Origin of the sequence: Flexivirga endophytica, from assembly GCF_014640635.1 — a bacterium.
GTDB lineage: Bacteria > Actinomycetota > Actinomycetes > Actinomycetales > Dermatophilaceae > Flexivirga > Flexivirga endophytica.
The window spans coordinates 399134-456804 of sequence record NZ_BMHI01000004.1; the positions used below are offsets into that span (position 1 = coordinate 399134).

54 protein-coding genes (2 of these 54 running past the window's edge) are annotated in these 57671 nt (G+C 67.5%); 34 read left to right on the forward strand and 20 right to left on the reverse strand.

Going from position 1 to position 57671, the window contains the following annotated elements; all coding sequences use genetic code 11:
- Positions 1-538 carry the 3' portion of a cysteine--1-D-myo-inosityl 2-amino-2-deoxy-alpha-D-glucopyranoside ligase gene (mshC, locus tag IEX71_RS13905; protein ID WP_373284645.1) on the forward strand. It extends 704 nt beyond the left edge of the window, so only the last 538 of its 1242 coding nucleotides appear in the window; its start codon lies beyond the left edge, outside the window; it ends in the stop codon at positions 536-538.
- Between the two features lie 86 nt (positions 539-624).
- On the opposite strand, the gene IEX71_RS13910 is transcribed toward mshC, so the two are convergent.
- Positions 625-1470, reverse strand: coding sequence for a PAC2 family protein (locus tag IEX71_RS13910; protein ID WP_188837635.1), 846 nt, complete (start codon positions 1468-1470; stop codon positions 625-627).
- Positions 1471-1732: 262 nt separating this feature from the next.
- Between IEX71_RS13910 and metH the strand changes: the two genes are divergently transcribed.
- Both metH and IEX71_RS13920 read left to right on the forward strand, forming a co-directional pair.
- Positions 1733-5563: a methionine synthase gene (metH, locus tag IEX71_RS13915; protein ID WP_444542668.1), complete on the forward strand. Its 3831-nt coding sequence runs from the start codon at positions 1733-1735 to the stop codon at positions 5561-5563.
- Positions 5564-5650: 87 nt separating this feature from the next.
- The gene (locus IEX71_RS13920; protein WP_188837636.1) at positions 5651-6280 is read left to right on the forward strand and encodes an HAD family hydrolase; all 630 of its coding nucleotides are present in this window, start codon (positions 5651-5653) and stop codon (positions 6278-6280) included.
- Between the two features lie 95 nt (positions 6281-6375).
- Here the strand turns inward: IEX71_RS13920 and IEX71_RS13925 are convergent, their stop codons facing one another.
- Both IEX71_RS13925 and IEX71_RS13930 read right to left on the reverse strand, forming a co-directional pair.
- Positions 6376-7269 carry a hypothetical protein gene (locus IEX71_RS13925; RefSeq protein WP_188837637.1) on the reverse strand — a complete coding sequence of 298 codons (894 nt, stop codon included), beginning with the start codon at positions 7267-7269 and terminating at the stop codon, positions 6376-6378.
- Between the two features lie 181 nt (positions 7270-7450).
- Positions 7451-8317, reverse strand: coding sequence for a helix-turn-helix transcriptional regulator (locus IEX71_RS13930; protein ID WP_188837638.1), 867 nt, complete (start codon positions 8315-8317; stop codon positions 7451-7453).
- A 114-nt stretch (positions 8318-8431) separates the two neighbouring features.
- Between IEX71_RS13930 and IEX71_RS13935 the strand changes: the two genes are divergently transcribed.
- Positions 8432-9841 carry an MFS transporter gene (locus tag IEX71_RS13935; protein WP_188837639.1) on the forward strand — a complete coding sequence of 470 codons (1410 nt, stop codon included), beginning with the start codon at positions 8432-8434 and terminating at the stop codon, positions 9839-9841.
- Here IEX71_RS13935 and IEX71_RS13940 read toward each other — a convergent pair whose 3' ends face one another.
- A complete protein-coding gene (locus tag IEX71_RS13940) occupies positions 9842-10339 on the reverse strand; it encodes a hypothetical protein (RefSeq protein WP_229749729.1) in 498 nt (165 codons plus the stop codon).
- Positions 10340-10396: 57 nt separating this feature from the next.
- The gene (locus IEX71_RS13945; protein ID WP_268235954.1) at positions 10397-11290 is read right to left on the reverse strand and encodes a RecB family exonuclease; all 894 of its coding nucleotides are present in this window, start codon (positions 11288-11290) and stop codon (positions 10397-10399) included.
- Positions 11291-11348: 58 nt separating this feature from the next.
- Between IEX71_RS13945 and IEX71_RS13950 the strand changes: the two genes are divergently transcribed.
- The 6 genes from IEX71_RS13950 to IEX71_RS13975 all read left to right on the forward strand — a co-directional run bounded on the left by IEX71_RS13950 (position 11349) and on the right by IEX71_RS13975 (position 18917).
- Entirely contained in the window at positions 11349-12494 is a 1146-nt protein-coding gene (locus IEX71_RS13950; protein WP_188837641.1) for a site-2 protease family protein, read from the forward strand.
- Positions 12495-12531: 37 nt separating this feature from the next.
- Positions 12532-13554: a tRNA (adenine-N1)-methyltransferase gene (locus IEX71_RS13955; protein ID WP_229749730.1), complete on the forward strand. Its 1023-nt coding sequence runs from the start codon at positions 12532-12534 to the stop codon at positions 13552-13554.
- 48 nt (positions 13555-13602) lie between these two features.
- Entirely contained in the window at positions 13603-15336 is a 1734-nt protein-coding gene (arc, locus tag IEX71_RS13960; RefSeq protein ID WP_188837642.1) for a proteasome ATPase, read from the forward strand.
- A gap of 138 nt (positions 15337-15474) precedes the next feature.
- On the forward strand, positions 15475-16407 hold the full coding sequence (locus IEX71_RS13965) for a putative endonuclease domain-containing protein (protein ID WP_188837643.1): 933 nt from the start codon (positions 15475-15477) through the stop codon (positions 16405-16407).
- Positions 16408-16581: 174 nt separating this feature from the next.
- Entirely contained in the window at positions 16582-17679 is a 1098-nt protein-coding gene (locus tag IEX71_RS13970) for a DNA polymerase III subunit beta family protein (RefSeq protein ID WP_188837644.1), read from the forward strand.
- Positions 17676-18917 carry an MFS transporter gene (locus IEX71_RS13975; RefSeq protein WP_188837645.1) on the forward strand — a complete coding sequence of 414 codons (1242 nt, stop codon included), beginning with the start codon at positions 17676-17678 and terminating at the stop codon, positions 18915-18917. The genes IEX71_RS13970 and IEX71_RS13975 overlap by 4 nt, the downstream gene beginning before the upstream one ends.
- On the opposite strand, the gene IEX71_RS13980 is transcribed toward IEX71_RS13975, so the two are convergent.
- The 4 genes from IEX71_RS13980 to IEX71_RS13995 all read right to left on the reverse strand — a co-directional run bounded on the left by IEX71_RS13980 (position 18873) and on the right by IEX71_RS13995 (position 23268).
- Positions 18873-19811 (reverse strand): hypothetical protein, encoded by a 939-nt coding sequence (locus IEX71_RS13980; RefSeq protein ID WP_188837646.1) that lies wholly within the window; start codon positions 19809-19811, stop codon positions 18873-18875. The two genes, IEX71_RS13975 and IEX71_RS13980, sit on opposite strands and share 45 nt — an antisense overlap.
- Positions 19808-20362: a LemA family protein gene (locus tag IEX71_RS13985; RefSeq protein ID WP_188837647.1), complete on the reverse strand. Its 555-nt coding sequence runs from the start codon at positions 20360-20362 to the stop codon at positions 19808-19810. Before IEX71_RS13985 ends, IEX71_RS13980 begins: the two co-directional genes overlap by 4 nt.
- A gap of 84 nt (positions 20363-20446) precedes the next feature.
- Positions 20447-20923 (reverse strand): (2Fe-2S)-binding protein, encoded by a 477-nt coding sequence (locus IEX71_RS13990; RefSeq protein ID WP_188837648.1) that lies wholly within the window; start codon positions 20921-20923, stop codon positions 20447-20449.
- 11 nt (positions 20924-20934) lie between these two features.
- Positions 20935-23268, reverse strand: a complete 2334-nt coding sequence (locus IEX71_RS13995) for a molybdopterin cofactor-binding domain-containing protein (RefSeq protein ID WP_229749731.1) — start codon at positions 23266-23268, stop codon at positions 20935-20937.
- 442 nt (positions 23269-23710) lie between these two features.
- Between IEX71_RS13995 and IEX71_RS14000 the strand changes: the two genes are divergently transcribed.
- Complete coding sequence (locus tag IEX71_RS14000; protein WP_188837649.1) at positions 23711-24214, forward strand: FBP domain-containing protein; 504 nt, start codon at positions 23711-23713, stop codon at positions 24212-24214.
- Positions 24215-24269: 55 nt separating this feature from the next.
- On the opposite strand, the gene IEX71_RS14005 is transcribed toward IEX71_RS14000, so the two are convergent.
- The 4 genes from IEX71_RS14005 to IEX71_RS14020 are packed head-to-tail and all read right to left on the reverse strand — an operon-like array spanning position 24270 to position 27866.
- Entirely contained in the window at positions 24270-25520 is a 1251-nt protein-coding gene (locus IEX71_RS14005; RefSeq protein ID WP_188837650.1) for an FAD-binding protein, read from the reverse strand.
- Positions 25517-25915, reverse strand: a complete 399-nt coding sequence (locus tag IEX71_RS14010; protein WP_188837651.1) for a DUF3054 domain-containing protein — start codon at positions 25913-25915, stop codon at positions 25517-25519. The genes IEX71_RS14005 and IEX71_RS14010 overlap by 4 nt, the downstream gene beginning before the upstream one ends.
- The gene (locus IEX71_RS14015) at positions 25912-26943 is read right to left on the reverse strand and encodes a Gfo/Idh/MocA family protein (protein ID WP_444542669.1); all 1032 of its coding nucleotides are present in this window, start codon (positions 26941-26943) and stop codon (positions 25912-25914) included. The genes IEX71_RS14010 and IEX71_RS14015 overlap by 4 nt, the downstream gene beginning before the upstream one ends.
- On the reverse strand, positions 26940-27866 hold the full coding sequence (locus tag IEX71_RS14020) for an alpha/beta hydrolase (RefSeq protein WP_188837653.1): 927 nt from the start codon (positions 27864-27866) through the stop codon (positions 26940-26942). Before IEX71_RS14020 ends, IEX71_RS14015 begins: the two co-directional genes overlap by 4 nt.
- Before the next feature lie 64 nt (positions 27867-27930).
- Here IEX71_RS14020 and dop point away from each other — a divergent pair, with 64 nt between their 5' ends.
- The 6 genes from dop to IEX71_RS14050 all read left to right on the forward strand — a co-directional run bounded on the left by dop (position 27931) and on the right by IEX71_RS14050 (position 35508).
- Positions 27931-29460: a depupylase/deamidase Dop gene (gene dop, locus IEX71_RS14025; RefSeq protein ID WP_308420980.1), complete on the forward strand. Its 1530-nt coding sequence runs from the start codon at positions 27931-27933 to the stop codon at positions 29458-29460.
- A 123-nt stretch (positions 29461-29583) separates the two neighbouring features.
- A complete protein-coding gene (locus IEX71_RS14030; protein ID WP_183319863.1) occupies positions 29584-29784 on the forward strand; it encodes a ubiquitin-like protein Pup in 201 nt (66 codons plus the stop codon).
- Between the two features lie 55 nt (positions 29785-29839).
- Positions 29840-30649, forward strand: coding sequence for a proteasome subunit beta (prcB, locus tag IEX71_RS14035; protein WP_188837654.1), 810 nt, complete (start codon positions 29840-29842; stop codon positions 30647-30649).
- Positions 30646-31425 carry a proteasome subunit alpha gene (prcA, locus tag IEX71_RS14040; RefSeq protein WP_188837655.1) on the forward strand — a complete coding sequence of 260 codons (780 nt, stop codon included), beginning with the start codon at positions 30646-30648 and terminating at the stop codon, positions 31423-31425. Before prcB ends, prcA begins: the two co-directional genes overlap by 4 nt.
- A gap of 217 nt (positions 31426-31642) precedes the next feature.
- On the forward strand, positions 31643-33637 hold the full coding sequence (locus tag IEX71_RS14045; RefSeq protein ID WP_188837656.1) for an ABC transporter ATP-binding protein: 1995 nt from the start codon (positions 31643-31645) through the stop codon (positions 33635-33637).
- A 74-nt stretch (positions 33638-33711) separates the two neighbouring features.
- A complete protein-coding gene (locus IEX71_RS14050; RefSeq protein ID WP_229749770.1) occupies positions 33712-35508 on the forward strand; it encodes an ABC transporter ATP-binding protein in 1797 nt (598 codons plus the stop codon).
- 151 nt (positions 35509-35659) lie between these two features.
- Here the strand turns inward: IEX71_RS14050 and IEX71_RS14055 are convergent, their stop codons facing one another.
- Positions 35660-36655 carry an NAD-dependent epimerase/dehydratase family protein gene (locus IEX71_RS14055; protein ID WP_188837658.1) on the reverse strand — a complete coding sequence of 332 codons (996 nt, stop codon included), beginning with the start codon at positions 36653-36655 and terminating at the stop codon, positions 35660-35662.
- A 112-nt stretch (positions 36656-36767) separates the two neighbouring features.
- Between IEX71_RS14055 and IEX71_RS14060 the strand changes: the two genes are divergently transcribed.
- The 13 genes from IEX71_RS14060 (at position 36768) to IEX71_RS14120 (ending at position 49282) form a co-directional block, all read left to right on the forward strand.
- Positions 36768-37388: an IMPACT family protein gene (locus tag IEX71_RS14060; RefSeq protein WP_188837659.1), complete on the forward strand. Its 621-nt coding sequence runs from the start codon at positions 36768-36770 to the stop codon at positions 37386-37388.
- Between the two features lie 9 nt (positions 37389-37397).
- Entirely contained in the window at positions 37398-38759 is a 1362-nt protein-coding gene (pafA, locus tag IEX71_RS14065) for a Pup--protein ligase (RefSeq protein WP_188837660.1), read from the forward strand.
- Between the two features lie 87 nt (positions 38760-38846).
- Entirely contained in the window at positions 38847-39896 is a 1050-nt protein-coding gene (locus IEX71_RS14070; RefSeq protein WP_188837661.1) for an FKBP-type peptidyl-prolyl cis-trans isomerase, read from the forward strand.
- A 33-nt stretch (positions 39897-39929) separates the two neighbouring features.
- Positions 39930-40349: an FKBP-type peptidyl-prolyl cis-trans isomerase gene (locus IEX71_RS14075; RefSeq protein WP_188837662.1), complete on the forward strand. Its 420-nt coding sequence runs from the start codon at positions 39930-39932 to the stop codon at positions 40347-40349.
- 158 nt (positions 40350-40507) lie between these two features.
- Positions 40508-40918, forward strand: coding sequence for a GlcG/HbpS family heme-binding protein (locus IEX71_RS14080; RefSeq protein WP_188837663.1), 411 nt, complete (start codon positions 40508-40510; stop codon positions 40916-40918).
- A 98-nt stretch (positions 40919-41016) separates the two neighbouring features.
- Positions 41017-42027, forward strand: a complete 1011-nt coding sequence (locus IEX71_RS14085; RefSeq protein ID WP_188837664.1) for a cation diffusion facilitator family transporter — start codon at positions 41017-41019, stop codon at positions 42025-42027.
- Between the two features lie 73 nt (positions 42028-42100).
- Positions 42101-43075, forward strand: coding sequence for a helix-turn-helix transcriptional regulator (locus IEX71_RS14090; RefSeq protein ID WP_188837665.1), 975 nt, complete (start codon positions 42101-42103; stop codon positions 43073-43075).
- On the forward strand, positions 43075-44040 hold the full coding sequence (locus IEX71_RS14095; protein WP_188837666.1) for a helix-turn-helix transcriptional regulator: 966 nt from the start codon (positions 43075-43077) through the stop codon (positions 44038-44040). Before IEX71_RS14090 ends, IEX71_RS14095 begins: the two co-directional genes overlap by 1 nt.
- Positions 44037-44360 carry a PilN family protein gene (locus IEX71_RS14100; protein WP_188837667.1) on the forward strand — a complete coding sequence of 108 codons (324 nt, stop codon included), beginning with the start codon at positions 44037-44039 and terminating at the stop codon, positions 44358-44360. Before IEX71_RS14095 ends, IEX71_RS14100 begins: the two co-directional genes overlap by 4 nt.
- 52 nt (positions 44361-44412) lie before the next feature.
- On the forward strand, positions 44413-44796 hold the full coding sequence (tatA, locus tag IEX71_RS14105; RefSeq protein ID WP_188837668.1) for a Sec-independent protein translocase subunit TatA: 384 nt from the start codon (positions 44413-44415) through the stop codon (positions 44794-44796).
- Positions 44797-44841: 45 nt separating this feature from the next.
- Positions 44842-45705, forward strand: coding sequence for a twin-arginine translocase subunit TatC (gene tatC, locus IEX71_RS14110; protein ID WP_229749732.1), 864 nt, complete (start codon positions 44842-44844; stop codon positions 45703-45705).
- A 47-nt stretch (positions 45706-45752) separates the two neighbouring features.
- Positions 45753-48557: a DEAD/DEAH box helicase gene (locus IEX71_RS14115; RefSeq protein WP_188837669.1), complete on the forward strand. Its 2805-nt coding sequence runs from the start codon at positions 45753-45755 to the stop codon at positions 48555-48557.
- Positions 48558-48724: 167 nt separating this feature from the next.
- Complete coding sequence (locus tag IEX71_RS14120; RefSeq protein WP_188837670.1) at positions 48725-49282, forward strand: PH domain-containing protein; 558 nt, start codon at positions 48725-48727, stop codon at positions 49280-49282.
- 4 nt (positions 49283-49286) lie between these two features.
- Here the strand turns inward: IEX71_RS14120 and IEX71_RS14125 are convergent, their stop codons facing one another.
- Complete coding sequence (locus IEX71_RS14125; RefSeq protein ID WP_188837671.1) at positions 49287-50225, reverse strand: 5'-3' exonuclease; 939 nt, start codon at positions 50223-50225, stop codon at positions 49287-49289.
- Positions 50226-50320: 95 nt separating this feature from the next.
- On the opposite strand from IEX71_RS14125, the gene IEX71_RS14130 reads away from it, so the two are divergent.
- The gene (locus tag IEX71_RS14130) at positions 50321-50773 is read left to right on the forward strand and encodes an Lrp/AsnC family transcriptional regulator (protein ID WP_188837672.1); all 453 of its coding nucleotides are present in this window, start codon (positions 50321-50323) and stop codon (positions 50771-50773) included.
- 9 nt (positions 50774-50782) lie between these two features.
- On the opposite strand, the gene ybaK is transcribed toward IEX71_RS14130, so the two are convergent.
- Complete coding sequence (gene ybaK, locus IEX71_RS14135) at positions 50783-51289, reverse strand: Cys-tRNA(Pro) deacylase (protein ID WP_188837673.1); 507 nt, start codon at positions 51287-51289, stop codon at positions 50783-50785.
- Positions 51290-51667: 378 nt separating this feature from the next.
- On the opposite strand from ybaK, the gene lnt reads away from it, so the two are divergent.
- The 3 genes from lnt to IEX71_RS14150 are packed head-to-tail and all read left to right on the forward strand — an operon-like array spanning position 51668 to position 54556.
- Positions 51668-53263 (forward strand): apolipoprotein N-acyltransferase, encoded by a 1596-nt coding sequence (lnt, locus tag IEX71_RS14140; protein WP_188837674.1) that lies wholly within the window; start codon positions 51668-51670, stop codon positions 53261-53263.
- The gene (locus IEX71_RS14145) at positions 53256-54050 is read left to right on the forward strand and encodes a polyprenol monophosphomannose synthase (RefSeq protein ID WP_229749733.1); all 795 of its coding nucleotides are present in this window, start codon (positions 53256-53258) and stop codon (positions 54048-54050) included. The genes lnt and IEX71_RS14145 overlap by 8 nt, the downstream gene beginning before the upstream one ends.
- Positions 54050-54556 (forward strand): FxsA family protein, encoded by a 507-nt coding sequence (locus tag IEX71_RS14150; RefSeq protein ID WP_188837675.1) that lies wholly within the window; start codon positions 54050-54052, stop codon positions 54554-54556. The genes IEX71_RS14145 and IEX71_RS14150 overlap by 1 nt, the downstream gene beginning before the upstream one ends.
- An 81-nt stretch (positions 54557-54637) precedes the next feature.
- On the opposite strand, the gene IEX71_RS14155 is transcribed toward IEX71_RS14150, so the two are convergent.
- The 4 genes from IEX71_RS14155 to IEX71_RS14170 all read right to left on the reverse strand — a co-directional run.
- A complete protein-coding gene (locus IEX71_RS14155) occupies positions 54638-55000 on the reverse strand; it encodes an RNA polymerase-binding protein RbpA (RefSeq protein ID WP_188837676.1) in 363 nt (120 codons plus the stop codon).
- 228 nt (positions 55001-55228) lie between these two features.
- On the reverse strand, positions 55229-56605 hold the full coding sequence (locus IEX71_RS14160; RefSeq protein WP_229749734.1) for an MFS transporter: 1377 nt from the start codon (positions 56603-56605) through the stop codon (positions 55229-55231).
- A gap of 79 nt (positions 56606-56684) precedes the next feature.
- Entirely contained in the window at positions 56685-57236 is a 552-nt protein-coding gene (locus IEX71_RS14165; protein ID WP_188837677.1) for a BBE domain-containing protein, read from the reverse strand.
- A protein-coding gene (locus IEX71_RS14170) for an FAD-binding oxidoreductase (RefSeq protein WP_188837678.1) crosses the window boundary here: on the reverse strand, positions 57220-57671 show its 3' portion. It continues 433 nt past the right edge of the window; 452 of the gene's 885 nt are visible here — the last part of the coding sequence; its start codon lies off the right edge, out of view; the stop codon is at positions 57220-57222. The genes IEX71_RS14165 and IEX71_RS14170 overlap by 17 nt, the downstream gene beginning before the upstream one ends.

The window sequence follows — 57671 nt, forward strand, 5'->3', positions numbered from 1 at the left end:
CGAGTGCACCACGATCGCGCTGGATCACCTCGGCATGGGCTTCGACCTGCAGGGCGGCGGCACCGACCTGATCTTCCCGCACCACGAGATGTCGGCCGTGCAGGCCGTCGCGCTGACCGATGACCCGCCGTTCGCACGCACCTACGCGCACCAGGCAATGGTCGGGTATGACGGCGAGAAGATGAGCAAGTCCAAGGGCAACCTGGTGCGCGTGTCGGACCTGCGCAGGGCCGGTGTCGACCCGATGGCGATCCGACTGGTGCTGCTGGACAAGCACTACCGCACGCCGTGGGAATACACGGACGACCTCTTGGACACCGCCGTCAAGCGGTGGGACCGGTGGACGCGAGCGCTGGAGTGCCGTGGAGATGCCGGAGCCGACGAGCTGGTCGACGGCATCCGCGCCGCGCTGGCCGACGACCTGGACAGTGCCACGGCGGTCCGGCTGATCGACGACTGGGCCGCCGGTCCGGAGGTGGGGGCACCCAGCCCGCGAGTGACCGACGCGATCGACGCCCTGCTCGGCCTGCGCGCATGATTCTCTCGGCTGCGAGGAAGTGACGACGGTAGCGAGTATGTCGCCCGGGAGTGCGTATCCGGCGAGGAAGTGACGACAGTAGCGACCTATTCGTCGGTGTCGCGGCGGCGGAGGTACTTCTCGAACTCCCGCGCGATCGCGTCACCACTGGCCTCGGGGAGCTCGGTCGTGTCCTGGGTCTGCTCGAGCGAGTGGACGTAGTCGGCGACCTCGTCGTCGGACGCGGCCAACTCGTCCACACCGTGCTCCCAGGCGCGGGCCTGCTCCTGCAGGTCGGCGTGACCGATCAGCGCGTCGAACAACGCTTCCAACCGGGTCAGCAGCGCCAGCGTCGCCTTGGGCGACGGACCGGCGCCGGCGTAGTGGGGGACCGCGGCCCAACACGACAGGGTCGGCACTTCAGCCTGGTGCGCCGCGTCGGTGAGCACGCCGACGATCCCCGTGGGGCCCTCGTAACGGTTGGGTTCGACGTCATACCGCTGCCGGGTCTCCTCGTGCTCCGAGGTGACGGTGACCGGTATCGGGCGGGTGTGCGGCACGTCTGCGAGCAGGCCGCCGAGTGTGATGATCATCCCGACCTCGCAGCTGGTCGCGAAGTCCATCAACTCCTCGGTGAAGCTGCGCCACTTCATGGACGGCTCGATGCCCTGCACCAGGATGACGTCGCGGTCCAGGGGAGTTTCCTGCGCCAGGAAGATCCGGGTGGTCGGCCAGACGATCTCGCGGCGGCCCCCATCGCTGCTGATGCGTGGGCGGTTGACCTGGAAGTCGTAGTAGAGCTCGGGATCGAGCGCGGCCAGCGGTGTGGCGCTCCAGGTCTCGATCAGGTGGGTCACCGTGGCGGAGGCGGTCTCGCCGGCGTCGTTCCACCCCTCGAAGGCAGCGATCATGATCGGGTCGCGCAGCAGGGGCACGTCCTCGAATTCGATCACCGGGACCTCCTCATCGTGATGACCATTCGGAGTTCCAGCTTAAGCCGGTGAGCCGCTGCACGCCCGCAGCGACGAGCCGTGGCAAGGTGCCGAGTAAGACTGATGATCAGCAGGATCGCGCCGTCGTTAGACTCGTGCCGTTCTGCGCAAACTCCCCGAAGGGATCTCACCCGAAGTTCATCCAGCACAGGCACAGAAGGTTAATCCTCCGGTGGCGGTGCAGGGAGCTTGCGACCGCAACGCGAACGAAGGATTAACCACAGTGAGCAGCCGCTCCGACATTGCGCGCGTGACACCGTCGACGCGCGACGCCTCCCTGGTCCGTCCAGATGCCACCGACACCCTGCGCAGCGCCATGGCGCAACGCGTCCTCCTGCTGGACGGATCGATGGGCGTCTTCATCCAGCGACACAAGCTCAGCGAGGAAGAGTTCCGTGGCGAGCGGTTCGCGGACTGGGACAAGGACGTCAAGGGCAACAACGATCTGTTGTCGATCACCAATCCGTCGGTCATCAGCGCGATCCACGACGCCTACCTCGCGTCCGGTGCGGACATCATCGAGACCAACACCTTCAGCGCACAGCGCATCTCGATGGCCGACTACGGCATGGAGGAGTTGAGCTACGAGCTCAACTACGAGTCCGCGCGGCTCGCCCGTGCCGCCTGCGACGCGGTGAGCACCGAGGAGTCCCCGCGGTATGTCGCCGGCGCGCTCGGCCCGACCAACCGGACGGCGTCGATCTCACCAGACGTCAACGATCCCGGCGCCCGTAACACGTCGTTCGAGCAGCTCGTCGACGCCTACCACGAGCAGGCCGAGGGCCTTGTCGACGGCGGTAGCGACATCCTGCTGGTGGAGACCATCTTCGACACGCTCAACGCCAAGGCGGCGATCTTCGCGCTGGAGACGCTCTTCGAGGAACGTGGCCGGCGGTGGCCGATCTTCATCTCGGGCACCATCACCGACGCGTCCGGACGAACCCTGTCGGGTCAGGTCACCGAGGCGTTCTGGAACAGCGTCCGCCACGCCCAACCGCTCGCGGTCGGCTTCAACTGTGCGCTGGGGGCCGCCGATATGCGGCAGTATGCCGCCGAACTCTCCCGGGTCGCAGACTGTTTCACCTTCTGCTACCCGAACGCCGGGCTGCCGAACGCCTTCGGTGAATACGACCAGCCGGCCGAGGAGATGGCCGACATACTCGGCGAGTTCGCCACCGGCGGCCTGGTCAACGTGCTCGGAGGATGCTGCGGCACCACACCCGAGCACATCTCCGAGATCGGCAAGCGCATCGACGGTGTGGCGCCGCGCGTCCCGTCCGAGCCGGAACGTGCCATGCGGCTGTCGGGTCTCGAGCCGTTCAACATCACCCGTGACTCACTCTTCGTCAATGTCGGCGAGCGGACCAACATCACCGGCTCCGCCCGGTTCCGCAAGCTGATCAAGGCCGGCGACTACCCGACGGCGCTGAACGTCGCACGCCAGCAGGTCGAGGCCGGGGCGCAGGTCATCGACATCAACATGGACGAGGGCATGATCGACGGTGTGGAGGCGATGGATCGCTTCTGCAAGCTGATCGCGACCGAGCCGGACATCTGTCGCGTGCCGGTGATGATCGACTCCTCCAAGTGGGAGGTCATCGAAGCCGGGCTGCGCTGCATCCAGGGCAAGCCCATCGTCAACTCCATCTCGATGAAGGAGGGCACCGAGAAGTTCATCGAGCAGGCTCGACTGTGCCGGCGGTATGGCGCCGCGGTCGTGGTGATGGCGTTCGACGAGGAGGGCCAGGCCGACACCCTCGAGCGTCGCAAGGAGGTCTGTCAGAAGGCCTACGACATCCTGACCAAGGAAGTCGGTTTTCCCGCCGAGGACATCATCTTCGACGCCAACATGTTCGCGTTGGCGACCGGCATCGAGGAGCACCACGCCTACGGCACCGACTTCATCGAGGCGACCCGCTGGATCACCGAGAACCTCCCCGGTGTCCAGACGTCCGGCGGTGTCTCCAACGTCTCGTTCTCGTTCCGTGGCAACAATCCGGTGCGTGAGGCGATCCACGCGGTGTTCCTCTACCACGCGATCAGGGCCGGTCTGTCCATGGGCATCGTCAACGCCGGACAGCTCGGCGTCTACGACGAGATCGACGCGAAGCTGCGCGAACGCATCGAGGACGTCGTGCTCGACCGCCGCGAGGACGCCACCGAGCGTCTGCTGGAGGTGGCCGAGGAATACAACAAGGACGCCGAGGAGCAGGGTCCGGACGACAAGCTCAAGTGGCGGGCCGACCCGGTTCGTGAGCGCATCACCCACGCGTTGGTGAAGGGTATCGACGAGTTCATCGTCGAGGACACCGAGGAGATGCGAGCCGAGCTCGCGTCGCGCGGTGAGCGTCCGCTCAACGTCATCGAGGGACCGTTGATGGACGGTATGGGCGTCGTCGGCGACCTCTTCGGCGCCGGCAAGATGTTCCTTCCCCAAGTCGTGAAGTCCGCCCGGGTGATGAAGAAGGCCGTGGCGCACCTGATCCCCTACATCGAGGCGGAGAAGAAGCCCGGTGACGCCGAGCGCGCGAAGGGCAAGATCGTCATGGCGACGGTCAAGGGCGACGTGCACGACATCGGCAAGAACATCGTCGGCGTCGTCCTGCAGTGCAACAACTACGACGTCGTCGACCTGGGCGTGATGGTGCCCGCGCAGAAGATCCTGGACACCGCCAAGGCCGAGAAGGCCGACATGATCGGCCTGTCCGGCCTGATCACCCCGTCGCTGGACGAGATGGTCAACGTGGCGGAGGAGATGGAGCGACAGGGCTGGGAGGTCCCGCTGCTGATCGGTGGCGCCACCACGTCCCGCGCGCACACAGCGGTCAAGGTGACACCGAAATACCACGGTCACGTCGTCTGGGTGAAGGACGCGTCGCGGTCGGTGCCGACCGCCGCTGCACTCCTGTCCGACGAGCGACGCGACGCGTTCATGGCCGACATCAACGCCGATTACGACTCGATCCGCAAGCGCCACGCGGCGAAGAAGAACGACCGGCCGCTGCTGTCGTATGCCGACGCCCTCGCCGAGCGCACACCGATCGACTGGAGCGACTACAAGCCGCCGCGCCCGCGGTTCCTGTTGCAGCAGGCCAAGGACGTCGCCGACGACGGTGAGCCGGACTCCCACTCCGGGAAGATCTCGTCATACACCCGCACGTTCAAGGACTACCCGCTGGAGACGCTGCGGGACTACGTCGACTGGCAGCCGTTCTTCAACGCGTGGGAGATGAAGGGGAAGTTCCCGGACATCCTGAACAACCCGGCTACCGGCGAGGCCGCCCGTCGCCTGTGGGACGACGCGCAGCAGATGCTGGACAAGGTCATCGCCGAGGGCTGGCTGCACGCCAACGGCGTCGTGGGCTTCTTCCCGGCCAACGCCATCGGGGACGACCTCGAGCTGTATGCCGACGAGACGCGCAGCGAGATCCGTACGACGCTGCACCACCTGCGGCAGCAGGGTCATCACCGCGAGGGTGTCCCCAACCGGTCGCTGGCCGACTACATCGCGCCCAAGGAGACGGGACTGCCGGACTACATCGGCGGATTCGCCGTGACGGCCGGTCTCGGCTCGCAGGAGAAGATCAAGGAGTTCAAGGACGACCTCGACGACTACAGCGCGATCCTGCTGGAATCGCTCGCTGATCGGCTTGCCGAGGCGTTCGCCGAGCGCATGCACGACGTCGTGCGACACGACCTGTGGGGCTATGCGCCGGACGAGAAGCTCAGTAATGAGGACCTGATCGCGGAGAAGTATCGCGGTATTCGTCCTGCGCCCGGCTACCCGGCGTGTCCCGAACACACCGAGAAGGCAACGCTTTTCGAGCTGTTGGACGCGACGAACCAGACTGGGATCGAGCTGACCGACTCGATGGCCATGTGGCCCGGTGCCGCGGTCAGCGGCTGGTACTTCTCGCACCCCGACTCGCAGTACTTCGTCGTCGGACGGCTCGGCCGGGACCAGGTCGAGTCGTATGCCGAGCGCAAGGGCTGGACGTTGAAGCAGGCAGAGCGTTGGCTGTCGTCCAACCTCGGCTACGAACCGGAGGACTGACTCATCGATACCAACGCTGCTCGAACAGCGGAGGACCGCAGCGACCCACTGGCGGGTCGAGACCTTCCAGCTGCGGTCCTGTGGGACATGGACGGCACCATCGTCGACACCGAGCCCCTGTGGATCGCCGCCGAGAAGGAACTCGTCGCGTCATACGGCGGGGAGTGGACCGACGAGATGGCCTACCAGCTGGTCGGCAACCCGCTGCCCGTGTCAGGTCAGCTGATCCGCGACAACAGCCCGGTGACGTTGTCCTCCGCCGAGATCGTCGACTTCCTGCTCGAGCGGGTCATTGCCGGCATGCGCGCGCACGTACCGTGGCGTCCGGGCGCTGAGGAGCTGCTCAAGAGCCTGGTGGCAGAAGGCGTTCCGAACGCCCTGGTGACGATGTCCTACGAGTCGTTCGCCGGTGTGCTGATCGACGCGGTTGCTCATGGCACCTTCACCGTCGTGGTCACCGGTGACCGGGTCAGCAAGGGGAAGCCGGATCCTGAGTCTTACCTCACCGCGGCGCGTGAGCTCGGTGCCCGCCCTGACGAGTGCGTCGCGATCGAGGACTCGATCCCGGGCGTTCGCGCGGCCGTCGCTGCCGGGGTGCCGACGATCGCCATCCCGCACGTCACCGAGGTGCCGGACATCGCCGGTGCCACCCGTGTCGACACCCTGGTCGGCATCGAGCCGTACGCGCTGCTTTCACTGGTGCGGACGCGGTCCTGATCGACCGGGCCCTGGCCCGAAGGTCATGATCGAGTCGGCACAACGGAGCGGCCCCGGCGTTCGCACGCCGGGGCCGCTCCGTTGCTGACCCGCTGTTACTCGCTCATCCGGCGGCGCAGGAGTCCTGCACCGGCGAGAGCGACGCCGACAGCGGCCAAGCCGCCGCCCAGCAGGGCGTTGTTGCCACCGCTACCACCGCTGGGGCCGTCCGTCACGACCACCGGGCCGGAGGCCGGCGGCGTGGTCGTTGCGGCCGGCGGCGGCGTGGAACTGGTGCTCGTTGCAGGCGGAGGAGTGGTGGAGCTCGTTGCCGGCGGCGTCGAGGTGGAGGTCGTGGGCGGCGGAGTGCTGCTCGACGTCGTCGGAGGTGGCGTCGAAGAGCTCGGCGGCGGCGTCGAGGAACTGGGGGGCGGCGTCGAGGAACTCGGCGGCGGCGTCGAGGAGCTCGGCGGCGGAGTGCTGCTGGAGGACGGCGGCGTGGTGTCGCACTTGACCCAGAAGACCTTGGACTTGGCCTTCTCGTCCTTGCTCACGCCGTTCTTGCCCATGACAGTGGCCTTGTAGTGACCGGGCGCCAAGGTGTATCCGTCGGTTTCACCGTTGGGGTCGATGTTGATGTACATGGAGTAGGAATAGCCGTCCGCACCGGCAGCGGGCATGGACAGGGTCAGTGAGTCCGGGCCGCCGTTACCGCCCTGGGGCACGATGGTGACGTCATAACCGGGCTGCTCGGAGTCCTGGAAATAGTACTCGAAGTTGAACTTGCACACCTTCGGGTCGTTGTTCACGAAGGCGTCGGGTGTGCCGTATTCGTGCAGTTTGAACGTCCCGTTGTTGCCCGGCACCGACTTGGCCACGGTGGCGGTCGCGGCCCCCGTTGTCGCACCGTTCGTATTCGGTGCTGCCTGCGCACCGCCCGCAATGGCAACCGTCAGACCCGCCGCGCAGAAAAGGCCACCCGCCCCGACAGCAGCATTTCGGAAATTCATCTGAAGCTTCACCCACCCCAATGTCTCTCGCGTACCCCTGGCTGGAACACGCATCGTGCTCAAGCCTGACAGGTGTCTGGGAGAGGTCTTGCATTTTTGCGAGAAATCGATATTCGGGGTGAACCCGACACCGATTGGACGCGTGGATAGGAGGTTCTATATCGCGGTGCTGGACGCTCGGTCAGTCGAAGCTGGCCCCGCCGAGATCCCGTAACTGCTGCATCCGACCGGCATCGGCAGACGTCTCCGGCACGTGCACGATCATGCGCAGGTCTGCGGTGCCGTCGATCGAGTAGCTGAGTGTGTTGAGCCGGATGAGGCCGACCGGTGGGCAGCGGAACTGCTTGAACTGCGGACCGGGTCGGCTGACCTCCTGCCGGGCCCAGGCGTCCCGGAAGAGCGCACTCGTGCGGGACAACTCCTCGATGAACGACTCCCACCCGGGTTCGCCGATGTGCTCGGCATAGCGCAGCCGCAGGTTCGCCACGAGGCGACCGAAGAGTTCGGGATTGATCGGCCGGACGTCCTCACCGGCGACCGCCACCCGCCACAGCACGTTCCGTTCGATCCCGTCCGCGGAGACGATCCACGGGAACATGCAGGCGTAGGTCTCGTTGTTGGCGATCAGGTCGTACCTGGCGTTGTAGACACAGGCGGGGTTCGGGTCGAGTTGGTCGAGCACCTGAATCGCGTCGGTGGGTATTTCCTCCGGCATCTGCGGGGGCATCGGCACACCGGGCACCTGCGCCAATCGATAGAGGTGCCAACGTTCCGCCGCTCCGAGACCCAGCACTCTCGCCACGGCGTCGAGCACCTGAGTGCTCACATTGATCTGTCGGCCCTGCTCGAGCCAGGTGTACCAGGTCAGCCCTACACCGGCGAGCTGCGCGACCTCCTCCCGCCGCAGGCCGGGAGTGCGGCGGCGCGGGCCGACGGGCACTCCGACGACGTGCGGACTCACCTGCTCGCGGTGGGCGCGCAGGAAGCGGGCCAACTCACGACGATGTGCGGGCTTGGTCCGCGTGGTCTCGTGCTCGGTCATCGTCATGTCCTCGATTCTGCAACGACGCCCCCGGTCCGAACGGATCGGATGCTGGTGCCGTTGGTACCAGGATGAGTGCGCTCCTGTTGCGTTCGCGCCACGAACCGCACGATCGGTGCCATGACAACGACGCAGGTGCGACCGGCATCTTCCGCCCGACCGACACAGCCCGCCTCCGGACTCCTGCTCACCGTGCTGCTCGGCGGGCTCTTCATGAGCCTGCTGGACATCTCGATCGTCAACATCGCCATCGGACCGCTGCGTGACGGACTGCACGCGTCCGGAGCACAGCTGCAACTCATCGTGTCCGGTTACGTGATGACGTATGCCGTGCTGCTCGTCACCGGCGCCCGACTCGGCGGTCGGCTCGGGCATCGGACGGTGTTCCGCTGCGGGCTCGCGGGTTTCGTCCTGACGTCCGCCGCCTGTGGTCTGGCACCGACCGCGCCCGCCCTGATCGGCTGTCGCTTGGCGCAGGGTGCTGCCGCGGCCTTCATGCTGCCGCAGGTGATGAGCCTGATCCAGGTCTGCTTCCCAGCTGGACCAAGCCGGTCACGTGCGTTGGGGTGGTACGGACTGGTTCTCGCCTCGGGAACCGTGAGCGGCCAGCTGCTCGGTGGTGTGCTGCTCCAACTGGACGTCGCTGGGCTGGGGTGGCGAAGCATCTTCCTGGTCAACGTCCCGATCGGTCTCGTGCTGTTGTGGTTGTCCGCTCGTGCGCTGCCGCGCCATACCCGAACGCCCGGCACGAATCTGGACGTCGCCGGCACCGGACTGCTCGGAGCGATCATCGGTCTGCTCGTCGTCCCACTGGTCCTGGGTCACGAAAATGGCTGGCCAGTATGGGGATTCGTGGCATGGGGTATCGCCGCCCTGTTGGTCCCCGTCTTCGTCGTCGTCGAGCGGGCGGCGAGCGCTCCGGTCGTTCCGGGGGATCTGCTGCGCACGCCGGGGCTCCTGACCGGCCTGACCGTGGTGCTCGTCGTGATCACCGGGTATGCCGCGTATCTCTTCGTCTTCTCGGTCCACCTGCAGACGACGCTGGGCATGAGCCCGCTGGGGACCGGACTGACGTTCCTGCCGCTCGCGATCGGATTCGCGGCATCGTCGCTGTTGAGCCCGCACCTGCCGGCACACGCCACGCGGTGGCTGATCCTGGCCGGGCTGCTGCTGTGCGCGGTGGTGTTCGTCGCACTCGGACAGGTCGTCGGCGACGGAAACCGTCCCGGCGCGGTGTTGTTGGTGTTCTTCGGGCTCGTCGGTGTGGGCCAAGGATTCGCGATCACGCCGGTCATGGGCATCGCGCTCAGCCGAGTACCGGTCCGGCGGGCCGGCGAGGCGAGTGGTGTCCTCTCCTGCGCCTTCCAGCTGGCGCAGGTGCTCGGTGTCGCGGCGGTCGGCTCGCTCTTCCTCAGCGTCGCAGATCGTTCGGGTACGGCCTCTGCCGCACACCTGATCTGTGTCCTGATCGCACTCGGCCTGGGCCTCGGGGTCGTCGCCGCCCGGCGATTGCTGATCGTGACACGGTGATCACGCGGCGGGCGGTGGGGACGAGAGATCGCCCAGTTGTTCGGCATACCAGCTGCTCCCCACGTGCTCGGCGATCTCCCGCAGCGTCCACGATCCGTCGCGCGGGCGGTCCCACTCGGATGGCCCGGCGACCAGCAACCGCAGCCGGATCGTTCGTGACAAGCGGGTGAGGCGCTCGACGGCTTCGTTCAGGTCGCCCTCGGTGAATCGTGCGAAGTCGGCGACGGTCGTCATCCGGCTCTCGCGCCAGCCGTTCGGCCGGGTCGGCACACCGGCCAGCAACGCCTCGATCTGGGCGAGATGGTCGACGAGGTGGTCGGCATACCGACGAATCACCTTGTGCGGTGTGTAGATCCGCTCGCCGTCCTCGCTCAGCCTGGGCTTGCCGTCCCACGCGAGCCAGGTCCGGGCGAGCGTGAGAACGCGGGTCGTCGCGGTCTCTATGACCAGCCCGGGGTCGTCCGTGCGGTCTTCGATGTTGGTCATGGTCGTCGTCATGGACCAGACCGTATGACGCCATCGGTTCGGCGCCCGCCGAAGCGTGACCGACCGCTGTCAGTCGACCGCCGGGACTGCCTCGCCGGACCGGACCGGGTCGAGCGCCAGCCCGATGGCGTGGGCCGGAAGAGGCGGGGGAGTGCCGCCGTACTCAGGGCAGAGCGCCTGATGACTGCACCAGTCGCACAGCCTCGTGCGGTGCGGGCGCCAGTCACCTGTGGTGGCCGCCCGCTCGATGGCTTCCCAGAGCGCCTTGATCTTGCGCTCGGTCGCCAGCAGGTCGCCTTCGGTGGGCTCGTAGCGCACGATCTCGCTGTTGCCGAGGTAGACCAGCTGCAACATCCGCGGCACGACACCACGCGTGCGCCACAGCACCAGGGCGTAGAACTTCATCTGGAACAGTGCCTTGGCCTCGAAGAACTCCGACGGGGAGCGCCCGGTCTTGTAGTCCACGACGCGCAGCAGGTCGCCAGGAGCCTCGTCGAGCCGGTCGATGTAGCCACGCAGGGTGAGCCCGTCGACATCCGCCTCGACATAGAGCTCGCGTTCGGCGGGCTCCAGCCGGGTCGGATCCTCCAACGCGAACCAGCGACGCACCAGCTCGGCGGCGTCGGCCATCCAGGTCTGCTCGTCCGTGCCGCCCTCGCCGACCAGGGCGGCCAGCTCCGGCTCCTGCTCCATCAGTGCGGCCCACTGCGGCTCCAGGAGATCGACCGCCGCCTCGATGGTGCGGTCGGCCGCCGGGGCGTCGAAGAGCCGCTCCAGCACGGCGTGCACCAGGGTTCCGCGTGCTGCGGCGGCCGACGGCTCCTCGGGCAGTCGATCGACCACTCGGAAGCGGTAGAGCAGCGGGCACTGCATGAAGTCACCGGCCCGACTCGGCGAGAGCGCCCGCCGCGCCGGCGTCGGGCCCCCGGCCTCGGGCGTCGCGGCTTCCGGTGTCTGTTCCACGGCGGCCACGTTAACCGGGCGCTACGACACCGACAGTGCCGCCACGTACGCTGGCGCAATGGCGAACGCGGACCGGCCCGGCTGGCAGTTGGGCACGCTGCGCGGCGTGCCGGTCTACATCGGGCGCACCTGGCCGATCATCGCGGTTGTGATCATCGCGACGTTCGGGCCGCAGATCGCCGACGCCTACCCCGAGCTGGGTGGCACCGCCTACTTCGTCGCGTTCCTCTACACGCTGCTCCTGCTGCTGTCGGTCGTGGCGCACGAGGCGGCGCACGCCCTCGTCGGGCAGTGGCGCGGCTATCACGTGCGTCGGATCGTCGCAGACCTGTGGGGTGGGCACACGGCATACGACACCGACGACTCTTCGCCGATGTCGAGCGCGCTGGTCGCGGTGGTGGGCCCACTCGCCAATGCCGTTCTCGCTGCTGCCGGTTGGCTCGCGCTGCAGGTCGTCGCAGACGACCGTGACGTCGCACGACTGCTGATCGGCGCGTTCATCTACACCAATGCGTTCGTGGCCGTCTTCAACCTGCTGCCCGGTATGCCGCTGGACGGCGGCTTCATCCTGGACGCGGTCGTATGGCGCATCACCGGCTCCCGGTCCGCGGGACTGCTCGTCGCGGGTTGGTGCGGGCGGGTCCTGGCCGTGCTGCTGATCGCATGGGCGGTGGTGCTGCCGCTGGTCCGGGGCGAGACGCCCGACACGTTCTACGTGCTGTGGTCGGTGCTGATCGCGGGTTTCCTGTGGTTCGGCGCGAGCGGCGCCATCGCGCGCGCCCGGTCGGGGCGGCTCTTCGCGCGCGTCCGGGTGCGTGACGTGCTGCGCCCGATGGTGCTCGCTCCGGACGCGGCTCCGGTGGCTCAGCTGCCGCAGGACGCGGATGTCGTCGTGATCGACCGACAGGGTGTGCCCTGGGGTGTCATCACCGTGACCGAGCTGGGGCAGTCTGCGCGTCCGGAGCTGCAGGACGTCCGGGCGGCGGCGCTCGCGCGGGTGCAACCAGCGGGGTGGGTCGCCGAAGTGTCATCGGTCGATGCAGACGTCACAGCCCTCGTCCGGGTGGCCCAGGACGTCGGTGGCGCCATACAGGAGCTGCTGGTCGTGACCGGCGGACAGCCGGTCGGTCTGGTCTCGATACAGCTGCTGGGTGAAGCACTGGCGGCCGCTGAGCGCCGGCCCGCGGCCTCCGCGACGGTGTGACCGGTGACGCGCCGGCAGTGACCTAGACTTGCGCGTCGTGACCTCGCCTGAAACCACCGGATCCGCCGCTCGCCGCGGCCCACTCACAGCAGGCGAACGCGTGCAGCTGACCGACCCGAAGGGTCGCATGCACACCTTGCTGCTCACCCCGGGCAAGGAGTTCCACACCCACCGCGGCCACCTCGAGCACGACGATCTGATCGGCCTGCCGGACGGCAGCACGATCACCAACACCGCAGGCACCGAATACCTCGTGTTGCGCCCGTTGCTGTCGGACTACGTCATGTCGATGCCCCGTGGGGCAGCGGTGGTCTATCCGAAGGACTCCGGACAGATCGTCGCCATGGCCGACATCTTCCCGGGCGCGCGGGTCGTGGAGGCGGGCGTCGGCTCGGGCGCGCTGTCGATGTCGTTGCTGCGCGCTGTGGGCGACAGCGGCGAGCTGCACTCGATCGAGCGTCGGGCGGAGTTCGCCGACATCGCCAGGGGCAACGTCCGTGCGTTCTTCGGCGGGGAGCACCCGGCGTGGACCGTCTCGGTCGGTGACTTCGTCGACGTGCTGCCGACCATCGCCGAGCCGGGCAGCGTCGACCGGGTCGTGCTCGACATGCTCGCGCCGTGGGAGTGCCTGGACGCGGCGGGTGAGGCGCTGGCGCCCGGCGGCGTCTTCATCGCGTATGTCGCAACGGTCACCCAGCTGTCCCGTGTCGCCGAGGCGGCCCGGGCGCACGGTGGCTACACCGAGCCGGAGGCGTGGGAATCCATGGTCCGCGGGTGGCACCTGGAGGGTCTCGCGGTCCGGCCGCAGCACCGCATGCACGGGCACACCGGGTTCCTGATCTCGACGCGTCGGCTGGCCCCTGGCGTGACGCCGCCGTTCCGGAAGCGACGCCCGGCGAAGGCCGCTCAGGAGGCCGACGCTCCAAATATTGAGACGAGCACCTTCGACGTCGCGCGTGCCGCGGACGACTGGACGTCCGAGAATCTGGGGGAGCGGCCGGTCTCGGAGAAGAAGCTGCGCAAATTGCAACGTTCAGCAGGCGAGCCGCCGCTGGAATGAACAAGTTTGAGAGTTAGGGTCGGGTGGTCGCTGCGAAGGAGGCCGACCGTGAACGATCACCCCCCTGAGTCAGATGCGCCGCAGAACTCCATCGAGGGTCTGCAACGCGAGATCCGAACGTTGCGTGAGCGACTCGCCCTGTCGTCGCGCTCGGGCGCGGGCGACCTGCAACAGCAGGTCCGACAGCTGCAGGCGTCGGTCGGCACACTGTCCGCCCAGAACGAACGCTTGGTGCGCACGCTCAAGGAAGCCCGTGAGCAGATAGTCAGTCTCAAGGGTGAGGTCGACCGGCTCGCGCAGCCGCCCGCGTCATACGGCGTGGTGATCGAGACCCATGACGACGCCACCGCGGACATCCTGTCCTCCGGACGCAAGCTGCGGGTGGCGGTGAGCCCGTCCATCGAGCCGGGCGAGTTGACGCTGGGTCGCGAGGTGATGCTCAACGAGGCGCTCAACGTCGTCGCCGCCGTGGGCTTCGAGCGGGTCGGTGAGCTCGTGCAGGCCAAGGAGATGCTCGGCGAGGACCGTGTGCTCGTGGTCGCACATGCCGACGAGGAGCGCGTCTGCCGCATCGCAGCCAACCTCGCCGGCCAGGTAATCCGCGCCGGGGACTCGCTGCTGTGCGACAGCCGCAGCGGTTTCGTCTTCGAGCGCATCCCCAAGGCCGAGGTCGCCGACCTGGTGCTCGAAGAGGTGCCGAACATCCACTACGAGGACATCGGTGGCCTGTCCGGTCAGATCGAGCAGATCCGGGACGCGGTGGAGCTGCCCTACCTGCACGCCGACCTCTTCCGCGAGCACGCGCTGCGTCCGCCCAAGGGTGTGCTGCTCTACGGCCCGCCCGGATGCGGAAAGACACTGATCGCCAAAGCGGTCGCCGCCAATCTGGCACGCAAGGTCGCCGAGAAGACCGGGCGGGACGAGGCGGCATACTTCCTGAACATCAAGGGCCCCGAGCTGCTCAACAAGTATGTCGGCGAGACCGAGCGACACATTCGGCTGATCTTCCAGCGGGCGCGGGAGAAGTCCTCCGACGGCACGCCCGTGGTGGTCTTCTTCGACGAGATGGAGTCGCTTTTCCGGACCCGTGGTTCGGGTGTGTCCTCCGATGTCGAGACCACGATCGTGCCGCAGCTGCTCGCCGAGATCGACGGTGTGGAGCAACTCGAGAACGTCATCGTCATCGGCGCTTCCAACCGCGAGGACATGATCGACCCGGCGATCCTGCGGCCCGGCCGGCTGGACGTCAAGATCAAGATCGAGCGTCCGGACGCCGAGAGCGCCAGGGACATCTTCGGTAAATACCTGGTGCCGGGGTTGCCCCTGCACTCCGACGACCTGGCCGAGCACAACAACTCGGCGCAGGAGACGGTCGAAGCGATGATCCAGGCGTCGGTCGAGCGGATGTACACCGAGATCGACGAGAACAAGTTCCTGGAGGTCACCTACGCCAGTGGTGACAAGGAGGTCCTCTACTTCAAGGACTTCAACTCCGGCGCGATGATCCAGAACATCGTCGACCGCGCGAAGAAGATGGCGATCAAGGACCAGCTGACCACCGGTCAGAAGGGCATCCGGGTCGAGCACCTGCTGCGGTCGTGTGTCGACGAGTTCAAGGAGAACGAAGACCTGCCCAACACCACGAACCCGGACGACTGGGCGCGCATCTCCGGCAAGAAGGGCGAGCGGATCGTCTACATCCGCACGCTCATCGACGGCAAGGACGGCGCCGAGCCCGGTCGGGCGATCGACTCGATCAAGGGCACCGGCCAGTACCTCTGACCTGCCCTGGAGGCACATCGAAACCCGCGTCATACACATCGCGCGCCATAACGCTCGATGTGTATGACGCAGGTCGCTGTGCGGGGGTTGTCCACAGGCCGCGCAGCGCAGAATCGGCTGCGTCGTCACGATTGTCCGATGACCAGGGACACGGCTTCCGGCGCTTTCGCGGTCGGTCGACCACCGCGTATCCATGGCGCTGCGCGGCGAGCCGTCGCCATCCAACTCGCCGTCGAGCACGACGGCGTGGTGCACCGCCGAACACTGGCTCAGCATGGGATCGATCGTGACGGCATCCGCAATGAGGTTGTGGCGGGCCGTTGGTTCAAGGCCGGCCTGCACACCCTGGTGATCGGCTCTCCCGAACTGAGCGCCGTTGCCCAACGGTGGCGCGCGCTGTGGGAGAGTGGGTCGGGGGCCCGGCTCGACGGAGCCACCGCACTTCTCGCGCATGGCATGACCGGGTTCACGCCGGCGGCCATCGACATAACGCTGCCCGGGTCGAGCCGACACCACGCCGTTGACGGGGCCCGGCTGCACCGACACCGTCGGCCGGCACCGACCGTCGGCGCCGACGTCGCGACGATCCACGCCGCACAGTGGGCGGTGTCCGATCGGCAGGCGGCGCTGCTGGTCTGCCTGCCGATGCAGCAACGACTCACAAGCGCAGCGCGGTTGGCCCTGGCTTGGCGCGCGGTGACGCGATCCCCGCGGCGCAACTTCCTGGACGCCGTCATCGCTGACGTGACCGACGGGGCCCACTCGCTCGGTGAACTCGACTTCGCCCGACTGGCGCGTGGCGTCGGACTTCCGGCTCCCACCCGACAATCGGTTCGGCGTGGACCGCGTGGCCGTGTCTACCTCGACGTCAGCTGGGGCGAGGTCGGTCTGGTGGTCGAGATCGACGGCGGTCACCACGCGCTGGCTCTCAACCCGATCGACGACGCGTTACGCCAGAACGATCGACTAGTCGCCGGCGAGCAGGTGCTCCGGATGCCGGTCCTCGGGCTGCGCCTGATGCCGAGCGAGTTCCTGCTGCAGGTCCGCCGGATGTACGACTCGTTGCGATAGGCCGTGTTTCAGTCATACACATCGCGCGCCATACCGCTCGATGTGTATGACGCTGGACGCCACCCGTCGACCGCGGTTTGACCTTCGAGTTGCTTGAGGGGCCAAGCTGGGGTCGTGCCTGACCAGCGTGCCGGCCGACGGACGCACCATCGGCGTGAAGCGACTGAGGCGAAGATGAGGAACGAGTCTTCGTCGCAGTCGTCCCTGCTGACCATCGGAGCCTTCGCCCGACTGGTCGGCCTGAGCTCGAGCGCGCTGCGCTTCTACGACGACTGCGGGCTGCTGCAGCCGCACGAGGTCGATGCGGTCAGCGGCTATCGCTACTACTCCGCGGCCCAGGAGCGTCGGGCGACGACGATCAGTCGCCTACGGGGGATCGGCTTGCCGTTGCAGGACATCCGGACGGTGCTCGACGGACCGCCCGAGCAGGCCAAGGCGGCACTGCGGACGTATGCCGAGCAGGCGACCGGCATCGCCCGCAGGGCTCGGCAGACCGCCGAAGACGTGATCGCATCGCTGCCGGAGGCCGCCGGCACCGCCGAGCCGACGACGGCGATCCTGCGGGGTCCGGAGTTGGCCGGCTCGTTGCGTCAGGTGTCGCCGGCCGCGGCGGCCCAGCCCGACATACCCGCGCTGAACGGCGTGCTCCTGCAGATGGGCGCCGACGAGCTCACCGTCGTCGCAACCGATCGCTACTGGATGGCGGTGCGCGGCCTTCCGGTGGAGGAGGTGACCGGCGCGGATAGGCGTGTTGTCGTGTCGTCGGAAGCGGTGGCCTCGGCCACCGCATTCGCGGGTGCGCACGACCGGGTGTTGTTGCGCATCAGCGCTGGCGGCGCCACGCTCGAAGCCGACCAGGAGGACCTGACACTGGACACGGTCGATGCCCAGTTCCCTTCGTATCAGTCGGTTCTCGCGTCATTGCCCCCGATGGCCGGCCGGGTCACCGTCGATCGCGCACGCCTGTCCGATGAGTTGCTGCGGCTGCGGGACGCCGAAGCCGTGGTGCTCACAACGGGTTCCGATCATCTGGACGTGCGCATCGACGGCGACCGGCACGGCACGCGGCTCGGTGCGATCTGCACCGGTGGGCCGCTCGTGACGGCGTTCCGGCCATCGCTCCTGCTCGGAGCCCTCGACGTGAGCGTCGGCCCCGAGGTGCTGCTCGAACTGCCCGCGCAGCAGAGTCGCCCGGTTGTCGTCCGCTCGGCGGACCAGGGCACCTTCACCACGATCGTGATGCCGGTCCGACGGGACCGCACCGGGTCATGAGTGCGCGGACGGCGTCCGCAACTACGGCGACGCCGGGCAGGCTGCCGGCGGCATACATGTGGTGGGCGATCGCAGCCGGGACGAGCACTCTGGGCACCTCTGCCTTCGACTTCGCGATGACCTGGTACGCGACAGGCATCTCCGCCGGGCTGACGGGACTCATCGGCGTCCTGATCACACTGCCGACGGCGGCACTTTTGTTGGTCGGCGGTGCTGTGGCCGACCGGTTCGGCATACGACGGCTGCTGATCGCAGGGGACACGGTGATGCTGCTGCTGAGCGTGTTCGTCGTGCTGGCCGCAGCCGTGGCCGGCGTGCACCCCTGGTTGCTGATCGTCGTCGCGATCGCGTCCGGCGTAGAGGGAGCGTTCTACCTGCCGGCGAGCGGTGTCGTCCCGCGCCTCTTCGTGACCGGGGACGACCTGCCCCGTGCGACTGCGTTCAGCAGCACCCTCGCTGCGCTGGCCCGTATCGCCGGGCCAGCGTGCGGTGCGCTCCTGGTGACCGTGCTCGCCTTCGCCGGCACCGCCGCGGTCGACGCCGTGACGTTTGCGCTGATCGTGTTGGTGTTGTGGCGGATTCGGCCGCCGTACGAGCACGTGACGAGCGCCGCGGACGGCGGACTGTCGATCCTGCGGCCACTGGGGACTGTATGGCGATCCGCTTCGCTGCGGCCGGTGCTGGTGGCCACCGGTGCCATCGCTGCCGCGGTGCTGCCGGCGGTCATCTACGGTCCGTCCCTGCTCGCCCGCAGATCCGGTTGGGGCCCGGGCGCTTCCGGCCTGGTCGAGGCGGGCTGGCTGGTCGGCGGCATCGCGGTGACCGCTGTCATCGCCCGGCGGGGTACGGTCCGGCGGATCCGGCTCGCGGTCGGCATCGGGCTGCTGATCATCGCCGCCGGTCTGCTCGGCACCGCGGTGTCCCCGTCTCCGGGCAGCGCGTTCGGTTGCATGATCGGCGTCGGTGTCGGTGTCTCGGTCTGCACCGGACACCTGTGGCCGGCATACCTGGCCGCGACACCGATGGACCAACTCGGTCGGTATCAGTCGTTGCTCGTATTCGTCCAGATGGCAACGCTTCTCGTCGCTACAGTGTTCTTCACCTCGATTGCCGGAGGTTTCGGCGCACGGTCGTCGCTCGGCTGCTGCGCGGCCGTGATGTGGGCGACCCTCGCCTGGTGGTGTGCCGCTGGATCACCCTCGCAGCAGGTAGATCCGGACCAGGATCAGCAGCACTGAGACGGCGATCATCGCGCCGGCGGTCGCGACCGGGCCGACGAGGCGCCGACCACCCGGCGCGATCGGGTGCGCCACGTCATCGGGCACGCGGTCGTCGGCGTACAGGTCGAGCTGATGACCCAGTTTCGCCGCGAGCGGACGCAGGAGGTGTTCGATACGTTCGATCGTCATACGGCCGCCGATGTCGAGCGGCTTCCGGGAGTAGAGGTAGAGCTCGTCGTCCACCAGCTCACAGGTGAAGCCGGGCGCGTCCGCGAGGAAACGCTCCATGACGTCGGGGCTGAAGATGTGCAGCGCGTCGGTCTCGTATCGGGCTGGCGCATACAGCGTGAAATGCCTGTCGAAGTCGCCCTCCAGCGAAAGGCGTTGTGTTCTCTTCATATCGAACGGCAGGAGGGGTCCGTTCCGACGTGCCACCACGGCGATGTGCGGAACGTGGCGGGGGAGCGACATACGGACGTAGCCGAACGGGCGCAGCTGCATAGGATCCTGGAAGTGCTCGAAGTTGCCGATCTCGACGAAGTGACGTGACAAGGTGCGGACACCCTCGATGATCCGCGCGGCGTCGTGCGTGAAAAGCATCCCGGGATAGTGGTCGGCACGCCGGTAGATCAATGGCTCGAGGCCGTGAGCCTGGGCGTAGGCCCGTGCTCGCGCCACACCGATGGTCCGACGCCAGATGCGTACGAACAGATAGCACCCGGCCAGGGTCCAGGCGATCCAGAAGACCCCGGCACCGTTGTTGGAGAACGCGCCTGCGGACAGTATCGCGACCAGGCCGATGACACCGGAGAGGAGGAAGAGGACGGCGAGCCATAACTCGATCCGCGAGTGCTTGGCGCCACGCAGCAGCTCTGCCCAGACCTGACTCGCGTGTGGACTACGGTCGCTCATCGGCCCAGATCGACGACCGGCGGATCGGCCGCAGCGGTGGTGGCAGTGAAGAACTCGGCGGTCTGCCAGCCGTGCCGATGCGCGACGGAGGACCCGGGCCAGGTCGCGATGTGGGAGTTGAACTCACGCACCGCGCCGTTGTAGAACCGTCGCGACGCGACGACCTTGTCCTCGGTGTGGACGAGTTCGCGCTGCAAATGCAGGAAGTTCGAACTCGCTCGCAGCTGCGGGTACCGCTCGCTGACGGCGTAGGTCGCGTGGACCGCACGAGACAGCTCGGCTTCCGCATCGGCGGCCCGTCCGGGGTCCTGCGCGTGCAACAGTCCTGACCACGCCTCGACCATCTGACGTAGCACCGTCTCTTCGTGCGTCACGTAACCACGCACCAACTCGACCAGCGATGGGACAAGGTCGGCCCGTCGCTGCAGCTGAGCGAGCACGTCACTCCATGCCTCATCGACCCGCGAGTGCAGCCTGACGATCGACACATTCAACCGCCACCACATGACCAACGCCGCGACGAGAACGATCAGTACGACGAGTCCAGCCACCAGTATGCGCTCATTTCATCACGGTCGGTATGGCGTCCGAGGCTCCGCGAGGTGTGCGATCTGCCAGACGGACGGACGGACGGATCACATCTTCGCGGCGCCGGCCCTGATCGCTTTCCGGATCCGGACGTAGGTGCCGCAGCGGCATACGTTGCGGATCGTGTCCAGGTCGTCGTCGTTGATCGCGCGGCCCTCTGCCTTGACCTTGTTGACGAGGGCCACCGCGGCCATGATCTGACCTGGTTGGCAGTAGCCGCACTGCGCGACATCCTCCTCGAGCCAAGCCTCCTGCATCGGGTGCAGATCCTTGCCGACTTCGCCGGGCAGTCCCTCGATGGTGGTGATCTCGTCATCGGCCTGGATGTCCTTGACCTGCACCGAACACGGGTTGAACGCCTTGCCGTTGATGTGCGAGGTGCACGCCTTGCAGACGTTGATGCCACAGCCGTACTTCGGACCGGTCACCTTGAGCACGTCGCGCAGCACCCAGAGCAACCGGACGTCGTCCTCGACCTCGACCGTGACCTTCTCGCCGTTGAGCTTGAATGTGTGTGTGGACATGGCAACTCCGCTCAGTAGGTGTGCGACAGGCCGTCGGTGGGGGACTCGGGCAGGGAAGGGACGTAGGGCTTCACGTCGAAGGAGAGGGTGTCGTGATTGATCGGAAACCGTCTCGGTGTCGTGCCGGTGGCACGGGCATAGGCACAGGCGACGGCGGCGAACGACGCCGGTACGCCGGCCTCGCCCACACCGCCGGGCTGATTCGAATCCGATGGCATGACAACGCATTCGAACTCGAACGGCGCGTTCCACTCGCGCGTATAGAAGTAGTTGTCCCAACTTGCCTCGAGGAAGTGACCATCCTTCAGGTGCGTGCTGTTGGTCAGCGCCAGCCCGATGCCGTCGGAGGCGGCGCCCATCATCTGCGCCTCGATCCCGCGCGGGTTGATGACCAGTCCCGCGTCGACAGCGACGACGACCTTCGTCACACGCGGGCCGGTGACGCCGTTGCGAACCTTCCGATGCACTGTCTCGGGACGGCAGTCGATCTCGACGAGAAACGCTGTGGCGCCTTTGTATTCGCGGTGCACCGCAATGCCCTGTGCCGTGCCCGGCTCCATCGTGCGGCCCCAGTTGCCGACCTCGGCCACCTTCTTCAGGACGGCCTTCACCTCCGGGTATTTCACATTCGCGAGGCGGAAGGCGAGCGGGTCCTTGTGGGCCTTGCGTGCCATCAGATCGACCGTCAGCTCGCTCGCGCAGGCGACGTCCTGGGAGTAGATCGACCGCATCGACCCGGTGTTGAAGCGAGTGTCGGTCTCGTCGAGCAGCTGGGTGACGACCCCGAAGTTGTAGGGCAGATCCTGGGTGAGCAGGAAGATGCTCTGCGAGAGTCCGACACCGACGAGACCGGGCGGCAGATCCGCGGCGGTGGCGACGAGCATCTCGCCGAGCCCGTGACTGAAGTCGGTGGCGACACTCGTATGCCGTTGCTCGAAGGTCAGCACCTGATCGCCGAGCATCGTCGCTCGGCAGCGCGAGGTGGCCATCGGGTGCATCCGTCCCTGGCGCGGCTCGTCCACGCGGTGCCACATCAGCTTGACCGGTTTGCCCATCGCCTTGGACACCCGAGCCGCTTCCAGTGCGGGGTCGTGGAAGAGCTTGTGCCCGAACGAACCACCGCCGGTGACGACGTGAACCGTCACCTTGTCCTGCGGCAGGCCGATCGCCTCGGCGATCTTGCCCTGCGCGACGATCGGTGACTTGAGCCCGGACCAGATGGTGGCGCTGTCGTAGCGGACGTCGGCGATGGCGCAGTTGGTCTCCAGCGCAGCGCTGCTGCGGAACATGAACTCGAAGTCGGTGTCGACCTGGAGCCCGAGCAACGGCACCTTCGGCACCGCGAGCGGGATCTCGGCCTTCCGCAGCTCGCCGAGCACCGCCTCGTCGTCGGCAGCTCCGACGACGCTGTCGTGGAAGTCCGCCTCGACGGCTCGCACCGCGTCGATACACTGCCCGAAGGTCTTGGCCCGGACCGCCACGCCCGTCTCAACGACCGCGACGTCGGTGACGCCCGGCATCTTCAGGATCGCGTCCTCGTTCTTCAGCTCGACCGGGTGACCGTTCAGACCGGGGGCTCTGCAGAGCATCGTCGGCAGGGCGTCGGGGACCTGCAGGTCCATCGTGAACTGCTTCTTGCCGGTGATGATGTCGCGGGCGTCCACGCGATTGCGTGGCGTGCCGACGACCGAGAAGGACGATGCCGGCTTCAGCGTGACCTTCGTGCTGGTGGTGGTCGCGCTTGCCGCCTTGGTCGCGAGCTCGCCATACGTGACCGACTTGCCGTCGGGTGCCGAGATCACACCGAGTTTGGACGTCAACTCGCCCACGGCGTAGCCGAGCTCGATGGCAGCGGCCTTGAGGAGGGCACCCTTGGCGATCGTGGCGGCGACCCGGATCGGTGTGTATGTCGACACGGTCGAGTTGGAGCCGCCCGTCAATTGGTTGAACATCAGCTCCGGGCGAGCGGGTGCCAGAGAGACCTGCACCTTCTCGACCGGGAGGTCCAGCTCCTCGGCGATGATCATCGCGGTCGAGGTGGTGATGCCCTGGCCCACCTCCGCGCGCGGCAACGCGAAGCTCGCGGAGCCGTCGTCGTGCACCGTGATCTTGATCAGGCCGGCCGTCGGGAGCGCTGCGGTGCTCTCCAGGTCCTCCAGGTCGAACAGCGCCGCGATCTGCGGCGGCGAGGGCACCGCAGCCTCGGCCGGAGTGCCCAGTCGCAGGTCCGCGGCGACCGTCAGCGTCGCTCCGGCGACGAGGTAACCGACGAATCGCCGCCGGCTGATGTCCCGCCTGCGGTCCGACGGCATTCCTTCGGTCTCTGGTGGCCGATCGATCGTCACGCGATCTCCTTCCGCGGCCGGCACTCCCGAAGGGTGCCGCCACTGGTGGTTCACTGCTGGATTCGGCTCCGGTGGAAGCAGCGTGGCACAGCGAGGCTCCCCGAAGACGGTTGCGGATTCAAAGAGTTCGTCAAGATTCGCCGGTGCTCACGCAGCCGCTGAGTGGTCACATCGCCGAGAAATCGAGATGCGGTGCGCCGTGCCGTATGAGAGCGTGGTCGACGGTGTGCCGTGGATGTGCACCGTTCGATCGAGGTGATGAGCGGCCATCGGCCGCAGAGGGCGAGGTCGGCCGCATGGCCTGCTCAGCGCACAGCTGACACACCGGTTCGGAACGAGAGATGCGCTCTCGACGGATCGGTGCATTTGCCATGCCACGACGGCACCCGTCGAGATGTCGGCGCTGAGTCGTCGTGCACCACCGATCGAAGGACCACCCACCATGCAGTCATTGACCGACGCCGCAATCCGCGGTGCGTTCATCAACACCACCAAGCGCGAATCACGCGATGCGATCCTTCCCGACCTCGACACGATCGAGTGGGACCAGATCGACGTGCTCGGCTGGCGCGACCGGAAGAAGGACAACACCGGCTACGCCGTCGTCGAACTCGCCGGCACCCCCGTCGGCGTCCGCTTCACCACGGCGCGGCTTCCGGGCGCGCGACGCAAGGCGCTGTGCAGTTGGTGCCAGGACGTCATCGTCTCGGACGATGTGACGATGTATGTCGCCAGGCGGGGCGGCGCAGCCGGTCGCAAGGGGGACACCATCGGCACCCTCATCTGCAGCGATTTCGGATGCAACCGCAATGTGCGGCGCAAGCCCACCCTGACCGAGGTCGGTAGTGCCGATGAACAGGACCGGCTCAACCTGATCGGGCAGCGGATCGACGGCCTCCGCGAACGATCCGCGGGCTTCGTCCGGCAGGTGCTTGCGACCTGCTGACCCCGGTGCTCACGCCACGTGGCGCTCGGCGACGGTCCGCCATGTGCGAACCGGCTCAGGCGCGCGCCACGTGGCGGGTCACGAACTCGTTGCGGAACTTGCCCTGCGGGTCCAGCATCCGGCGCAGGTCGTCGAAGTCGTCCAGTCGGGCGTAGGCGAAGTCGAGACGGCCGGGGTAGGTGAAGACCTTGCCCCAGTGCGGGCGTGGCGCCAGGTCGGACAGGGCCTGTTGCACGATGCCGACCGCCTGCCGCACGGCATCCAGGTCGGGCTTCCAAGTGAAGTGGAAGGCGACCGAGTCGCGACCGTGCGCGGGGCTGAGCCACTGCGATTCGCTTGCTATGGCACGGATCTCGGAGACCAGAAGGTGCGGCGCGATCGCATCGCCGACGGCTAGCAAACCCTCGATGCCACGACCGGCGTCCTCCGCGGCCACGAAGAACTCCGACTGGATTTCAGCTCCCGCACTCGGCGTGAAGCCGAGCCGGAAGTGCGGCAGCCGGTCCGCCCACGGGCCCGGCACGCCGCCCTGCTCGGTGACCGCGTCCGGCGTCGCGCCGGCGGCCTGCAACGGATGCAACGTGTCAGGAGTCCAGCTCGCGCCGGGCAGGAACGGTGTCCGGTCCTCGTGGCCGACCACGGACTTCACGATGACGTGGTCCGGGCCGGTCCCGACCCAGCGGCCGAACACACTCACGCTGTATGACGCTGCGAGCACCTCGCCGATCCGTCCGACCAGCTCGCCCCAGCTCAGGCCGATGAACGCGTCCTGCCGGACCGCGTAGTCCGGCACCGTCGCGAGCCGCACCCGGGTGACCACACCGAGCGCCCCCAACGACACGACGACGCCGTCGAAGCGCGGATCGGTGGCGTCGATCCAGCGCAATTCGCCGTCGGCAGTGAGCAGTTCGACGGCCCGCACCGCGGACGAGAGCCCCGGCTGGCGGACACCGGATCCGTGCGTGCCCGTGGCCACGCTGCCGGCGATGGTGATGTGGGGGAGTGAGGCGAGGTTCGGCAGTGCCCGCCCGGACGTCGCGAGGGCCGGCACCAGCTCGCCATACTTCATGCCACCGCTCACGGTCACGATGCCGGAGTCGGGATCGATCTCCGGGGGCGTGATCAAGCCCGACACGTCCAGCTGCCAACCGGATTCGCTGTCCGCGATTCCGTTGAAGCTGTGCCCCGAGCCGGCGACCTTGACCGCGGGCGCGTCGGCGACGAGTTGCTGGAGCTCGGCGACGGTTGCCGGTCGCTCTCGTCGGGCGGACCGATAGTCATAGGTGCCGGACCAATTCGTCGTCATAGGTGTGCCTTTCGTGACCGGAGCTCGGCGACCAGTCGCCAGCCGAGCAGGAAGACTCCGAGGAAGATCGTGGCGACGACGATGAACGGCAGGGCCGTTCCACGTCCCGTCAGCTGGCGCAACAGCATTCCGCCGGCCACTGCACAAAGCCATACCGGCCACCCGGTCCGCAGTCGTAGCGGAAGCTCGCCGAAGACGGCGCGAACCACCAGCCAGCCGATGGCCGCGCCGACCAGGAACGGCCACGCGGTCTGCAGCGCGTCGAGCACCGGGTTGCTCTCGTGGTGCGATGCGCGTCCAACGCCGGCGAAGACCAACACCACCAGCACGTCCAGGCCGAGCGCCACTCGGACGCGATTGCGTGTGGCGGCGGGCTCGGATGTGGCGGGCGTCATTCGCCCGGATAGCGCACGCCGAGCTGTGCGCGCACTTCGTCCATGATCCGCATGATCCGCAACGTCTCGTCCCAGGGCATGAGGGGCGACTCGACGTCACCGGCGCTGATCCGCCGAGCGGACTCGACCGCTTCGAAGTGCAGGCCGTGCTCGGTCACGGGCGGGTCGAAACGGTCGAGCACGGTGTCATCCGGACTGACCAGACGGACCGGTCCTCGTTGATAGAACCATCCCGGAAGCTCCAACCGCGCCGAAGAGCCAGCGATGACAGCGGTGTTCGCGGTCTGGGCGCTCATCGTGGTGACACAGGTCGCGATGGTGTCGGCGCCGGTCAGCACTATCGTTCCGCTGCGGTCCACGCCCTCCGGGGTGAGGACGCCGGACGCTGAGATGTCGAGGTCACCCGGCAGGAGCATCGCGGCGAGCGAGATCGGATAGATGCCGAGGTCGAGCAACGCACCGCCGGCGAGGGCGGGGTCGGCGAGCCGCTGTGGTCCGTCGGGATAGAGCAGTTGACCGTGGTCGGCCACGATCGTCTGCAGATCGCCGAGCAAACCGTCGGCGACGGCCTGCCGCACGACGTCATACCGGGGCAGGAACCGGGACCACATGGCCTCCATGCAGAACAGCCCGCGACTGCGCGCCTCGTCGATGACCTCGGTGGCCTCGGAGGTGTTGCGGGCGAAGGCCTTCTCGACGAGGACGGGCTTGCCGGCTCGCAGCGCCAGCAGCGCGTGCTCGCGATGAGCGGAGTGTGGTGATGCGACATACACGACGTCGACGTTCGGATCGGCCACCAGCTCCTCGTAGGAGCCGTATGCCGTGAAACCACCGAACTGCGAGGCGAACTCGCGGGCTCGGGGCAGGCTGCGCGACCCGCAGGCGACGATCTGCTGACCCGTGCCGGCGAGCAACGCCGCGGCGAACGCGGCTGCGATACCGCCGGGTGCGAGGATGCCCCAGCGCAGCACGGGAGCGTCCATCGGATCGGGCGTCGTGGGTGAGGGGAGCGTCGAGGGGGTCGTCACGCGAACCATCCTCGCAGAGTGTCGATGATCTCCCAGCGGGCTTGCCAGGCGACCGGCGCGAAGCCGGGGATGTTGAGGAAGCCGTGCGGCACACCGTGGTAGTGCGACAGGTGGGCCTTCACGCCGTCGCGCTCGAGCGCTGCGACGTAGTCGGCGCCCTCGGGGGCGAGTGGATCGAACTGCGCGGTCTGGACCAGGGCGGGCGCAGCACCGGCGCGCGATGCCGCGCGCAGCGGGGAGACCACCGGATCGGCCGCAACCACTCCCGATCCGTCGAGGTAGAGCCCCAGGTAGGTGTCCAGTGCCGCGCCGTCGAGCATCGGCGCGTTGCGGTAGGCGTGCTTGCGGCTGAGGTCCACGGCGGGATAGATCAACACCTGGCCGGCGAGTGCGGCACCGGCGCGCAGGGCGACCAGGGCGGAGAGGTTGCCGCCCGCGCTGTCACCCGCGACCACGACGCGCGACGGCGACACAGGCAACCAATCCGGGTCCGCCAGCACGAGATCGAGCGTGTCGTGCGCGTCAAGCACCGCGGCCGGCGCCTTGTGGTCGGGCGCCTTGCGATAGTCCGGTGCCACGACGACCGCACCCGTTTCGTCCGCGATCATCGTCAGCAGCGACTCGTAGTCGAGCGGCCGGCCCAGGGTCCACCCGCCACCGTGGTAATAGACGACCACCGGTGCGCTGCCGATGACATCCGGGCGCCGATGGATGCGTGCCGGGATCTGCACACCGTCACGCATCCGCAGTTGCACAGTGTCGCGTCGGACATTGCGTCGGACACGGCCGGTCACGAGTGTCACCGGGAAGCGCGGATCTGGCGCCAGCGCACGACTTGCGGCGATCTGCTGCGGCTCCATCGCCTCGACTCCTTTGCGCGCCAGATCGGACACCATGCACCACAGGCGCGTCCGGATCGGCATGTGCGGCAAGTCCGTCCGGTGAACCCTCGTCATGGCGGAAGTATTGCGGTCATAAGGTCGATGCATGACTGTGCGCCGCATCATGGGCATCGAAACCGAGTACGGCATCTCCGTGCCCGGCGATCCGACTGCGAACCCGATGGTTCTGTCCGGACGCGTCGTCACGGCATACGCCACGCAGGTGGGCATGCGGGCGGCCCGGGCCGGTTGGGACTACGAGGACGAGGCACCGCTGCGCGATGCACGCGGCTTCGACATGGCCCGGGGCAATGCCGACCCGAGCCAACTGACCGACGAGGAGGACCCGACTCTCGCCAACGTCGTGCTCACCAACGGAGCGCGGCTGTATGTCGACCACGCGCACCCCGAGTACAGCTCGCCCGAGGTGACGAGTCCGCGGGACGCGATCATCTGGGACCGCGCCGGCGAGTCGGTGATGCGGGAAGCGGTCCGCCTGTTGTCCGGACCGGACAGACCGGGTGTCAACCTCTACAAGAACAACACCGACGGCAAGGGCGCCTCCTACGGGACGCACGAGAATTACCTGATGAGCCGGTCGACGCCGTTCTCGGAGATCGTGCGACACCTGATCCCGTTCTTCGTCGCTCGCCAGGTGATGTGTGGGTCCGGTCGTGTGGGTCTCGGCGTCGAGTCGGGTAAGCCCGGTTTCCAGCTCGCCCAGCGCTCGGACTTCTTCGAGGTCGAGGTCGGGCTGGAGACCACCCTCAAACGCCCTCTGATCAACACCCGCGACGAACCGCACGCCGTGGCCGACCGTTATCGGCGACTGCATGTGATCCTCGGCGACGCCAACCACTGCGACGTCACCAACCTGTTGAAGCTGGGCACCACCAGTCTGGTGCTCGGCATGATCGAGGACGGGGCGGTCGGCCAGGACCTGACCGTCGACAAACCGGTCGAGGCACTGCACCGTTTGTCGCACGACCCGTCCCTGCGCGCCACGGTCGAGGTCGCCGGACGGCGGACCATGACCGGTGTCCAACTGCTCTGGAGTTATTACGAACTCGTCGATTCCTGGCTGGAGAAGCGGTATGCCGGAGAGCTCGACGCGGACACCGCCGAGGTGATGCAACGCTGGGAACAGGTGCTGACCAAACTCGAGCGGGATCCGATGGAGGCTGCTCGCGAGATCGACTGGGTCGCGAAGCTGAAGACGCTGGAGAGCTACCGCGCCCGCGACGGACTGGACTGGTCGGACCACCGGCTGCGCGCCATCGACATCCAGTGGTCCGATGTTCGTGCGGACAAGGGGTTGTTCAACCGGCTCCTCGCGGCCGGCCGCTTCGAGCAGCTCGTCGACGAAGCGGCCGTCCAGCAGGCCGTGGTCGAGCCTCCGACCGACACCCGCGCCTTCTTCCGAGGCACGTGCTTGGCCAAGTTTCCGCACGAGGTCGCGGCGGCGTCCTGGGACTCGGTGATCTTCGACGTGCGGTCCCAGCCGAGCCTGCAGCGCGTCCCGATGCTCGAGCCGGAGCGCGGCACGAAGGCCCACGTGGGACCCCTGCTGGAGAAGGCAGCCTCGGCCGAGGAGTTGTTGCGCCTACTCGCCGACGATGCTCCGCGAGCCGACTGACAATTGCCGCCCGGTCGTGGGGCGCCCGGGTAGTGGCGCGTCGTCGCGCCGTACGGGCCGTGCCACGTAGGGTTGAGGAAGAAGCACAGCGAGCCTGTGCTGCATGAACGAAAGGACACCGCCATGGCCACGCAGGAACACAAGAACCCGCAGCGCCGCGACGCCGATCCGGCTGATGACGCGCCGGAGCCGGCACCCGCAGCTGCCCCGGCGAAGCAGGAGCTCGACGACGACGTCGACAGCGTGCTGGACGAGATCGACGGTGTGCTGGAGTCCAACTCCGAGGAATTCGTCCGCGGCTTCGTCCAAAAGGGTGGGCAGTGATCACCCCACAAAGTTCTCCGCTCGTACCTCGCTCCGATACTTCGCGGGGGGCCCGATGAGCTCCAACAAGCTTCCCCCCTCCTATTTGCAAACGGGTTCGTCGTCATTCACCGAGTTCCTCTCCGCGCACGCGCCGGAGCTCGTGCCCGGCTCACGCACGATCCCGATCTCGGCGGTCGACGTGCCGCACGGCACCACGATCGTCGCGATCGCGTATGCCGACGGTGTGCTGCTGGCCGGTGACCGCCGGGCGACGATGGGCAACCTGATCGCCAACAACGAGATGCTCAAGGTCTTCGCCGCCGATGACTACTCGGCGGTCGGCATCGCCGGCACCGCCGGCACCGCCATCGAGATGGTGCGGCTCTTCCAGGTGGAGTTGGAGCACTACGAGAAGATCGAGGGCACTCGGTTGTCCCTGGTCGGCAAGGCCAACCGGCTCGCGACGATGATCCGCGGCAACCTCGGTATGGCGATGCAGGGCCTGTCGGTCGTGCCACTCTTCGGCGGGTTCGACCTCGACCGGGACGCCGGCCGGATCTTCTCCTACGACGTCACCGGCGGCTGCTACGAGGAGCACGACTTCCACTCGGTCGGATCGGGTTCGCTGTTCGCGCGCGGCGCGCTGAAGAAGCTCTGGCGCCGTGGGCTGACCCGTGACGAAGCCGTCCGGGTGACAATCGAGGCGCTGTATGACGCTGCCGACGACGACTCGGCGACCGGCGGCCCCGACCTGGGTCGGCGCATCTGGCCGACCGTGGCGATCGTCGACGCAGAAGGAACCCGGTTCGTCTCCGACGACGAGTTGGCGACGGTCGTCGAGCACGTCCTCGACGCTCGCCGCGAGATCGGAGGTACTCGATGAGCATGCCGTTCTACGTCTCGCCCGAGCAGTTGATGAAGGACCGGGCGGATTACGCACGCAAGGGCATCGCCCGTGGCCGCTCGGTCGTGGTGCTGGCGTATGACGGCGGAATCGCCTTCGTCGCGGAGAACCCCAGCCGTGCACTGCACAAGATCTCGGAGATCTACGACCGCATCGCGTTCGCAGCGGTGGGCAAGTACAACGAGTTCGAGAACCTCCGCGTCGCCGGCATCCGGTATGCCGACCTGCGGGGCTACTCCTACGACCGCTCCGACGTGACGGCCCGCGGTCTGGCCAACGCCTACGCGCAGACACTCGGCACCGTCTTCACCCAGGAGTCCAAGCCCTACGAGGTCGAGATAGTCGTCGCCCAGGTCGACGACGACCCGGCGGATGACCAGATCTACCGGTTGACCTACGACGGATCCGTCGGCGACGAGCAGGGTTTCGTCGCGATGGGCGGCGCCGCCGAGCACGTCAGCGCCGGCCTGCAGGAGCGGTGGGAGGCCGGCATGGACCTCGGTGCCGTGCTGCGTCTGGCGATCGAGTTGCTGGGCGAGGACCCCAACGGCGGGTCTGCACGGACACTGACCGCCGACCAGCTCGAGGTCGCGGTGCTCGACCGGGCTCGCGAACGCCGCAAATTCCGCCGGATCGCGGGTTCGCTGTTGGAGGCGTTGCTCAGCACGGACGACCCGACCTCGGACGTGCCGCACACCGACGACGAGCCGGGTGTCCACGACACCCACCTGACCGAGGACGAGCCGGAGGGCTGACGCGCTCGTGCGGGTCCGCCGCGGACCCGCACGAGCCATATCCGGATGCCGTTGTCGGTGCCTCGTGACATGATCGATAGGCATCCCAGTCATCTCGCCGAGCCCACTTGTTGTCGAAGTCTCAGGGGACTCCATCGACTTGACTTCAAGTCCGCTTGAACGCCGAGGCTGAGGTGTGCTTCGAAGTCGTCACTCGCCCAGGAGACCTCACCTCACGATGACCCAGCAGCCCTCGCCGGCAACCGTTCCTTCCGATAACAGATCGACCTCACACACCGCGTCGGACGGCCTGATCTCCGCACCCAAGGTCAGCCCGTCACCCGAGCGCCACCGCCGCACCACGAGCCTGTTGCGCTTGGCGCCATACATCCGGCCCTACCGGGCGCGCTGGATCAGCATGTTGCTGTTCTCACTCGCGAGCCTCAGCGCCACGATCGTCATACCGCTGATGACCAAGGCCGTCATCGACGGCCCGGTGAGTCACCACGACCAGCGAGGCCTGTGGGTCCTCGGCACGGCGGCCCTGGCGATCGGTATGGCGGAGGCCATCCTCTGGTTCGGGCGTCGGTGGCTGGTCGCGCGGGCGACGATGGGCATCGAGCGCGACATCCGCAAGGACATGTACGCACGGCTGCAGGTGCTGCCGATGTCGTTCCACGGCGGCTGGCAGTCCGGCCAGCTGCTGTCGCGGATCATGAACGACCTCAGCATGATCCGACGGTTGCTCAGCTTCGGCATCGTGATGCTGATTCTCAACTCACTGCAGATCGTCGTCGTGACGATCATCCTGCTGGTGCTTTACTGGCCGCTGGGCGCGGTGGTCGTGATCTCGATCGTGCCGATCGCCGTTACGGTCCTGCACAACCAGCGCAAGTTCACCAAGCTCTCGCGGATGGCACAGGACCAGACCGGCGTCGTCGCCACCACGGTCGAGGAGTCGGCACTCGGCCTGCGCGTGATCAAGTCGTTCGGTCGGGAGGACTACATCTACGACCGGTTCGACGAGAAGGCCACCGAGCTGTTCGACATCCAGGTCCGCAAGGTGCGCCTGCAGGCGAGCTTCTGGACGCTGCTGGAGGTCATTCCCAACATCACGCTGATCATCGTGCTGGGTCTCGGCGCCGCCGCGACCGGCTCGGGTGCGATCACTCTCGGCACCCTCGTCGCGTTCATCACCATGATGCTGTCGCTGGTCTGGCCGATCTCGTCGCTGGGTTTCCTGCTGTCGATGTCGCAGGAGGCGATGACCGCCGCCGATCGCGTGGTGGAGATCTTCGACACCGAGCCCGACATCACCGACGGGCCGGTCGCGGAGCTCTCGCACGGAGGGTCGCTGCGCCTGACCGACGTCGGCTTCAAGTTCCCCGACGCCGGTGATGACGACGACGCGTGGGCCCTCCGGCACGTCAACCTCGAGCTGACGCCGGGGGAGACCATCGCGCTGGTCGGTGCCACCGGCTCCGGCAAATCGGTGCTCACGTCGTTGATCCCGCGGCTCTATGACGTCACCGAGGGTCGCATCGAGGTCGACGGCACCGACATCCGGGAGCTGACCCTGCCGGCCCTGCGCGAGACGGTCGCCACCGCCTTCGAGGACCCGACGCTCTTCTCGTTGTCGGTGCGGGAAAACCTCACGCTCGGCCGTCCCGAGGCCACGGACGAGGAGATCGCCGAGGCGATCGACGTGGCCCAGGCACACTTCGTGCATGACCTGCCCTTCGGGCTCGAGACCCGGATCGGTGAGCAGGGGATGAGCCTGTCCGGCGGTCAGCGGCAACGGCTTTCGCTGGCTCGCGCGGTGCTGACGCACCCCAAGGTGCTGGTGCTGGACGACACGCTGTCCGCGCTGGACGTGCACACCGAGTCGCTGGTCGAGGAGGCGCTGCGTCGCGTGCTGCACGAGGTGACCGGTCTGGTGGTCGCACACCGTGCCTCCACCGTGCTGCTGGCCGACCGCGTCGCGTTGCTGCAGGACGGCAGGATCACCCATGTGGGCACGCATGCGCAGTTGCTGGCGACCGTGCCCAGCTACCGCTACCTGCTGGCCGCCGACGACGAGCTCGACGATGGAGCCGATCCGGACCCGACCTGGTGCACCGACGACGATCGGCGGTGCGCGCAGGACGGCGTGGAGATCACCGAGGGTTCCGAGGAAGCCTCCCGTGACGACCTGTCCGGAGTGCACCGTCCGATGCGGGAGGCGCGCCGATGAGTACCGAGACCGACACGCAGACACGCAAGGACAGCGAGCAGTTCGCCCGCGAGGAGGAACGCTGGCGGGGACGGATGTCCTCCGAGCACGACGACGACCTGCCGATCGACGAGTCGCGACCGATGCGACGCGAGGCGCGGCAACTGCTGGGGTCGCTCCTGGCGCCATACAAGAAGATGGTCGTCGTCCTCATCGTGCTGGTGATCATCGAGAACCTCGCACGCCTCTCGGTGCCACGCCTGGTCCAGGTCGGCATCGACCACGGCGTCCCGCCGATCTCGCGGGCCAACGACCCGCACGTCCTGCTGATCGTGCTGGGCGTGCTCGTCGCGGTCGTGACCGTGCAGGCGGTCACCCGGATGTTCTTCCTGCGACAGTCCGGCACGATCGGCGAGCTGGCGCTGCTGGAGCTGCGCCGGCGAATTTTCCGGCACTTCCAGCGGCTCGACGTGTCCTTCCACGACAAATACACGTCCGGCCGTGTCGTCAGCCGCTCCACCAATGACGTCGAAGCCATCCAGGACATGCTGGAGAACGGTTTCGACAGTCTGGTCACCGCCGTCCTCACCCTGGTGGGCACGGCGGTCCTGCTGATCACCCTGGACGTCGAGCTCGGCCTGATCTGTCTGGTGAGCTTTCCGATTCTGGTCGCGCTGTCGGCGTGGTTCCGGGGTGCCTCCAGCCGGACCTATCGCGAGGTCCGCGAGAGTGCCGCGTTGGTGATCGTGCAGTTCGTCGAGACGATGACCGGCATCAAGGCCGTGCAGGCCTACCGTCGCGAGCCGCGCAACCAGGAGATCTTCGAGGAGGTCGCCGAGCGCTACCGGGTGATCAACGAGAAGACGTTCCGGTTGGTGGCGATCTTCATGCCGTCCGTGAAGCTGATCGGCAACATCATGACTGGCATCGTGCTGCTGTATGGCGGCTATCGCGTGCTGCACGGTCACATGACCGTCGGTGTGCTGACGGCGTTCCTGCTCTACCTGCGGATGTTCTTCGAGCCGATGCAGGACATCACCCAGTTCTTCAACACCTTCCAGTCCGCGTCCTCCGCGCTGGAGAAGGTCGCCGGTGTCATCGCGACACCGCCCGGCATCAAAGACCCCGATGAGCCCAAGCAGCTCGAAAAGGTCGACGGGGCAGTCGAATTCGACGACGTACGGTTCGAATACGTGGCGGACCGGCCGGTTCTGCCCGGGCTGACGCTCGACATACCGGCGGGGCAGACTGTCGCCCTGGTCGGCACCACGGGTGCGGGCAAGACGACGATCGCCAAGTTGATGGCCAGGTTCTACGACCCGACATCGGGTGCCGTTCGACTGGACGGGGTGGACCTGCGGGACGTGGATCAGCCGCAACTGCGGCGACACGTGGTGCTGGTGACGCAGGAGAACTTCATGTTCGAGGGTTCGGTCGCCGACAACATCCGCTTCGGCAAGCCGACCGCGACGGACGCCGAGATCCGGGCGGCCGCCGAAGCCGTGGGCGCGGACCACTTCATCGACAAGTTGCCCGACGGCTACGACACCGACGTCGCCAAGCGCGGCGGTCGGTTGTCCGCCGGGCAGCGGCAGCTGGTGGCGTTCGCACGCGCGTTCCTGGCCGACCCGGCCGTCCTCATCCTGGACGAGGCGACCTCCTCGTTGGACATCCCGAGCGAGCGGCTGGTGCAGCGTGCGCTGGAGACGGTGCTCGCTGACCGGACCGCGCTGATCATCGCCCATCGGCTCTCGACGGTCGAGGTGGCCGACCGGGTGCTGGTGCTGGAGCACGGTCGAGTGCTCGAGGACGGCACGCCCGCCGACCTGATCGGTGCAGGTGACGGTCGGTACGCCGCCCTGCATCGTGCGTGGGTGGAGTCGCTCGCCTGATAGACACGTGCGCCCCTCGCCGAGAGGACGGCCAAATATCGAGAGGACAGGCAATGCCCGCCTCACCAGCCACATCCGTCACAAATCGCCTGTCCCGTCGACGAAAGACTGTCCTCTCGGTCTGACGGGAAGCCAGCCTGGTGAGGGAGCGTCAGCGGTCGGCCGCGCGAGTTTCCGCGATCAGGGCGCGTTCGTCGGCGGGGGACAATCCTGCCTTGCGGGTGCGACCGGGTCCGGCCTGGATCTCCCAGGCCAGTGTGTCGCGGATCGACTCCTCGAGCGCTCTGGTCCGCAGCCCGGCCACGCGCGCTGCTGCGGGGGATCGCGTTGCGAATCCTGCGTATTCGGGCTGCGGCAGCCACAACGGAAGGCTACGTTCACCTGCCCACGGCGCAATCTCGTGCTCGGTGATCCACTCCTGGTCGACCGCAACGAGGTCACCGTCATGGCCGGCCACCTCACGTGCCAGGGAGAGGTACTCGCTCAGCGCGATGTGCTCGGTGGTCGCGTTGAACACTCCGCCGGTGCCGCGCTCGGTGGCCTCGACAAGCCAGCCCGCGAGGTCCCGGGCGTCGATCAATTGGACCGACGAGTCGGGTGCATCGGGCACCAGCACGGTGCCGTCGTCCGTGATCGGGTGCGCAAAACGCAGCGGCCAGTAGCCGGTTCGGTCACTGTGGTCACCCGGACCGGTGATCAGGCCCGGTCGCGCGATCAGTGCGTTGTCGCCGTATGCCGCCAGGACGGCCTGCTCGCAGGCGACCTTGCACTCGCCGTACTTCTCGACGTCGAACGGTCCTTCGTACGGTTCCAGCAACCGCGCTGATTCGTCCTGGCCGGGCAGGTCGTCCTCGGCGTACACGGAGCACGTTGACACCAGTGCCCAGCGGTTGACCCGGTCTCGCAGTGCGGTGACTGCGCCCTGTGCGTGAGCCGGGACCATCGTCACGTCGATTGCCGCGTCGAAATCGCCATCGAGTGCCGAATAGGACTGTGGATCATCACGATCCGCGGCGACAAGGGTCACACCGCTCGGCGCGGGACGCTCGCCGCGCGCCATACAGACCACTTCATAGCCCTGATCGAGCGCAGCGCGCACGATCTCGCCGCCGAGCCACGCCGTCCCACCGAGCACCAGAAGTCGCATGCCGTCAGCCGACCACGCCACTGCTTCCACCGCAACCTGTCGCTGCTCCCAGCAGCGGGCCGTTCCTCGCCTGCCGACGAGAGGGCCGGACGGGCCCTAGGCTTTGGAGATCATGACCTATCGGACGATCGCGGCTGCCTGCGCCGGCGAACTCCAGGTGAGCCGCTCGCGTTTCCTGGCCGAGTTGCGGAGGGTGGAGACGGAGGAGCAGGCCCGGTCTGTCATCGCCGAGGTCCGCGCAGCGCACCGTGATGCCCGCCACCACTGCAGTGCCTTCGTGCTCGGACCCGACGCCCAGCTGCAACGCAGCAATGACGACGGGGAACCGTCCGGCACGGCCGGCACACCGATCCTTGCGGCGCTGAACGGTTCCCAGCTGTCCGACGTGGTCGCCGTGGTCACCCGCTGGTTCGGCGGCACGTTGCTGGGCACCGGCGGCCTGACCAGGGCGTATGGCGGGGCGGTCGACGCCGCCCTGCGACACGCCCGTTTCGTCATACGGGAGGAACGCGAGGCGGTCGACCTGGCCGTCCCGCACGCCGATGCCGGCCGTGTCGAGGCCGAGCTGCGGGCACGCGGCGTGGACGTGACGGGGACCGACTATGCCGAGGTCGCGACCCTGCATCTGACGACCGCTGACCCGGGCGACCTCGACGCGCACATCGCGGCGCTGACCAGCGGCACGGCGGTCGGCATACGGAAGGGTCCCCGCTGGCACGACGTCCGCAGTTAGGGTCGAGGTATGGAGCGGCGCATCTTCGGCATCGAGAACGAATACGGCGTGACGTGCACCTTCGACGGGCAACGCCGGCTCACGCCTGACGAGGTCGCCCGCTACCTCTTCCGCAAGGTCGTCTCGTGGGGCCGGTCGTCCAACGTCTTCCTCGGCAACGGCTCCCGGCTCTACCTCGATGTCGGGAGCCACCCCGAATACGCCACCCCCGAGTGCGACGACGTGCGCGAGGCCGTCATCCACGACAAGGCGGGCGAGCGGATCATCGAGGGTCTGGTCGAGGAGGCGCAGGCCCGACTGGCCGACGAGGGCGTCGAGGGTAAGATCTTCGTCTTCAAGAACAACACCGACTCGGCCGGCAACTCATACGGCTGCCACGAGAACTACCTGATCGGCCGGGCAGGTGAGTTCCAGCAGATCTCCGACATCCTGATCCCGTTCCTGGTGAGCCGCCAGATCACCTGCGGCGCCGGCAAGATCGCGACGCTCGGCCACAAACCGACCTTCTGCGTCAGCCAGCGGGCCGACCACATCTGGGAAGGCGTCAGCAGCGCAACCACCCGGTCCCGGCCGATCATCAACACCCGTGACGAGCCGCATGCGGACGCCGAGCGCTTCCGTCGCCTGCACGTGATCGTCGGCGACAGCAACATGAGCGAGACGACCACCATGCTCAAGCTCGGCTCCGCGCACCTGGTGCTGCGGATGATCGAGGACGGCGTCTCCATGCGTGACCTGACCTTGGAGAACCCCATCCGGGCGATCCGTGAGATCAGCCACGACCTCACCGGTCGCGCGCCGGTGCGACTCGCCAACGGTCGCGAGTTGTCCGCGCTGCAGATGCAGGCCGAATACTTCGAACGCGCCCGGTCGTATGTCGACGACCGCAATCTCACCGACGACCTGACCAAACGGATCATGGATCTGTGGGAGCGCACACTGACCGCGATCGACACCGACAACCTCGGTCTGGTCGACACCGAGATCGACTGGGTGATCAAGCACAAACTGTTGGATCAGTACTCCGCCAAACACGGTCTGGCGCTTGATGATCCGCGAATGCTGCAGCTGGACCTGACCTACCACGACATCAACCGGGAGCGTGGCCTGTTCTACCTGCTGCAGCGGCGCGGCAAGGCCGCGAGGGTGTGCTCGGACGTGGAGGTCTTCGAGGCCAAGACCTATCCGCCGCAGACCACTCGCGCCAAGCTGCGCGGCGACTTCATCCGTGCAGCGCAGGCGGCTCGGCGCGACTTCACCGTCGACTGGGTGCATCTGAAGCTCAACGACCAGGCGCAACGGACCGTATTGGTCAAGGATCCGTTCACGGCGAGCGATCAACGCGTGGAGCGGCTGATTCACGGGATGTAGGCACCCCGCTGCTCGCCGCTGCACAGCGGGCTTCGTTAGGGTGGCGCACGCTCGATATTTCCCAGACTTTCTAAGAGGTTCCTCGACGTGCGCCGTATCCCGATCCGCCTGCTCGCTGCCGGCACCCTGCCCGTCCTGCTGCTCGCCGGATGTGGCAGCAGCACCTCCAACGGCAGTGGGTCGTCGTCGAAGGCGGCCAAATCGTCGGCGAAGGCGCCCAGCGCTTCCTCGTCGAAGTCGCTGCCGCCATACACGGTCGCCGCCAAGGACGTCTCGTCGATCAGCGACGTGACGGTCAAGACTCCCAAGGGCAAGAGCCCGGCGATCTCGTTGAAGAAGAAGCCCTTCCAGGTCAACAAGACGACAATCGACGTGAAGTCCGCGGGCTCGGGCGAGGCCGTGAAGGACAGCGACCTGGCCGATGTCAGCTATGTCGCCGTCAACGGCCGGACCGGCAAAACGCTCGCCGACACCTTCGCCAACGCCGCCGGGCCGATGTACCTCAAGGACCCCACCCAGTTCCCAGGCCTGGTCAAGGCGATCAAGGGTAAGAAGGTCGGCACCACCGAGACGGTCGCCATCCCGCCGAAGGAGGCCTTCGGCTCCGCGGGCAACTCGCAGCTCGGCGTGACCCGCAAGGACAGCATCGTCTTCTACCTGAAGATCAACGACGCCCGCCCCAACATCGCCACCGGCGCCACCGTGGCGCCCAAGGCCGGTATGCCGACCGTCAAGTGGAACGGCGTCACCAAACCGGCCACGATCACCATGCCCAACACCGCGGCGCCCAAGAAGCTGCAGTCGGCCAACTTGATCAACGGTTCCGGCCCGACCGTGAAGAAGGGCCAGACGCTCACGGCGCTCTACACCGGCGTCATCTGGACCAAGGGCAAGGCCGGGAAGGTCTTCGACTCGACCGGCAACACCGGCCGCTACGGCGTGCCCGCCAGCTTCCCGATCGGCGCAGGCAAGGTCATCCCGGGGTGGGACAAGGCCCTCGTCGGCAAGAAGGTCGGCGACCGCGTGGAGATCGTCATCCCCCCGGCCGACGGCTACGGCAAGACCGGCAACCCGCAGGGCGGTATCAAGGGCACCGACACGCTGGTGTTCGTCGTCGACATCGTCGGCGTCAAGTAGTCATTCAGCACCCAACACACGAAGCGAGGAAGCATGCCGTTCGACCCTGACACCACCAAGCCGGAGATCGACTTCCCCGGCGCAGAGCCGCCCACCGAACTCGTCATCGAGGACCTGAGCGCCGGCGACGGCGCGGAGGCGCAGGCCGGCGACCAGATCAAGGCGCACTACGTCGGCGTCGCCTGGTCCACCGGCGAGGAGTTCGACGCGTCCTGGAACCGCGGAGCGCCGCTGGACTTCCAGGTCGGTGTCGGTCAGGTCATCCCCGGCTGGGATCAGGGCATCGTCGGCATGAAGGTCGGCGGTCGGCGCAAGCTGACCATCCCGCCACACCTCGCGTATGGCGAGCAGGGTGCCGGCGGTGCCATCGGCCCGAACGAGACGCTCATCTTCGTGGTCGACCTGGTGTCGACCAACAAGCCTGGTGCGGGACGCGCGTTCGGGCTCCGTTGAGCACACCTGAGTGACTGCCCGGGCGGTCGGTTTCGGGAGGTGAGCGGTCTGCGCGACGGCGTGGCGCGGGCAGCATCGTGCGTCGAGCACTTGTCGGGTTAGGGTCGGCCGAACCGGCGAGGTCGGGTTCTTTTCCAGTTGTCACCAGGAGTTCAGCCATGAACCATGAGCACAACACATCTCTGGCCGATGCGCGTCGGATCATCGCGGCCGGCGAGGCCAAAGCGACCGAGATCGGCCAGCCGATGAACATCGCCGTGGTCGACGTCGGCGGCAACCTGATCGCGCACGCCCGGATGGACGCTGCGTGGATCGGCAGCATCGACATCGCGATCAACAAGGCGTTCACCGCTCGCATGTTCGATCTGGCCACTGCTGATCTTGCGAAACAGGCTCAGCCCGGCAGCCAGTTCTACGGGATCGATCAGTCGAACAACGGACGCGTGATGATCTTCGCCGGGGGCATTCCACTGGTTCGCAACGATGAGATCATCGGTGCCGTCGGGGTCAGCGGTGGCGAAGGCAAGCAGGACCAGGCGGTCGCCGAAGCGGCAGCGGCGGCGCTGTAGGCGAAACGCGTGCTCGGGCACACGCCCGACCGTCGCAGCGTGGCGCGACGGTCGCGCCTCGGGGTCGTGATGACTCTCGGTCGGTAGCGTGACCGCCTATGGGCCAACCACACACACCGGACGAGTTCGACGTCGGCATCAAGTCCGGCGATGACGGCGGGGGAGAGAGCACTCTCACCGTCGTCATCGCGTTGGCCGCCAACACACTGGTCGCGATCGCCAAGACGATCGCTGCGGTCATCACAGCATCCGCGTCCCTGGTCGCCGAGGCAGCCCACTCGTGGGCAGACGCCGGGAACGAGGTCTTCCTCCTCCTTGCCGACAAGCGCTCCCGCAAGGCTCCCGACGGCCAGCATCCGCTGGGGTACGGCCGGGAGGCCTACATCTGGTCGCTCTTCGCGGCACTGGGCCTGTTCGTCGCCGGTGCTGCGGTGTCGATCTGGCACGGCATACAGGAGCTGATCCATCCTGAGGAAGCCAACAGCTTCCTCATCGGCTACATCGTGCTGGCGATCGCATTCGTGCTCGAAGGCGTCTCGTTCCTGCAGTCCGTGCGGCAGGCACGCGGCGAGGCGACGCATTACGACCGGGAGTTGCTGGAGCACGTGCTCGCCACCTCCGATCCGACGCTGCGGGCCGTCTTCGCCGAGGACGCAGCGGCGCTCATCGGCCTCGTGCTCGCGGCAGGCGGACTCGGTCTGCACCAGCTGACCGGATCGCCCACGCCCGACTCTCTCGGCTCGATCCTGGTCGGTTGCGTGCTGGGTGTCGTCGCGGTGATCCTGATCCGCCGGAACGTCGGCTTCCTGGTGGGCGAGGAGGTGTCCCCTGAGGTGCGCAGGGCCGCATTGCGAGCGCTCCAGGCGCTGCCGGAGGTGGCCCGCGTGACCTACCTGCGGCTGGAGTTCGTCGGTCCGCGCAAGGTCTACGTCGTCGGCGACGTGGACCTGACGGGAGACCGGGCCGAGCACGTGGTCGCCGAACGGCTGCGTGCACTCGAGGCGAAGGTCACCGCCAACCCGGCCGTCGCGGGCACCGTCCTCAGCCTCTCCGCCGAGGACGAGCCATCCCTGACCATCGAGGACACTGCCCCCACCCTGCGCGAATGACGGCTGGTCGGACTCCGGAGAGCCGCCCGATCCGTGTCGTACATTCGTCCGGACATGAGATAGCGTTTCATCCATGGCCTCTCCGTCACCCGCCGCCAAGACCGAGCGGCTGCTCAACCTGGTGATCTGCCTGCTCTACACCCGCCAGCCGCTCGCCAAGACACGCATCCGCGACGCGGTGCCGCAGTATGGCGAAGCCGCCTCCGACGAGGCGTTCGACCGGATGTTCGAGCGCGACAAGGACGAGCTCCGCGAACTCGGCATACCGCTGCGGATGGAGCCGCTCGACGCGTTCTTCGACGACGAGACCGGCTACCGGATCGATCGCCGCGAATACGCGCTGCCCGAGTTGAGTTTCGAGCCCGATGAATTCGCGGTGCTCGGACTTGCCAGCCGGACCTGGCAGCAGGCGAGTCTCGCCGGCGCCGCCGCGACCGCGCTGCGCAAACTGGAGGCCGCCGACGTCGAGCGCGACCTCAACTCCCTGGTCGGTCTCGAGCCGCGGGTCAACACCACTGAGCCGTCGTTCAACACCGTCAAGGACGCGGTGCTGCGCCGTCAGGCGATCAGCTTCTCCTACCGGAAGGCGGGCGGGGACTCGGCACCTCGCCGGCTGCAGCCGTGGGGTGTCGCCAACTGGCACGGCCGTTGGTACGTCACGGGATTCGATCTCGATCGGGAAGCACCACGGGTCTTCCGGCTGGGTCGCATCGACGGCACGGTCAAGCGGCTCGGCAAGCCGGGCAGCTATGACGTGCCGGCCGACCACGACCCGGTCTCGATGATCGACGGCACCGAGAGCACGCCACCGGCCGAGGCGGTCGTGCTCGTGCACGAGGGCGCCGGCAACACATTGCGCCGTCGGGCCCGAGGAGCGGAGGCCGCCGGATCCGACACGCGCCTGGTGGTCGACTACACCGACACCGGCGCCTTCGCCGACGAGATCGCCGGGTTCGGCCCCGCGGTGCGCGTGGTGTCGCCACCGGAGTTGGTGGAGCAGGTCGTATGCCGCTTGCGCGGCGCGCTCGACCGGAACGGAGACGCGTGATGGCGACGCACGAGAGCGCGACCGCGCGGCTCGGCCGGCTGCTGACCATGGTGCCGTGGCTGGTCAACCGGCAGGGCATCGACATCGCCGAGGCCGCGCAGGAACTCGGCGTGACGACCGAGCAGGTCGAGGCGGACCTGGCGCTGCTGTTCGTCTGTGGCACACCGGGGCACATGCCCGACGACCTGATCGAGGCCGAGTGGGAGCAGGGCAGGGTCTTCCTGCGCAACGCCGACACCATCGCCCGACCACTGCGGCTCGGCCTGGACGAGGCCACCGCGTTGATCGTCGGCCTACGCGCGCTGGCAGCAGTGCCGGGGCTCGACGAGCGTGACGCCGTCGACCGCGCACTGGCCAAACTCGTCGAGGCAGCCGGGGACTCCGGCGCCGCCAGCGATCGTGTCCGCATCGCGTTGGAGTCCGAGGTGCCGTCCGACACGCTCGCCACTATGCGAGCGGCCGTAGCCGGTCACAAGCGACTGCACCTGCGCTACGTCGTCCCGTCCCGCGACGAGACGACCGAGCGGGACGTCGACCCGATGCGGGTCGTCTCGCTGGACGGCAACTGGTACCTCGAGGGCTGGTGCCATCGCGCCACCGACGTCCGTCTCTTCCGGCTCGACCGGGTCGCCTCGGTCGAGGTGCTCGACGTCGACGGGACTCCGCCCACCGACGCCCGCCCGCGTGATCTCGGGTCGGCACTTTTCACTCCCGGCCCGGACGACCTCACCGCGGTGATCGAGCTTCGACCGGACGCCGGCTGGGTCATCGACTACTACCCGGTCGACACCGTCGAGCGCGGCGACGACGGCACCCTGCGAGCGTCCTTCCGGACAGCGGACCTGCGGTGGCTGCGTCAGCTGATGTGGCGGCTGGGGGACTCCGCACGCGTGCTCGAACCCACTGCGCTGCGGGCCGAGGTCGCCGAGGGCGCACGCGCGGCGCTGGCGGCATACGACACGTGAGCTGGTGGCAATGGGTGCTGCTCTGGCTGCTGCTCGCCGTCCTGGGCGCCGCGTATGTCGGCTGGCGCTTGTGGCGGCTGTGGGGTCCCCTCAAGAAGTTGGGGGCCGAAGCAGCGATCGCGCAGGAACGACTCGCCGCGATCGAGGCCGAGATCAACGAACTCGAACATCAATTACGCACTGTCGATGACCTGGCGGTGCTGCAGGATCCGGCAGAATTACGCCGGCAGCGAGCCGACCTCAAGGCGCGGCACCGCGCGCAGCGTGCCGCTCACCGCAAGTCGCACCGCCCGGACTGGGCACATCACGTAGAGTGGTGAAGACGGTGCGGAACGCGAGTAGTTCACGCACGAAAACTTTCAGGAGCTAGTTATGTTTCGTGGAGCCCTAGAGCCGTGGCACCTCCTCATCCTCGTGCTCATCGTGGTCATCCTCTTCGGCTGGAAGAAGCTGCCCGACGCAGCCCGCAGCCTCGGTCGTTCGGCACGCATCCTCAAGAGTGAGCTCGGCGACGACGACAACAAGAGCGCTGCCTCCGGGCAGACCGTTCCTGGCCAGACTCAGCCGCAGCCCGGCAGCGCTCCGGGCGAAGCTCCGGTCCCCGGTGCGGGTTACCCGCAGCAGGGCCAGCAGGCTACCCCGCAGCAGCCGCAGCCGGGGCAGCCCGGATACCAGCCGCAGCAGGGTCAGCCCCAGCAGCAGCAGGCGCCCGCGGGTTACCCGCAGCAGGGCAACAACGCGGCCAACGGCAACTGATCACCGTCCCGCAGGGGACCTTCGGCGCAGGACGACATACAACACATGGCCCTTTTGCGGCGCAAGGACAATCCGGACGCCCGGATGTCCCTCGGCGAACACTTTCGCGAGTTCCGTCGGCGTGCCCTGATCGCGGCCATCGCCATCGTGATCGGGGCGATCCTCGGGTGGATCGTCTACGACCAGCACCTGACGGTCTTCGGATACCGGTTCAACACGCTGGTCAACTTCATCCAGCAGCCATTGGCCGAGGTGCACAAGCGGCACCCGAACGCCGGTGACCTCAACTACAGCGCCAACGGCGTCTCGGAGGCATTCAGCCTCAAGTTGAAGGTTTCGATCTGGTTCGGCGTCATCATCACCAGTCCGGTGTGGCTGTGGCAGGTGTGGGGCTTCCTCGCTCCGGGTCTCACCAAGAAGGAGAAGCGCGTCTCGCGCGGCTTCCTCGCAGTGTCCGTGCCGCTCTTCCTGCTCGGCTGCTGGTCCTCGACGCTCGCGCTCCCGAACGCGATCGAGTTCCTGCTCGGGACCACACCCGAGACCGACCGCAGTGCGAACTTCACCGACGCGCAGAAGTACTACACGTTCATCATCAAGTTCATCCTGGTCTTCGGCCTGGCGTTCCTGCTGCCGGTCTTCCTCACCGGCCTCAACATGATCCGCATCCTGCCCGGCCGCATCATGCTCAAGGGCTGGCGCGTCGCCGTGATGGCGATGGCGGTCTTCTCGGCGATGATGAGTCCGTCCCCGGACGCATGGTCGATGCTCGCGCTGATGGTGCCGATGATCGTGCTCTACTTCGCCGCCGTAGGCGTCGCGTTCTTCCTCGACAGTCGCCGTGCCAAACGGGCCGAGAAAGAGCGGTCCGAATGGCTCGACGTGGCAGACGACGAAAAGTCTCAGTTGTAATGCGCCGGGTCCCAGTTGTGACGCGCTGGCCGAAGTAGCCTTCGAACATGCCGGAATCCGTGGAACGCCAGGAGAATTCCACCCCACCCCGGGGCTTCGACTCGACACACTTCAGCCGCTTCGCAGCCGGCTACGACTTCCCCTTCGATGACTTCCAACGACTCGGGATCGAGGCGGTGCAGTCCGGTCGCAGCGTGCTGGTCGCGGCGCCGACCGGGTCGGGCAAGACGATCGTGGGGGAGTTCGCGGCGTACCTTGCGCTGCACACCAACCGCAAGACCTTCTACACGACGCCCATCAAGGCCCTGTCCAACCAGAAGTATGCCGACCTCGTGGCGCGGCACGGTGCCGACAACGTCGGTCTGCTGACAGGGGATTCGTCGATCAACGGCGAGGCGCCGATCGTGGTGATGACCACCGAAGTGCTGCGCAACATGATCTACGCCGGGTCCAGGACGCTGGGGAAGCTCGGCTTCGTGGTGATGGACGAGGTGCATTACCTGGCCGATCGCTTCCGCGGCGCGGTGTGGGAAGAAGTCATCGTCATGCTCGCCCCCTCGGTGCAGTTGATCTCGCTGTCGGCGACGGTCAGCAACGCCGAGGAGTTCGGCGACTGGCTGCGCGAGGTCCGCGGCGACACCGAGGTGATCGTCGAGGAGCACCGCCCGGTGCCGCTGTGGCAGCAGATGATGGTCGGGCCGTCCCTGATGGACCTGTTCGTCGACGACGGCAAGGAGAAGCTGCGCGTCAATCCCCATCTGCTGCAACGCATCGAGCAACTCGACGGGGAGCGTCGCGGGCAGCGGCACGGCCGCCGGGAGGACGCCGGTGCTCCGCGCGGCCGACGCGGACGCCCCCGTGGGAGCAACCCTCGTGGCCCGGTGCGGGGTGGCCGGCCCAGCCGCGGGCCGAGCCGTCCGCAGGTCATCGACGCGCTGGATCACGACGGCCTGCTGCCGGCGATCACCTTCATCTTCAGTCGCGCCGGCTGCGAGGGCGCCGTGTCGCAACTGCTGGCCTGGGGCACCAAGCTGATCCCGGACAAGGAAGGCGTGCGGGTGCGCCGCCTCGTCGAGGAGCGCATCTCCGGACTGCCCGAGGAGGACCTGGTGGTCCTCGGCTACTACGACTTCGTCGAGGGCCTGTCCCGTGGGTTCGCCGCGCACCACGCGGGGATGCTGCCGACCTTCCGAGAGATCGTCGAGGAACTCTTCACCGACGGCACGATCAAGGCCGTCTTCGCCACCGAGACGCTGGCCCTCGGTATCAACATGCCCGCCCGCACCGTCGTCCTGGAGCGTCTGGTCAAGTACAACGGCGAGACGCACGCCGACATCACCCCGGCCGAATACACCCAGCTGACCGGTCGGGCCGGCCGGCGCGGCATCGACTACGAAGGCCATGCGGTGGTGCTGTGGGCGCCGACCGTCGACCCGCACGAGGTCGCCGGCCTCGCGTCGACCCGCACCTACCCGTTGCGTTCGTCCTTCGTGCCGACGTCGAACATGGCTGTCAACCTGGTCGACAAGCTCGGCCGCTGGCGGGCAGGGCAGGTCCTCGAGCAGTCATTCGCGCAGTTCCAGGCGGACCGTTCCGTCGTCGGGTCCGCTCGCGCCATACATCGCAACGAGGAGGCACTCGAGGGGTATGCCGAGGCGATGCGCTGTCACCTCGGCGACTTCGCCGAATATGCCGCGTTGCGAAGGGAGCTCACCGATCTGGAGAAGACCGCGGCGAAGCAACGCTCCGCCAGCCGGCGCGCCGCGACCGCGGTCTCGCTCGAGCAACTGGAGCCCGGGGACATCATCGAGGTGCCGGAGGGCCGACGTGCCGGTTACGCCGTCGTCATACCGTCCGGGCGGAGCAAGCGTGGCAACACCGATTCGGTGCCGACCATCGTCAACGCCGACGGTCAGCTGCGCCGGTTGACCGAGACGGACGTTCCTGACGTCGTCGAGGCCGTCAACCGGATCCCGGTGCCACACAATTTCCAGAGCCGGTCACCGCGGTCCCGCCGTGACCTGGCGGCGTCGATGCGCAACAGGCTGCGTGAGCAGCCACCGCCCAGCCCGGCGGAGCGTCGCGCCGCGCGGGAGGAGTCCGACGAGTCGTCGGCCGCCGAGGTGGAGCAACTGCGCCGCCGCCTCAAGGCGCATCCCTGCGACGACTGCCCTTATCGCGAGCAGCACGCCCGGTGGGCCGAACGCTGGTGGAAGCTACGCCGGGAGACCGATGGGCTGCAGCGTCAGGTGGATCGGCGCACACATTCGGTGGCCCGCACCTTCAACCGGATATGTGATCTGCTCGCCGAGCTCGGCTACCTCGACCAGGACGGGGCGACGGTCACCGATCAGGGCCGGGTGCTGCAACGGATCTACACCGAGAAGGACCTGCTGGCTGCCGAGTGTCTCCAGCACGACGTATGGCGCACACTCGACGCACCCTCACTGGCAGCGGTCGTGTGCGCGCTCGTCTACGAAGCCCGGCGCAGTGACGGCACGGGGGAGGAGCCTCGAGTCCCGGGTGAGCAGACACGTGACGCGCTGGCCGAGATGACCCGAATCACCCACGGGCTGCAGGACGCTCAGCGTCGGCTCGGACTCAACCCGATGGCCGAGATCGATCCGGGTATGACGTGGATGATGCATCGCTGGGCCAGTGGCGGCCGGTTGGAGACGGTGCTGCGCGACAGTGAGATGTCCGCGGGCGACTTCGTCCGCCGCTGCAAGCAGGTGGTGGACCTGCTCGACCAGGTCGCCGACGCCGCACCGCACGAAGGCGTCCGCCGTACCGCTCGCTCCGCGATCGACAAGGTGATGCGCGGCGTGGTCGCCGCGGACCGACTCGACTAATCCCCACGAAGTTTCTCCCCCGCTTCCCTGCACCCAACGAAGTTCTCCTCCTCCGCTCCTCCGATACTTCGTCAGGGCCCGCAGCCCCCGAATACTTCGCCGGGGGCCCCGATCCCATCGTCCGGTCCTGCGCGACCCGTGCACTTCTTCATGGCAGGATGCGTGCCATGGCGTTCTCGGCGAAGCATCTTGCCCGTGGCGAGCGGATCGACATGGAGTTGCGCACCCACATCAAGGAGATCTTCTTCCCCCTGGTGATCGGTGTCGTCACCATCGTGGTCGCGCTGGTGGCCTCGATCTGGTTCAGCGACCAGGGATGGTCGGGTTGGGCGACCCTGGCGCTCTGGATCGTGGCGCTGCTGATCCTCTGCGTATTCGTGCTGATGCCGGTGCTGCGGTGGATGACCACGCTCTACGTGATCACCAACCGCCGGCTGATCACCCGCCGCGGCATCATCAACAAGTCCGGGCGTGACATCCCGCTCTACCGGATCAACGACGTGTCCTACGAGAAGTCCTTGCTGGACCGGATCTTCGGCTGCGGCACACTGATCATCAGTGACGCGAGCGAGCAGCGCGGTGTCCCACTGCACGACGTCCCGCACGTCGAGAACGTCCAGGTGCGGCTCAACGAATTGCTCTACCACCAGGACGACGGTGGCGACGACGACGGCACCTACCCGCCCGGCGACCCGCGATCGCAGCACGGCCCGCGGGGTCACTGAACCGTCAGACCAGCTGCAACGCCTTGAGCAGTCGCGCGACCGGTGTGTTGAGGTCGTGCTGCACAGTCAGCTCGCGCAGCCGTCCCGGGTCGGCGACCTCCTGGGGGAGTGCGGCACTGAATCCCGTCGGCAGTGCTATGTCCTTGACTACCTCGACGACCCGCGGCGCCGCGTCCAGGTAGGCCTCTGCGGCTTCGAGCCGCTTGCGTTGTGCACCCTTCAGCAGCGGGTCCCCGTCCGCGAGTGCGGTGCGCAGGGTGGCCAGGTCGCCATACCGATTGATCAGCGTGGCGGCGGTCTTCTCGCCGATGCCGGCCACGCCGGGAAGCCCGTCGCTGGAGTCACCGCGCAACACCGCCATGTCGGCGTATGCCGCGCCCGTGGCGACCGCGTATTTGCGCTCCAGGAAGGCCTGGTCGATCAGGTCGGGGTCGCGCACGCCACCGCGGGCCGTGTAGAGGACCCGCACACTCTGCGAGTCGTCGACGAGCTGGAACAGGTCGCGGTCACCGGTCACCACGTCCACCTGCGCACGGCCGTGCGCCCCGACCGCAAGGGTGCCGATGACGTCATCGGCCTCGTAGCCGTCGATGCCGAGCCGAGTGATACCGACCGCGGCCAGCACGTCGACGATGACCGGCACCTGAGGGGTGAGGTCCTCCGGTGACTCCTCGACGCCGTCGGTGCCTTCCAGCATCCGGTGCGTCTTGTATGACGGAATCGCCTCCACCCGGAAGGCCGGGCGCCAGTCGTTGTCCCAGCACGCGACCATCTCGGTCGGGGAGTGGTCGACCACCAGCGTCGCGATCATGTCGATGAATCCACGAATCGCGTTGTTGGGCATGGCCTCCGGTGTCGCGCGGCGATCGGGCACACCGTAGAACGCGCGGAAGTAGAGACTGGCCGAATCCAGCAGCATCAGGCGAGGTTGCATGGCTGTCATGCTGTCACGAAGACTCTTTCCTCATCCGGGTGACACCCGGTGCACTTTCGCCGCCCTTCGGCCGGACGGTGCTCTCAGAGCTCTAGAGTTCGATCATGGAGGAACTCGACAGGCAGATCGCCCAGTTGCTGTCCCAGGACGGTCGTCTCAGCTACACCGATCTGGGCAAGGCCACCGGCTTGTCGACGTCGGCGGTCCACCAGCGGGTGCGCCGGCTGGAGGAGCGCGGCGTGATCCGGGGCTACCGCGCCGTGATCGACCACGAGGCCGCCGGCATACCGATGACAGCGCTCATCTCGGTGACGCCGTTCGATCCGTCGGCCCCGGACGACATCCCCGATCGACTCCGGCACCTGACCGCTGTCGAGTCGTGCTTCTCCGTTGCGGGCGACGAGAACTACGTGCTCAAGGTCCGCGTCGCCAATCCCGGAGAGTTGGAGGTGCTGCTCGGCGACATCCGGGCAGCTGCCAGCGCGACCACCCGGACCACGGTGGTGCTCAGCACTCCGTGGGAGGACCGCTCGCCGTTGGCCGATCAGCAGCAGTGATCGCCGGGGTCAGCGCGCGACGTCCGCGACACGTGCGCGGCTCACGGACACCAGGTCCGCGGGTGTCAGCTCGACGTCCAGACCGCGGCGTCCGCCGCTGACCAGGATCGTCGGATGCGAGGTCGCAGATCGGTCGAGAACCGTTGCGAGCGAGCGCTTCTGGCCGATCGGGCTGATGCCGCCCACGAGGTAACCCGTCGTTCGCTCGACGATGGTGGCGTCGGCCATCGCCGCTCGTTTGCACCCGAACTCGCGAGCCAACGCCTTGAGGTCCAGTTGCCGGTCGACCGGGACGATGGCGACGACGAGCCCCTTGTCCTGGCTGCGGTCGAGCTGCGCGACCAACGTCTTGAACACCCGCTCGGCCGCGACGCCGAGCGCTGTGGCGGCCTCCAGACCGAACGACTCGACGGCCGCGTCGTGCACGAACTCGTGGCTGGTGAAGTCGACGCCGGCCGCGCCCAGAGCACGGGTCGCCGGGGTCCCTCCGGAGGGTTTCTGATGGTGAGCAGACACCGGTACATCATGCCGCCCGGCGTGTTGCGCGCGACACGCCGGGCATTCCTGAAAAACTTCTGAGTAGCCGGACCCGCGCTGACCTGCGCAAACGCGTATCGCCGCAGGTCAGCGCGCTGTTGACACGGCCAGTTGGGGAGGTAAGTTCGTGCCCATCGTTCGGAGCCTGCGCGACGGGTTGACGGACTCAAGGGTGCGTAGATGGGCCCCTCGCTTAGTAGAAAACGTGCACGCCAGGGGAGCCCCACCGTGTATTGGTCCCAACGGCGAGGGCCCATCTACGAGCACCTGCTTCTTCCAGGGCTCGTGCTGCAGCCCGCCCGCGGAGTCTGCGCCCTTCGCTGAACCGGACACGAGCCCGTCACATAGGCTTGGCGAGTGATCCTCCGTCTCGCGCTCGCCGTTGCCGGAGGACTGTGTCTGTGGCTGTCCTTCCCCGGACCGGCCATCTGGCCCGCCGCCATCGTCGGTGTCGCCCTCCTCGCCCTCGCCACCAAAGGCACCCGGGTGCGCACCGGTTTCCTGCTCGGCCTGGTCGGTGGATTCGCCTGTTTCGGCCCCACGCTGCACTGGGCCGGCACCTACGTCGGCGCCGTGCCCTGGCTCGCTCTGGCGATCACCGAGTCGGTCTATCTCGCACTGATGGGTATGGCGTGCTCCCTGGTGCAGTCCGCCCGTCGCTGGGAGCTGCTGCCGCAGTGGCTTTCGCCCGCCGACGGCCCGCACGTGCGCCCGCTGGCGATCGCGTTGCTGTGGGTGCTGCAGGAGGCCGTGCGCGACTCGATGCCGTTCGGGGGCTTCCCCTGGGCGCGCCTCGCGTGGTCGACCGCGGGATCGCCGATCGCGCATCTCGCGTCGATCTTCGGTGCCCCCGGGCTGACCTTCGTGGTGGCGCTGCTCGGTGGTTGGCTGGCGCTGACTGTCGACCGCGTGCGCAGGGGTATGCCGCCGGCGCGCGCCATACTCCCGCGGTTGTGGCCGGTGGTCGCCGGCGTGGCCGTCGTCGGACTCGCGGTCGTCTATCCCACGCCGACCAGCGGCAAGAAGATGCAGGTGCTCGCCATACAGGGCAACGTCCCCACTGCGGGGCTGGAGTTCAACGCCCAGCGGCGCGCGGTGCTGGACAACCACGTCAAGGTCACCGACGCTGCGGCCAAGAAGATCAAGGACGGCACCATGCCGGAGCCGGCCCTGGTGATCTGGCCGGAGAACTCCTCCGACATCGACCCCACCCGCAACGCAGACGCCGGCAGCGAGATTGTCCAGACCGTCGACCGCATCGGTGTGCCGCTGATCGTCGGCGCAGTGCTCACCGAGCCGGCGCCACAGACCAGCAACACCTCCCTGCTCTATCTGCCGGACAAGGGCATCACGGACCGCTACGTCAAGCAGCACCCGGTGCCGTTCGCCGAATACATGCCCTACCGCTCCTTCTTCCGGCACTTCAGCAGCGCGGTCGACCTGGCCGGCAACTTCGCCGCCGGACACGAGACCGGGTTGTTCCGCGTGCCGACCAAGCACAACGGCACCGTCAAGGTCGCGCCGGTCATCTGTTTCGAGGTGGCCTACGACTCGCTGACCCGCAACCCTGTCAAGGACGGCGCCCAGATCCTCGCCGTGCAGACCAACAACGCGACGTTCGGCAAGACCGCCGAATCCGAACAACAGCTGGCGATCTCGCGGGTGCGTGCCATCGAGCTCGGCCGGTCGATCGTGCACATCTCGACGGTCGGTGTCAGTGGTCTGATCAGCCCCGACGGTGTCGTGCACGGCAAGACCGAGCTGTTCACCCCGGAGGCCGTGGCCGGCGCGTTGCCGCTACGCACCAACGAGACCCTGGCCGTTCGCCTCGGCGCGCTGCCGGAGTGGCTCGGCTGCGCCGCCGCGTTGCTACTGTGCGGAGTCGCCCTGGGCGGCAATCGCTCCGCCCGCCGTCGGTCCCTCAGCGCCAAGGAAGTGCACGAGCTTGTCTGAGCAAGACATTCACCACCGTCCCGCCCTGTCCAACGTCCTGGTGCTGGTGCCGACATACAACGAGCGAGAGAACCTGCCGTTGATCCTCCGTCGCATTCGCGACAGCGTTCCGGACGCGGATGTCCTGGTGCTGGAAGACAATTCGCCGGACGGCACCGGTGCGGTCGCGGATCGACTGGCCGCTGCTGACCCGCGCCTCCAGGTCATGCACCGCCCCGGCAAGGAAGGTCTCGGCAAGGCCTACCTGGCCGGCTTCGAGTGGGGACTGCAGCACGGGTATGACGCGCTCGTCGAGATCGACGCCGACGGCTCGCACCCCCCGGAGCGGCTACCGACGATGCTCGCGGCGGCCGAGGGCGCCGACGTCGTGATCGGTTCGCGCTGGATCCGTGGCGGCAGGGTCGTCAATTGGCCGATCCACCGCAAGGCGCTCAGCGTCGGCGGCAACATCTACGTCAAGACTCTGCTCGGTATGCCGGTCAACGACGCGACCGCCGGATATCGCGTCTACCGGTCCGATGCGTTGCGGACCATCGGCCTGGAGGGCGTCGACTCCTACGGCTACTGCTTCCAGGCGGACCTGACCTGGCGCGCGATCCGCGCAGGGCTCCGCGTCGTGGAGATCCCGATCACCTTCGTCGAGCGCGAGATCGGGCAGTCCAAGATGAACCCGGACATCGCCCGGGAGTCATTGCTCAACATCACCCGCTGGGGTTGGGAGTATCGGCGGGGTCAGCTTCGTTCTCTGAGTGAACGTCTCAGTCATCGACAGAAGAAGGACAGCTGATGAGCACCCCGGGCACCGTCGGCCGCGCACCGTTCTGGGCACGGTTGCTCTTCGCCGTGATCTTGTGCCTGCCGATCATCGAGGTGATCGTCATCGTGCTGGTCTGGCACGTCATCGGCTGGTGGACGCTGCTGGCGCTGGCGGTCTGCTTCTGCCTGGGGCTGTTCGTCATCAAGCGCGCATCGGTGGGTGCCGCCCGGGAGATGCGCGCCGCGATGGCCGAGCGGCGGCCGCCGGCCCGTGAGGTCGCGGATGCGCCGCAGGCGCTCGTCGGGGGTGTGCTGCTGCTCATCCCCGGGTTCGTGACCTCGCTGCTCGGCGTCATCCTGATCTTGCCCGGGATGCGCTCGGTGTCCCGGCGGCTGATGCAGGTCGTGGTCGGCCGCCGGATGGGTGCCGGAGGTGTTCGCGTCGTCGACTACACCGCGACGCACACCGACGTCCGCCGGGACGACCCAGAGGTCATCGAGGCGGAGATCATCGACGAGGAGGGTCGGGAGAAGTGAGCTCGCGCTGAGCCTGCCCGACATACGAAAGAGGAGCCGACAGGCTGACCGGTCGGCTCCTCTTCTCGTTTGTCGAAGTACTCAGGCGGAGCGCTTGCGGCGCGGCTTCTCGCCACGCGACGCACGCAGCAGCGTGAGGCGCTCCTGCAGCAACTCCTCCAACTCCGGGATGGAGCGGCGCTCGAGCAGCATGTCCCAGTGGGTGCGCTGGTGCTTGACCGGCTTGCGCTCGGGCTCCGGGCCGTCCTGCAGCTTGGCTTCGGCACCGCAGGTGCCGCACTCCCAGAGACCCGGGACGTCGGCCTCGACCGAGAAGGGCAGCTCGCTGACGTGGCCCTGCTCGCACACGTAGCGCACGATCTGGCGCTCACTGAACGCGATGTTGTCCTCGGTCTCCAAGGACAGGGTGCTCAGGTTGGTCCCTCGCAACGAACGCTCTGCCATGTCCACTCACTTCTCTCTCGTATCGAACCCGTCCGAGACCTGCCCCCCTTTTGGGTCTTCCGGTCTCGGCGATCTATGACGTGCAACGGTCGGTCGGGTCGTGATGTTCCCGAACACACGTAATGAAGACGTCTCACGGGCGCAAAAGGTTGCGTATCTTACGTCTTCGAACGCGTCAGTATGCCGTAAACCGACGAAAAAGTCGCATCGACGCGCCTCGATGGGCGATCAGACCACCTTCGGTGGCGTGTTCCCGGCCTCGATGATGCCTTCGCGCACCCGCACGCCGCGTAGCAGCACGGCCCCGACACCGAAGAAGATCACCAGCGCCACGATCGAGAACCGGTAGTCACGGAACCACTGGAAGACCAGCCCGAAGACCAGAGTGCCCAGCCAGCTCGTCCCACGTTCCATGGCTTGGTAGAGGCTGAAGAACTCCGACTCCCGGCCGGCCGGGATCAGCCCGCTGTAGAGCGACCGGGACAGCGACTGGCTGCCGCCGAGGACCAGGCCGATGCCGGCGGCGAGCAGCAACCACAGGCCCAGGTTCTTCTCCGGCAGCGCGCACGCGAGGCAGACCACGGCGGTCCACAGGAACAGGCTGGAGTAGATCATCCGTTGCGCTCCGTGCTTCGCCGCCATCCGGGCGAAGGCCAGAGCACCGAAGAACGCGATGAACTGCACGAGCAGGATCGTGATCACCAGCTCGCTGTCACTGAACTTCAGCTGCTTGCTGCCGTAGAGACTGGCGGAGGCGATCACCGTCTGCATGCCGTCGTTGTAGAAGAGATAGGCCAGCAGGAAGCGTTTGGTCTGCGGGTAGTGCTGCAGGGATGCGAAGGTGGTGCGCAGCTGCCGGAAGCCGCCCATCCGGTCGCGCGGCACCGGCCGGTCCATCTGCGCCAGCGTGCGCAGCCCACGCAACGGGATGATTGCGAAGAGCGCCCACCAGATGCCTGCGACCAGGAATGCCGCCCGGACGGCTCCGGCCTTGTCCAGCCCGAAGGCGTCATGCGCGACCAGCAGGATGAGCGTGGCAGCGAGCAGTGAACCGCCGCCGAGATAGCCGTAGGCCCAGCCACGCGCCGACACATAGTCCCGGTCGTCCGGTGGGGTGATCCGGATCATGATCGCCGAGTAGACGATCAGTGCCGCGCCGAGACCGAGGTTGGCGATGATCGCCAGAATCACCCCGAGCTGCCAGTTGGTGCCGCCGACCAGGACCATCGCCGCCGCCGCGGTCGCGCCGACATACGTGAAGCCGGCCAGATAGCGCAGCGGGTGCATCGACCGGTCGACGATGGCGCCGATGAAGACCAGCACCACGGCCGAGATCACTGTGGAGACCGTCAGCACGTAGGGGACCAGTGATCCCGGCGCGATGCCGATGCCGAGGACGTCCAGGTTGTTCTCGCACGCCGCATCGCTGGGTTGGCCGGGGCAGGCGACCTTGTTCGCGATCGAGGTGAGATAAGGCGCGAAGAGCACCGCCGCGGTGACCACCACGTATGACGCCGCGGCCCAGTCGTACCAGTACCAACTGCGCTGGAGGCGCTTCTGCTCCGGGCTGGAGACTTGCGCGATGGGCGTCCGCAGCAGGGTCACGCGCGACACTGTGGCACACCCGGTGCGCTCGTGGGCGCCGATCGGGCTGCGGGCCGCCGATCTGTTATCGCAAAGGGAGTCAGACGGCCAGTCCGCTGTGCAGGCGGCGCCGCGGGTCGTGCAGCTTGCGGATCTGTGCGAGCCGGGAGAGGTTGCCACCGAAGTAGCGGCCCGCGCCCTGACCGGTCTCCAGGTAGTTGACGTAACCGCCCGAGGAGTGAAGCGCGACCTGCCGGTGCGCGGTGGCGATCCAGTCACGGGCGGAGCTGCGGGAAGCGACGCCGACATACCACTGCAGCGACGCGGTGTGGTCCCGCCACGGGAAGGCGGTGTCGGTGCGCTTCGGATCGGCGACGGCACCGGTGAGCGGGTCGAGCAGAGCGCTGCCCGCCCCACCGGCCCGGGACCGAGCGACGACGGCGCGGGCGATGGCGTTCGCGGTCGGCCGGTCGACCACTGCCAGCACGTCGGAGCCGGCCGTGAACCGTTGTCGCGTGGACGTGGTGCCGCCGCCCAGGTAGATCGCTGCGTCGAGATAGCCGAGTCGGCGATAGCGGGATGACGTGGGGGACACCCCGATGTCGTGGGTCAGCGACGCTGCCGCGACGCGTTCGTCACCCGCTGTCGTCACCCCCACGATGCTGACGTGCAGCCCACCGTTGCCCGTGGCGTCGACGTGCACGCCGGCCCAGCGGGAGCGGCCGGTCGCCCGGATCCATCGAGCCCAACCGGTCATCACCGGGACTGCAGCGCTGCTGGGGAAGGTGAGGGTGAAGATGCCCTGGTCGGCGGCTGCGTGCGTGACGAAGCGCAGCGCGGTCCACGATGCCGATGTTGCCGCCGCCACCACCGCGCAGCGCCCAGAAGATGTCGGAGTGCTGTGTCGCGGTGGCCGTGACGGAGCTGCCGTCCGGCAACACCAGATGCGCTTCGGTCAGTCGATCGGCCGTGAGTCCGTGGGCGCGCGACTCAACACCGAGACCACCCCCGAGGGTAAGGCCGGCGGTGCCCACGGTCGGGCAGGTTCCGGTCGGTATGGCGCGACCGTGCGCCGCGAGATGCGCTT

Coding starts and splice junctions, on each gene's coding strand:
- IEX71_RS13920 (WP_188837636.1), top strand. CDS start 5,651: ATGGACGGCACCATCGTCGACACCGAGCCCCTGTGGATCGCCGCCGAG.
- IEX71_RS13925 (WP_188837637.1), bottom strand. CDS start 7,269: ATGAATTTCCGAAATGCTGCTGTCGGGGCGGGTGGCCTTTTCTGCGCG.
- IEX71_RS13930 (WP_188837638.1), bottom strand. CDS start 8,317: ATGACGATGACCGAGCACGAGACCACGCGGACCAAGCCCGCACATCGT.
- IEX71_RS13935 (WP_188837639.1), top strand. CDS start 8,432: ATGACAACGACGCAGGTGCGACCGGCATCTTCCGCCCGACCGACACAG.
- IEX71_RS13940 (WP_229749729.1), bottom strand. CDS start 10,339: ATGACGACGACCATGACCAACATCGAAGACCGCACGGACGACCCCGGG.
- IEX71_RS13950 (WP_188837641.1), top strand. CDS start 11,349: ATGGCGAACGCGGACCGGCCCGGCTGGCAGTTGGGCACGCTGCGCGGC.
- IEX71_RS13965 (WP_188837643.1), top strand. CDS start 15,475: ATGACCAGGGACACGGCTTCCGGCGCTTTCGCGGTCGGTCGACCACCG.
- IEX71_RS13970 (WP_188837644.1), top strand. CDS start 16,582: ATGAGGAACGAGTCTTCGTCGCAGTCGTCCCTGCTGACCATCGGAGCC.
- IEX71_RS13975 (WP_188837645.1), top strand. CDS start 17,676: ATGAGTGCGCGGACGGCGTCCGCAACTACGGCGACGCCGGGCAGGCTG.
- IEX71_RS13980 (WP_188837646.1), bottom strand. CDS start 19,811: ATGAGCGACCGTAGTCCACACGCGAGTCAGGTCTGGGCAGAGCTGCTG.
- IEX71_RS13990 (WP_188837648.1), bottom strand. CDS start 20,923: ATGTCCACACACACATTCAAGCTCAACGGCGAGAAGGTCACGGTCGAG.
- IEX71_RS14000 (WP_188837649.1), top strand. CDS start 23,711: ATGCAGTCATTGACCGACGCCGCAATCCGCGGTGCGTTCATCAACACC.
- IEX71_RS14005 (WP_188837650.1), bottom strand. CDS start 25,520: ATGACGACGAATTGGTCCGGCACCTATGACTATCGGTCCGCCCGACGA.
- IEX71_RS14010 (WP_188837651.1), bottom strand. CDS start 25,915: ATGACGCCCGCCACATCCGAGCCCGCCGCCACACGCAATCGCGTCCGA.
- IEX71_RS14020 (WP_188837653.1), bottom strand. CDS start 27,866: ATGCCGATCCGGACGCGCCTGTGGTGCATGGTGTCCGATCTGGCGCGC.
- dop (WP_308420980.1), top strand. CDS start 27,931: ATGACTGTGCGCCGCATCATGGGCATCGAAACCGAGTACGGCATCTCC.
- IEX71_RS14030 (WP_183319863.1), top strand. CDS start 29,584: ATGGCCACGCAGGAACACAAGAACCCGCAGCGCCGCGACGCCGATCCG.
- prcB (WP_188837654.1), top strand. CDS start 29,840: ATGAGCTCCAACAAGCTTCCCCCCTCCTATTTGCAAACGGGTTCGTCG.
- prcA (WP_188837655.1), top strand. CDS start 30,646: ATGAGCATGCCGTTCTACGTCTCGCCCGAGCAGTTGATGAAGGACCGG.
- IEX71_RS14045 (WP_188837656.1), top strand. CDS start 31,643: ATGACCCAGCAGCCCTCGCCGGCAACCGTTCCTTCCGATAACAGATCG.
- IEX71_RS14050 (WP_229749770.1), top strand. CDS start 33,712: ATGTCCTCCGAGCACGACGACGACCTGCCGATCGACGAGTCGCGACCG.
- IEX71_RS14055 (WP_188837658.1), bottom strand. CDS start 36,655: ATGCGACTTCTGGTGCTCGGTGGGACGGCGTGGCTCGGCGGCGAGATC.
- IEX71_RS14060 (WP_188837659.1), top strand. CDS start 36,768: ATGACCTATCGGACGATCGCGGCTGCCTGCGCCGGCGAACTCCAGGTG.
- pafA (WP_188837660.1), top strand. CDS start 37,398: ATGGAGCGGCGCATCTTCGGCATCGAGAACGAATACGGCGTGACGTGC.
- IEX71_RS14075 (WP_188837662.1), top strand. CDS start 39,930: ATGCCGTTCGACCCTGACACCACCAAGCCGGAGATCGACTTCCCCGGC.
- IEX71_RS14080 (WP_188837663.1), top strand. CDS start 40,508: ATGAACCATGAGCACAACACATCTCTGGCCGATGCGCGTCGGATCATC.
- IEX71_RS14085 (WP_188837664.1), top strand. CDS start 41,017: ATGGGCCAACCACACACACCGGACGAGTTCGACGTCGGCATCAAGTCC.
- IEX71_RS14090 (WP_188837665.1), top strand. CDS start 42,101: ATGGCCTCTCCGTCACCCGCCGCCAAGACCGAGCGGCTGCTCAACCTG.
- IEX71_RS14095 (WP_188837666.1), top strand. CDS start 43,075: ATGGCGACGCACGAGAGCGCGACCGCGCGGCTCGGCCGGCTGCTGACC.
- tatA (WP_188837668.1), top strand. CDS start 44,413: ATGTTTCGTGGAGCCCTAGAGCCGTGGCACCTCCTCATCCTCGTGCTC.
- tatC (WP_229749732.1), top strand. CDS start 44,842: ATGGCCCTTTTGCGGCGCAAGGACAATCCGGACGCCCGGATGTCCCTC.
- IEX71_RS14115 (WP_188837669.1), top strand. CDS start 45,753: ATGCCGGAATCCGTGGAACGCCAGGAGAATTCCACCCCACCCCGGGGC.
- IEX71_RS14120 (WP_188837670.1), top strand. CDS start 48,725: ATGGCGTTCTCGGCGAAGCATCTTGCCCGTGGCGAGCGGATCGACATG.
- IEX71_RS14125 (WP_188837671.1), bottom strand. CDS start 50,225: ATGACAGCCATGCAACCTCGCCTGATGCTGCTGGATTCGGCCAGTCTC.
- IEX71_RS14130 (WP_188837672.1), top strand. CDS start 50,321: ATGGAGGAACTCGACAGGCAGATCGCCCAGTTGCTGTCCCAGGACGGT.
- IEX71_RS14150 (WP_188837675.1), top strand. CDS start 54,050: ATGAGCACCCCGGGCACCGTCGGCCGCGCACCGTTCTGGGCACGGTTG.
- IEX71_RS14155 (WP_188837676.1), bottom strand. CDS start 55,000: ATGGCAGAGCGTTCGTTGCGAGGGACCAACCTGAGCACCCTGTCCTTG.